This window comes from Aromatoleum anaerobium, assembly GCF_012910705.2.
In the GTDB taxonomy this organism is placed as follows: domain Bacteria; phylum Pseudomonadota; class Gammaproteobacteria; order Burkholderiales; family Rhodocyclaceae; genus Aromatoleum; species Aromatoleum anaerobium.
Genome location: NZ_WTVG02000035.1, coordinates 1 through 56,596 on the forward strand (window position 1 = coordinate 1; position 56,596 = coordinate 56,596).

At 67.9% G+C, this 56,596-nt stretch carries 51 protein-coding genes and 1 pseudogene (1 of these 52 cut by a window edge); 26 read left to right on the forward strand and 26 right to left on the reverse strand.

Annotated features, from left to right (window positions below):
• Positions 1-178: 178 nt before the first annotated feature.
• From GO606_RS03155 to GO606_RS03210, 12 genes are all read right to left on the reverse strand, one after another.
• A complete protein-coding gene (locus GO606_RS03155) occupies positions 179-2,182 on the reverse strand; it encodes a methyl-accepting chemotaxis protein (RefSeq protein ID WP_169119426.1) in 2,004 nt (667 codons plus the stop codon).
• 195 nt (positions 2,183-2,377) lie between these two features.
• Positions 2,378-2,767, reverse strand: a complete 390-nt coding sequence (locus GO606_RS03160; protein WP_246979324.1) for a NusG domain II-containing protein — start codon at positions 2,765-2,767, stop codon at positions 2,378-2,380.
• Positions 2,764-3,642 (reverse strand): RNase adapter RapZ, encoded by an 879-nt coding sequence (gene rapZ / locus GO606_RS03165; RefSeq protein ID WP_169119424.1) that lies wholly within the window; start codon positions 3,640-3,642, stop codon positions 2,764-2,766. Before rapZ ends, GO606_RS03160 begins: the two co-directional genes overlap by 4 nt.
• Before the next feature lie 87 nt (positions 3,643-3,729).
• Entirely contained in the window at positions 3,730-4,650 is a 921-nt protein-coding gene (locus tag GO606_RS03170) for an MBL fold metallo-hydrolase (RefSeq protein WP_169119423.1), read from the reverse strand.
• Positions 4,647-4,829 carry a DUF1289 domain-containing protein gene (locus GO606_RS03175; RefSeq protein ID WP_169119422.1) on the reverse strand — a complete coding sequence of 61 codons (183 nt, stop codon included), beginning with the start codon at positions 4,827-4,829 and terminating at the stop codon, positions 4,647-4,649. Before GO606_RS03175 ends, GO606_RS03170 begins: the two co-directional genes overlap by 4 nt.
• Positions 4,826-5,029 carry a DUF1289 domain-containing protein gene (locus GO606_RS03180; protein ID WP_169119421.1) on the reverse strand — a complete coding sequence of 68 codons (204 nt, stop codon included), beginning with the start codon at positions 5,027-5,029 and terminating at the stop codon, positions 4,826-4,828. The genes GO606_RS03175 and GO606_RS03180 overlap by 4 nt, the downstream gene beginning before the upstream one ends.
• A gap of 114 nt (positions 5,030-5,143) precedes the next feature.
• On the reverse strand, positions 5,144-5,932 hold the full coding sequence (locus tag GO606_RS03185) for an enoyl-CoA hydratase/isomerase family protein (protein ID WP_169119420.1): 789 nt from the start codon (positions 5,930-5,932) through the stop codon (positions 5,144-5,146).
• A gap of 59 nt (positions 5,933-5,991) precedes the next feature.
• On the reverse strand, positions 5,992-7,137 hold the full coding sequence (locus tag GO606_RS03190) for an acyl-CoA dehydrogenase (RefSeq protein ID WP_169119419.1): 1,146 nt from the start codon (positions 7,135-7,137) through the stop codon (positions 5,992-5,994).
• Complete coding sequence (locus tag GO606_RS03195) at positions 7,138-8,328, reverse strand: acetyl-CoA C-acetyltransferase (RefSeq protein WP_169119418.1); 1,191 nt, start codon at positions 8,326-8,328, stop codon at positions 7,138-7,140.
• Positions 8,329-8,366: 38 nt separating this feature from the next.
• A complete protein-coding gene (gene can, locus GO606_RS03200; RefSeq protein WP_211166721.1) occupies positions 8,367-9,551 on the reverse strand; it encodes a carbonate dehydratase in 1,185 nt (394 codons plus the stop codon).
• 75 nt (positions 9,552-9,626) lie between these two features.
• Positions 9,627-10,094, reverse strand: a complete 468-nt coding sequence (locus GO606_RS03205) for a PaaI family thioesterase (RefSeq protein WP_169119416.1) — start codon at positions 10,092-10,094, stop codon at positions 9,627-9,629.
• 76 nt (positions 10,095-10,170) lie between these two features.
• Complete coding sequence (locus GO606_RS03210) at positions 10,171-10,608, reverse strand: MerR family transcriptional regulator (RefSeq protein ID WP_169119415.1); 438 nt, start codon at positions 10,606-10,608, stop codon at positions 10,171-10,173.
• 138 nt (positions 10,609-10,746) lie between these two features.
• Between GO606_RS03210 and GO606_RS03215 the strand changes: the two genes are divergently transcribed.
• From GO606_RS03215 to GO606_RS03225, 3 genes are all read left to right on the forward strand, one after another.
• Positions 10,747-11,775: an MBL fold metallo-hydrolase gene (locus GO606_RS03215; RefSeq protein WP_169119414.1), complete on the forward strand. Its 1,029-nt coding sequence runs from the start codon at positions 10,747-10,749 to the stop codon at positions 11,773-11,775.
• 20 nt (positions 11,776-11,795) lie between these two features.
• Positions 11,796-13,619, forward strand: coding sequence for a PHA/PHB synthase family protein (locus GO606_RS03220; protein WP_169119413.1), 1,824 nt, complete (start codon positions 11,796-11,798; stop codon positions 13,617-13,619).
• Between the two features lie 76 nt (positions 13,620-13,695).
• On the forward strand, positions 13,696-14,172 hold the full coding sequence (locus GO606_RS03225) for a putative toxin-antitoxin system toxin component, PIN family (protein WP_169119412.1): 477 nt from the start codon (positions 13,696-13,698) through the stop codon (positions 14,170-14,172).
• A 37-nt stretch (positions 14,173-14,209) separates the two neighbouring features.
• On the opposite strand, the gene GO606_RS03230 is transcribed toward GO606_RS03225, so the two are convergent.
• A complete protein-coding gene (locus GO606_RS03230; protein ID WP_169119411.1) occupies positions 14,210-15,043 on the reverse strand; it encodes a helical backbone metal receptor in 834 nt (277 codons plus the stop codon).
• 111 nt (positions 15,044-15,154) lie between these two features.
• Here GO606_RS03230 and ald point away from each other — a divergent pair, with 111 nt between their 5' ends.
• Both ald and GO606_RS03240 read left to right on the forward strand, forming a co-directional pair.
• On the forward strand, positions 15,155-16,288 hold the full coding sequence (ald, locus tag GO606_RS03235; RefSeq protein ID WP_169119410.1) for an alanine dehydrogenase: 1,134 nt from the start codon (positions 15,155-15,157) through the stop codon (positions 16,286-16,288).
• 99 nt (positions 16,289-16,387) lie between these two features.
• Positions 16,388-18,310, forward strand: a complete 1,923-nt coding sequence (locus GO606_RS03240) for a potassium transporter Kup (protein ID WP_169119409.1) — start codon at positions 16,388-16,390, stop codon at positions 18,308-18,310.
• Positions 18,311-18,438: 128 nt separating this feature from the next.
• On the opposite strand, the gene GO606_RS03245 is transcribed toward GO606_RS03240, so the two are convergent.
• From GO606_RS03245 to argS, 7 genes and pseudogenes are all read right to left on the reverse strand, one after another.
• Entirely contained in the window at positions 18,439-18,597 is a 159-nt protein-coding gene (locus tag GO606_RS03245) for a hypothetical protein (protein WP_169119403.1), read from the reverse strand.
• A 63-nt stretch (positions 18,598-18,660) separates the two neighbouring features.
• Entirely contained in the window at positions 18,661-19,794 is a 1,134-nt protein-coding gene (locus GO606_RS03250; RefSeq protein WP_169119408.1) for a Fic family protein, read from the reverse strand.
• Positions 19,791-20,087, reverse strand: coding sequence for a restriction endonuclease subunit S domain-containing protein (locus GO606_RS03255; RefSeq protein WP_169119407.1), 297 nt, complete (start codon positions 20,085-20,087; stop codon positions 19,791-19,793). Before GO606_RS03255 ends, GO606_RS03250 begins: the two co-directional genes overlap by 4 nt.
• A gap of 290 nt (positions 20,088-20,377) precedes the next feature.
• Positions 20,378-25,195, reverse strand: a complete 4,818-nt coding sequence (locus tag GO606_RS03260; protein WP_169119406.1) for an NAD-glutamate dehydrogenase — start codon at positions 25,193-25,195, stop codon at positions 20,378-20,380.
• 168 nt (positions 25,196-25,363) lie between these two features.
• Entirely contained in the window at positions 25,364-26,008 is a 645-nt protein-coding gene (locus GO606_RS03265; protein ID WP_169119405.1) for a thiol:disulfide interchange protein DsbA/DsbL, read from the reverse strand.
• Between the two features lie 91 nt (positions 26,009-26,099).
• Positions 26,100-26,707 (reverse strand): annotated as a pseudogene (locus GO606_RS03270) (SPOR domain-containing protein).
• 24 nt (positions 26,708-26,731) lie between these two features.
• Positions 26,732-28,495: an arginine--tRNA ligase gene (argS, locus tag GO606_RS03275; RefSeq protein WP_169118458.1), complete on the reverse strand. Its 1,764-nt coding sequence runs from the start codon at positions 28,493-28,495 to the stop codon at positions 26,732-26,734.
• Between the two features lie 155 nt (positions 28,496-28,650).
• Here argS and ubiB point away from each other — a divergent pair, with 155 nt between their 5' ends.
• The 3 genes from ubiB to GO606_RS03295 all read left to right on the forward strand — a co-directional run bounded on the left by ubiB (position 28,651) and on the right by GO606_RS03295 (position 34,111).
• The gene (gene ubiB, locus GO606_RS03280; protein ID WP_169118457.1) at positions 28,651-30,180 is read left to right on the forward strand and encodes a ubiquinone biosynthesis regulatory protein kinase UbiB; all 1,530 of its coding nucleotides are present in this window, start codon (positions 28,651-28,653) and stop codon (positions 30,178-30,180) included.
• A 126-nt stretch (positions 30,181-30,306) separates the two neighbouring features.
• Positions 30,307-32,463: an ornithine--oxo-acid transaminase gene (gene rocD, locus GO606_RS21910; RefSeq protein ID WP_169118456.1), complete on the forward strand. Its 2,157-nt coding sequence runs from the start codon at positions 30,307-30,309 to the stop codon at positions 32,461-32,463.
• A gap of 181 nt (positions 32,464-32,644) precedes the next feature.
• Positions 32,645-34,111 carry a high affinity choline transporter 1 gene (locus tag GO606_RS03295; RefSeq protein WP_169118455.1) on the forward strand — a complete coding sequence of 489 codons (1,467 nt, stop codon included), beginning with the start codon at positions 32,645-32,647 and terminating at the stop codon, positions 34,109-34,111.
• Between the two features lie 20 nt (positions 34,112-34,131).
• Here the strand turns inward: GO606_RS03295 and GO606_RS03300 are convergent, their stop codons facing one another.
• A complete protein-coding gene (locus tag GO606_RS03300; RefSeq protein WP_246979326.1) occupies positions 34,132-35,184 on the reverse strand; it encodes an asparaginase in 1,053 nt (350 codons plus the stop codon).
• A gap of 400 nt (positions 35,185-35,584) precedes the next feature.
• On the opposite strand from GO606_RS03300, the gene hcrC reads away from it, so the two are divergent.
• Genes hcrC through hcrB form a run of 3 tightly spaced genes read left to right on the forward strand, consistent with a single transcriptional unit; the run spans position 35,585 to position 39,425 of the window.
• Entirely contained in the window at positions 35,585-36,061 is a 477-nt protein-coding gene (gene hcrC, locus GO606_RS03305) for a 4-hydroxybenzoyl-CoA reductase subunit gamma (protein ID WP_169118453.1), read from the forward strand.
• A complete protein-coding gene (gene hcrA, locus GO606_RS03310; RefSeq protein ID WP_169118452.1) occupies positions 36,058-38,439 on the forward strand; it encodes a 4-hydroxybenzoyl-CoA reductase subunit alpha in 2,382 nt (793 codons plus the stop codon). Before hcrC ends, hcrA begins: the two co-directional genes overlap by 4 nt.
• A complete protein-coding gene (gene hcrB, locus GO606_RS03315) occupies positions 38,436-39,425 on the forward strand; it encodes a 4-hydroxybenzoyl-CoA reductase subunit beta (protein WP_246979328.1) in 990 nt (329 codons plus the stop codon). The genes hcrA and hcrB overlap by 4 nt, the downstream gene beginning before the upstream one ends.
• Positions 39,426-39,541: 116 nt before the next feature.
• Here hcrB and GO606_RS03320 read toward each other — a convergent pair whose 3' ends face one another.
• The 4 genes from GO606_RS03320 to GO606_RS03335 form a co-directional block, all read right to left on the reverse strand.
• On the reverse strand, positions 39,542-40,645 hold the full coding sequence (locus GO606_RS03320) for a substrate-binding domain-containing protein (RefSeq protein ID WP_169118451.1): 1,104 nt from the start codon (positions 40,643-40,645) through the stop codon (positions 39,542-39,544).
• Between the two features lie 94 nt (positions 40,646-40,739).
• Positions 40,740-41,711: a carbon-nitrogen hydrolase family protein gene (locus GO606_RS03325; RefSeq protein ID WP_169118450.1), complete on the reverse strand. Its 972-nt coding sequence runs from the start codon at positions 41,709-41,711 to the stop codon at positions 40,740-40,742.
• Positions 41,708-44,173 carry a PEP/pyruvate-binding domain-containing protein gene (locus tag GO606_RS03330; protein ID WP_169118449.1) on the reverse strand — a complete coding sequence of 822 codons (2,466 nt, stop codon included), beginning with the start codon at positions 44,171-44,173 and terminating at the stop codon, positions 41,708-41,710. Before GO606_RS03330 ends, GO606_RS03325 begins: the two co-directional genes overlap by 4 nt.
• A complete protein-coding gene (locus GO606_RS03335) occupies positions 44,170-44,787 on the reverse strand; it encodes a TetR/AcrR family transcriptional regulator (protein ID WP_169118448.1) in 618 nt (205 codons plus the stop codon). The genes GO606_RS03330 and GO606_RS03335 overlap by 4 nt, the downstream gene beginning before the upstream one ends.
• Before the next feature lie 356 nt (positions 44,788-45,143).
• On the opposite strand from GO606_RS03335, the gene GO606_RS03340 reads away from it, so the two are divergent.
• The 12 genes from GO606_RS03340 (at position 45,144) to GO606_RS03390 (ending at position 54,525) form a co-directional block, all read left to right on the forward strand.
• Positions 45,144-45,962 (forward strand): ABC transporter substrate-binding protein, encoded by an 819-nt coding sequence (locus tag GO606_RS03340; protein WP_169118447.1) that lies wholly within the window; start codon positions 45,144-45,146, stop codon positions 45,960-45,962.
• Positions 45,963-46,085: 123 nt separating this feature from the next.
• Positions 46,086-47,099 (forward strand): ubiquinone anaerobic biosynthesis protein UbiU, encoded by a 1,014-nt coding sequence (ubiU, locus tag GO606_RS03345; protein WP_210147467.1) that lies wholly within the window; start codon positions 46,086-46,088, stop codon positions 47,097-47,099.
• Between the two features lie 23 nt (positions 47,100-47,122).
• Positions 47,123-48,019 carry a U32 family peptidase gene (locus tag GO606_RS03350; protein WP_169118463.1) on the forward strand — a complete coding sequence of 299 codons (897 nt, stop codon included), beginning with the start codon at positions 47,123-47,125 and terminating at the stop codon, positions 48,017-48,019.
• A 25-nt stretch (positions 48,020-48,044) separates the two neighbouring features.
• Complete coding sequence (ubiT, locus tag GO606_RS03355) at positions 48,045-48,554, forward strand: ubiquinone anaerobic biosynthesis accessory factor UbiT (protein ID WP_169118445.1); 510 nt, start codon at positions 48,045-48,047, stop codon at positions 48,552-48,554.
• An 80-nt stretch (positions 48,555-48,634) separates the two neighbouring features.
• A complete protein-coding gene (locus GO606_RS03360) occupies positions 48,635-49,714 on the forward strand; it encodes a VanZ family protein (RefSeq protein ID WP_169118444.1) in 1,080 nt (359 codons plus the stop codon).
• A 92-nt stretch (positions 49,715-49,806) separates the two neighbouring features.
• Complete coding sequence (locus GO606_RS03365; protein ID WP_011237845.1) at positions 49,807-50,127, forward strand: (2Fe-2S) ferredoxin domain-containing protein; 321 nt, start codon at positions 49,807-49,809, stop codon at positions 50,125-50,127.
• Positions 50,124-50,771 carry an alpha/beta hydrolase gene (locus tag GO606_RS03370; RefSeq protein ID WP_169118443.1) on the forward strand — a complete coding sequence of 216 codons (648 nt, stop codon included), beginning with the start codon at positions 50,124-50,126 and terminating at the stop codon, positions 50,769-50,771. Before GO606_RS03365 ends, GO606_RS03370 begins: the two co-directional genes overlap by 4 nt.
• A gap of 38 nt (positions 50,772-50,809) precedes the next feature.
• A complete protein-coding gene (locus tag GO606_RS03375) occupies positions 50,810-51,421 on the forward strand; it encodes a glutathione S-transferase (RefSeq protein WP_169118442.1) in 612 nt (203 codons plus the stop codon).
• 43 nt (positions 51,422-51,464) lie between these two features.
• On the forward strand, positions 51,465-52,442 hold the full coding sequence (locus tag GO606_RS03380) for an ATP-binding cassette domain-containing protein (RefSeq protein ID WP_246979356.1): 978 nt from the start codon (positions 51,465-51,467) through the stop codon (positions 52,440-52,442).
• A gap of 13 nt (positions 52,443-52,455) precedes the next feature.
• Positions 52,456-53,247 (forward strand): ABC transporter permease, encoded by a 792-nt coding sequence (locus GO606_RS03385; protein ID WP_169118441.1) that lies wholly within the window; start codon positions 52,456-52,458, stop codon positions 53,245-53,247.
• 160 nt (positions 53,248-53,407) lie between these two features.
• A complete protein-coding gene (locus GO606_RS21915; RefSeq protein ID WP_281503911.1) occupies positions 53,408-53,536 on the forward strand; it encodes a hypothetical protein in 129 nt (42 codons plus the stop codon).
• Positions 53,533-54,525 carry an ethylbenzene dehydrogenase-related protein gene (locus GO606_RS03390; protein WP_246979357.1) on the forward strand — a complete coding sequence of 331 codons (993 nt, stop codon included), beginning with the start codon at positions 53,533-53,535 and terminating at the stop codon, positions 54,523-54,525. The genes GO606_RS21915 and GO606_RS03390 overlap by 4 nt, the downstream gene beginning before the upstream one ends.
• A gap of 36 nt (positions 54,526-54,561) precedes the next feature.
• Here GO606_RS03390 and GO606_RS03395 read toward each other — a convergent pair whose 3' ends face one another.
• Positions 54,562-54,873, reverse strand: coding sequence for a DnaJ family domain-containing protein (locus GO606_RS03395; RefSeq protein WP_169118439.1), 312 nt, complete (start codon positions 54,871-54,873; stop codon positions 54,562-54,564).
• Positions 54,874-55,097: 224 nt separating this feature from the next.
• On the opposite strand from GO606_RS03395, the gene GO606_RS03400 reads away from it, so the two are divergent.
• The 3 genes from GO606_RS03400 to cutA form a co-directional block, all read left to right on the forward strand.
• Complete coding sequence (locus GO606_RS03400) at positions 55,098-55,841, forward strand: TerC family protein (protein ID WP_169118438.1); 744 nt, start codon at positions 55,098-55,100, stop codon at positions 55,839-55,841.
• An 11-nt stretch (positions 55,842-55,852) separates the two neighbouring features.
• Positions 55,853-56,299, forward strand: a complete 447-nt coding sequence (locus GO606_RS03405) for a universal stress protein (protein WP_246979330.1) — start codon at positions 55,853-55,855, stop codon at positions 56,297-56,299.
• Positions 56,300-56,416: 117 nt separating this feature from the next.
• A protein-coding gene (gene cutA, locus GO606_RS03410; protein WP_169118437.1) for a divalent-cation tolerance protein CutA crosses the window boundary here: on the forward strand, positions 56,417-56,596 show its 5' portion. It continues 168 nt past the right edge of the window; only the first 180 of its 348 coding nucleotides appear in the window; its start codon is at positions 56,417-56,419; its stop codon lies off the right edge, out of view.

The following is a 56,596-nucleotide window of genomic DNA, read 5'->3' on the forward strand; positions in this document are numbered from 1 at the left end:
CAGCCCCGCGCAGATCGAGCATATTCAGGGGAAGGTGGAAGAAAACATCCGCTTCATCAAACGGTTCGCAGCCGCATTGCCGGCCTGAGGGATGGTCCGGAGGGGTCCGGCAGCGTGACTGGCAGGGCCCCGGCAAGGACTCCCGCTCTTGAGGTTCGGCCCCGCGGTGATCCCGACGCTACACCTTGAAGACTTGGACAGCCGCCTGGAGCCGGGCAGCGATCGACTGCAATCCTTCGGCCGATTGCGCGGTTTCCTGCGCTTCGACGTTATTGCGCTCGGTCATGTGGGCAATCTTCTCCAGACCTTGAGCCACACTGGTCGTCGCGATGCTCTGTTCGCGAATGGCCGTGGTGATGCCCGACACCGCCTGGGACACCTGTACCGCGCCGTGATGGATCCGTTCGATGGCAGCAGTGGCCTCCGCCGCGAGTTCGACCCCGCTGGAGACCTGCTCGACCCCGATGTTCATGTTGTCCACGGCATTCAGCGTGCCCTGCTGGATGCGTCCGATCATCTCGCCGATTTCGTGCGTCGAAGTGGTGGTGCGCTCGGCGAGCTTTCGTACCTCGTCTGCGACGACGGCGAAACCGCGGCCCTGCTCCCCGGCGCGCGCAGCTTCGATTGCGGCATTGAGGGCAAGGAGGTTGGTCTGGTCGGCGATGTCTTTGATCGTATGCGCAATCGCGGAAATTTCCTGGGATTCGCGCCCGAGTTGCTCGACGGCCGCCGAAGAGCGGCGAACGGTGTCGGCAATATGATTCATCGCAGCCACCGCGCGGTCGATGACGAGGACGCTGCTGCGTGATTCGGTTTCGGAGTCGGTCGAAATTTTCAGCGCCTCGGCGGCATGCTCGGCGATCATGTCGATGCTTGCACTCATCTGTTCGACGGATACGGCCATGTCGGCTGCGGCGCCGCTTTGCATCGTCGAACTGGTCGCGACGTTGTCGGCGGCCGTGGCAAGCTGCCTGGCGTCGGCGGCGACGCTGGCCGCAGCAACGCGCACGTCTCTGATGGTTTGGCCAAGCTGTTCGACCATCGTCGATTGCGCGCGCACCAGCGCACCGATCTCGTCATTCGACTTCACTTCGGCACGCGCAGTGAAATCGCCCTCGGCGACCTTGTTGGCGACGACGACTGCTTCCCCAAGCGGCTTGGCGATCCAGCGCCGCGTCGCGATCCACACCAGGGCAAGCACCACCGGAATCAGCAGCAGGGCGGCTTGCATCAGCCCTCGGCCGGCTTCCTTCCCTTCGCTGTTGAATTCGTCCAGATAGCTGCCGGAAGCCACGATCCAGTTCCACGCCGGATAAAGGTTGTACACGACGATTTTTTCCCGCGCTTCCTTTTCATCAGGATTCTTCCACCAGTAGTTGATGACGCCGTTCCCGGAAGCCAGCATTTCGGCAATGAACTCGCGGCCATGGATGTCTTTCTGACCGAGCAGCGATTTGCCCTCAAGGCTCGGGTGGATGACGATGCGGCCCTTGTCGCGCCCGGCGTCGAGCCCATAGGGATAGCCGGTCGCACCGATCCGGATTGCCGAGATTTTTTCTTTCATCGCCGCCATGCCGTCGGTGAAGTCGACGCCGACAAAAAACGCACCGATCGTTTCGCCGCGGCTGTCGCTGATGGGAGCGTAGTGTGTCATGACGTCCCGGCCGAGCATCTTGGCGATGCCGGTATAGGACTTCCCCTTGAGAAGGAACGGGACGGCCGGATGGTCATCGCCCAACAGAATACCCGAGGCGCGGTTGCCCTTTTCGTCCTTTATCGAAGTCGAAATGCGTTCGAAGTCATTGCCGCGGCGGGTCAGCACGGTCGCCGCCGCGCCCGAGAGGCTGGTGAAGCGATCGGGGATGGAGGTTTCTTCGAATGTGATCGGGAGGTCGCCGTGCATCAGGAGACCGCTGCCGGAATGAATGTGGAACGCTTGCGGGTAATTGCCTGCAAAGACCGCGGCGAGGCGCTGGACGGCCTGTTGCGCGGCGCTGTTATAGCCGTCGATCATGTTGATGATCATGCGGTTGGTCGCTTGCAGCCCCTCCAGCGACTTCTGTTCCAGTTTATTGCTCAAATATTGCGCGAGCCCGAATGCAACGCCGAGCAGCAAAAGGGTGATGGCAGTAACGAGTACCAGGCTGAACCTGACCGCTACCGATGTTTGACGACCCGACATTGCGCATCCTGTTTATGGTTGATTGCGACCCATCCCGTCGTGCCCGCCCCGCACCTTCAGGTATGACACGTCCATCGGGCCTGCCAGGCGGCAAGAGTACAGAGGCCGGAACATCATGTCTATGTTAAATGGTTTACTTTTGAACTGTTTTGGGTGCGCACAGCCGCCCGGAGGGGGGCCGCGCAGGATGAAAAATCAGTAGTTGAGCGTGTCATAGTCCGCTGCGCCGCCCGAAAGGCTCAGGCTGACCTCGTTCGGCGCGCAGATCGCGACCGCTCCGGCGCGGCTCAGCCAGCCCTGGCGAACGCAATACTGGCGCGGCCCGGGATCGGAGAGGACGCGCGCGCGGCCCGGCTCGACTTCGATGCGCGTGATCCCGAGCGGCCCCGGGACGTCGACGCGCTGCGGGCTCGCGAGGCTCAGTTCGGCGAACACCGCGCCGCCGGCGCGCACGATCGCCTTGTCCGGGGCGCCGCCGCGCCACAGCAGCAACACCGACACGACGCATACCGCGAGCGCGCCCGCCAGCGTCGCGAAATCGCCCGGCCGCAGCAGCGCCAGCCAGTCGGCGAAGCGCGGATTCACTGGCCTGCCACGTCGGCGCCGTGGTCGACGATACGGCGCGCGGCGGAACGGTGACGCACGAGCACGCGCAGCGTGTCGCTGAAGTGCCGGCCGAGCCATTCGGCGATATACACCGAGCGGTGCTGTCCGCCGGTGCAGCCGATCGCGACCGTGAGGTAGCTGCGATTGTCGCGCGCGTAGCTCGGCAACCAGGTCGCGACAAAGCGGCGGATGTCCTCGCACATGCGCCCGACCTCGGGGAAGCTGTCGAGAAACTCGATGACCGGCTGGTCCTTGCCGGTAAACGGCCGCAGGTACAGGTCGTAATGCGGGTTCGGCAGGCAGCGCACGTCGAAGACGAGGTCCGCGTCGAGCGGAATACCGTATTTGAAGCCGAACGACTGGAACATCAGCGTCAGCCCTTCGGTCGCCTCGATCGCGAGGAAGTCCTTGATCCATGCGCGCAGCGTGTTCGCCTGCAGTTCGCTGGTGTCGATGCGGTGGCCGAGTTCGGCGATGCTCGCGAGCGCGCCGCGCTCGTTCTGGATCGCTTCGGCGAGCGAGACGTCTTCGCTGGCGAGCGGATGGCGGCGGCGGGTTTCCGAAAAACGCGCGATCAGCGTGTCGTCGCGCGCATCGAGAAAGATCACGCGAAGATCCGACGCGAGCGCGCGCAAGTGCTCGACCTGCTGCGGCAGCGCCAGAAGGCTCGCGCCGGAGCGCACATCGACGGCGATCGCGACGCGCACGTGCCCGGTGTCGCGCAGCTCGGCGACGAGTTCGGGCAGCAGTGTCGCGGGCAGGTTGTCGACCGCGTAATAACCGACGTCTTCCAGCACTTTCAGCGCGATGCTCTTGCCGGAACCCGACAAGCCACTGATCAGGACGATCTGCATGACAGGACACTCCCCCTATCGCGGGGATTATGGCGAAAGTCGTAGGCACAGGCCAGCGGCGAAAGTCCGTGTCGATGCAGGCGGTATTCAGGCCGCGACCAGCCGCCCTCCTTCGCAGCGGGCGACGCCGGCGCGCGACAGTTCCGCGACCAGCCAGTCGGCCAGCGCCGCCGGCGACTGGCCGAGGAAACGCGCGTTGGCTTCCCGGTAGAGCGGCACGCGGGCGAGATGTTCCGGCAGCTCGTCGAGCGCGATCGAGCGCAGGTCGAGCAGCGAGAACGTCATGCAGGCGCGGATCGCGTTGCGCGCCATGCGCGCGCCGTCCTCCTCGAACGCCTTCAGCCGCGCAAACGCCCGCGTCAGCGCGTCGTCGAACTCGACGAATGGCGCGCCGTGCCCCGGAATGACGACCTCGACCGGCAGGCGCGCGATCGCCTCCAGCGTGCGCCGCGCCGCGCCGATGCCGTCGCCGGTGCCGAGCACGTCCGCGAACAGGATGCCGAAGCCGTCGCGCCACAGCGCGTCGCCGGAAATCAGGATGCGGCGGTCGGCGTTGTGGAACACCAGCGCATCCATGTCGTGACCCGGCGCTTCGAGGGCCTGCCACGTCAGTTCGCCCATCTCGACGGTCTCGCCCGCGGCCAGCAGACGACCGGCGTGAAAACGTTCGCCGGCCTGCTCCGCGGTGCTCAGCAGCAGCGCCGCCTCGTCCCACTCGGCAACCGCGCCCGCGATCCCCGCAGGCACCGTGATCGCGCAGCCGAACGCCCGCTGCACCGCCGCGTTGCCGCCGATGTGATCGGAATGCGAGTGCGTGTTGATCAGCCGCCCGAGGCGGCGGCCGTCGAGCGTGCGGTGCAGCAGCGCGACCGTCTGGGCGGCGTGGCTGACGTAGCCGCTGTCGATCAGCGTCGCCTCGCTGTCGTCGAACAACACGACGTTGTTCGACGACAGCCAGCCGCGCTCGAGAACGGCGATCGTCGCCGGAAGCTTCGCTGCGGCCGTCATTGCAGGCCTTCGCCGACGTTTTCTGCGACATTCGCCGGCAGCGGCACTTTCGCCGGCGCCGGCCTCGTCACCGGCGCGACCGGCACGCCGTCGATTTCGTCCGCGGTGCGGCCGCAGCCGAGGCACACCCCGCTATCCCAGTCGATCATGCAGACGCCGACGCACAGCGCATCGTTCATCGGGGTTGCTCCATGCGAACCGCGTTTGCAGCGGCGGCCTGCGCACGGCGCCGGCTCAGCGCGGCGAGAACGCGGCGTTTCTCGTCGTCGGTGTAACGGCTCCAGCCGGCGATCTCGTCGAGGCTGCGAAAGCAGCCATCGCAGTAACCGCTGCCGGTATCCATGCGGCACATGTTCATGCAGGGAGAAGTGGGGTCCATGCTGTCGTGGGGGTCTGGTTGAATCGTTGTTGTCGTTGGTCCGTCGTCGGCGCGTTCGGTTCGCGTACCGGCCGCGCAATCCTGTTGGCGTGCCTCGCGAAGCCGGCCCGGCGTTCAGCCCTGCGGCACCCACGCCGCGGGGCGCTTCGACAGGAACGCGTCGAGGCCTTCCTTCGCTTCCGGCGTCGCGCGCAGGCTGGAGATGCGGCGCGCGGTGTCCTCGACGACTGCCTCGTCGACCGGCCGGTTCGCGACATTGCGGATCAGATCCTTCGCCGCGGCCTGCGCCTTCGGCCCGCCCTGCAGCAGCGCCGCGACGATCTCCGCGACTTTCGCGTCGAGCGCTTCGGCAGCGACGACTTCGTGCGCAAGGCCTATCTCCGCGGCGCGCGCGGCGGTGATCCGCTCCGCGGTCTGGAAATAGCGATACGCCTGGCGCTCGCCGATCGCACGGATCACGTAGGGGCTGATCGCTGCCGGGATGATGCCGAACTTGACTTCGGAGGTCGCGAACACCGCCTGCTCCGCGGCGACGCAGATGTCGCACGCGGCTGCGAGCCCCATGCCGCCGCCGAGCGCCGCGCCCTGCACGCGCGCGATTGTCGGCTTTCCCATCCCGGAAATCGTGCGCAGCATGCCGGCGAGCTTACGCGCATCCTCGAGGTTGTCCTCGACGCTGGCTGCGGCGGCCGCCTTCATCCAGTTCAGGTCCGCGCCCGCGGAGAAACTCTTGCCGCGTCCGGCGAGCACGACGACGCGCACCGTCTCATCCGCGTCGAGTTCGCGGTACGCCGCGGTCAGGTGCGCGATCAGCTGCGCGTTGAACGCGTTATGCACGTCGGGGCGGTTCATCCAGATCGTCGCGACGCCGCCTTCGGTCCGGATTTCGAGGGTTTCGTACATCCTGCTGTCTCCTGTTGTCCGGGCCTCCCGGCCCGGCTCCCGCGGGCGCGGCAACGAAATCAGGCGGCGAGCGCGCGGCCGATCACCAGCCGCTGGATGTCGCTCGCGCCTTCGTAGATCTGGCACACGCGCACGTCGCGGTAGATGCGCTCGACCGGGAAGTCGGCTACGTAACCATAGCCGCCGTGGATCTGGATCGCATCCGAACACACCTTCTCGGCCATCTCGGATGCGAACAGTTTCGCCATCGACGCTTCCTTGAGGCACGGCCGGCCGGCATCCTTGAGGCTCGCGGCGTACCACACGAGCTGGCGCGCGGCTTCCAGTTGCGTCGCCATGTCGGCGAGGCGGAAGTTCACCGCCTGGTGCTCGAAGATCGGCTTGCCGAACGTCTCGCGCTCGTGCGCGTACCTGACCGCCGCGTCGAGCGCGGCGCGCGCCATGCCGAGGCACTGCGCGGCGATGCCGATGCGCCCCGCCTCGAGGTTCGACAGCGCGATCTTGTAGCCTTCGCCCTCCATGCCGAGCAGCGCATCCGCCGGCACGCGGCAGTCCTCGAACACGATCTGCGCGGTGTCGGACGCCTTCTGGCCCATCTTCTCCTCGATGCGCGCGACGATGTAGCCCGGCACGTAGTCAGGGAAACCCGTCGGCACAAGGAAGCACGAAATGCCTTTCTTGCCGGCGGTCTTGTCGGTCACCGCGAACACGATTGCGACGTCGGCCTCGCGGCCGGTCGTGATGAACTGCTTCACGCCGTTGATGATCCACCCGTCGCCGTCCTTCACCGCGGTTGTCTTCAGCGCAGACGCGTCCGAGCCGACGTGCGGCTCGGTGAGGCAGAAGCAGCCGAGCTTCTCGCCTTTGGCGAGCGGCTTCAGCCAGCGCTCCTTCTGCGCGTCGTTGCCGTAGCGGTTCGGGATGCCGCAGGCGAGCGAGTTCTGCACGCTGACGATCGTCGAGGTCGCGCCGTCGCCGGCCGCGATCTCTTCGAGCGCAAGCACGAGGCTGATGTAGTCCATCCCCGCGCCGCCCCACTGCTCGGGCACGACCATGCCGAGCGCGCCGAGTCCGGCGAGTTCGCGCAAGGCTTCGCGCGGGAAAGTGTGGTTGCGGTCCCATTCGGCGGCGAACGGCGCGAGGCGCTCCTGCGCGAACGCGCGCAGGGAATCGCGGACCATCTCCTGTTCTTGCGTGAGGATCATTTAGACGAGCTCCACCGCAACCGCCGTCGCCTCACCGCCGCCGATGCACAGGCTCGCGACGCCGCGCTTCTTGCCGTACTGCTTTAGTGCGCCGAGCAGCGTGACGATGATCCGGGCGCCGGACGCGCCGATCGGATGGCCCAGCGCGCACGCGCCGCCGTGCACGTTCACCCTGTCGTGCGGCAGGTCGAGTTCCTTCATCGCTGCCATCGTGACGACCGCGAAAGCCTCGTTGATTTCCCACAGGTCGACGTCGCTGACGTTCCAGCCGGCCTTCGCCAGCACCTTCTGCATCGCGCCGACCGGGGCCGTCGTGAACCAGGCCGGGTCCTGCGCGTGCGTCGCATGGCCCTTGATCGTCGCGAGAGGCGCGAGGCCCAGCTTGTCGGCGGTCGAGCGGCGCATCAGCACGAGCGCGGCGGCACCGTCCGAGATCGAGCTCGAGTTCGCGGCCGTAACGGTGCCGTCTTTGGCGAACGCGGGCTTCAGGCCGGCGATCTTGTCGATCTGCGCTTTCGGCGGCTGCTCGTCGCGGTCGACGACGACCTCGCCCTTGCGCCCCGGGACCGTCACCGGCGCGACTTCCCACGCGAAGCTGCCGTCCTGGATCGCGTTCTGCGCACGCGTCGTCGAGGCGACCGCGAACTCGTCCTGCGCGGCGCGGGTGAAGTCGAAGTGGCGCGCACAGTCCTCGGCAAACGTGCCCATCAGGCGACCCTTGTTCTCTTTCGAGTAGCTGTCTTCGAGGCCGTCGAGGAACATGTGGTCGAGCACCTGGCCGTGGCCGAGGCGGTAGCCGCCGCGCGCCTTTGGCAACAGGTAGGGCGCGTTCGACATCGACTCCATGCCGCCGGCGACCATCACCTCGTTCGTGCCCGCGACCAGCAGGTCGTGCGCGAGCATCACCGACTTCATGCCGGAGCCGCACACCTTGCTGACCGTCGTGCAGCCGGCCGACAGCGGCAGGCCGGCGCCGAGCGCGGCCTGGCGCGCCGGGGCCTGGCCGACGCCGGCCGGCAGCACGCAGCCCATCAGCACTTCCTGCACCGCTTCGGGGTTGACCCCGGCGCGCTCGACCGCGGCCTTGATCGCGACGGCGCCGAGTTGCGGACCGCTCAGCGCGGCAAGATCGCCCTGGAAGCCGCCCATCGGCGTGCGGGCGGCGGAAACGATGACGACTGGATCATTCATGCTTTCTCTCCTGTACGACTTGTAGGGATAGCCGGCTCTCAGGCCAGCGTTTCGAGCGCCGCGACGTAGCGCGGCACCAGGTCTTCGGGGCGCGTCACGTTGAGGCCGAGGTCGCGCACGAGCCCGTTCTTCAGCCCGTAGATCCACGCATGCACCGCCAGCGGCTGGCCGCGTTTCCACGCGTCCTGCACGACGACGGTCTGGCACACATTGACCACCTGTTCGAGCGCGTTCAGCTCGCACAGGCGGTCGTGCGCAAGCTCCGGCGGCAGCCCGTCTACCGCCTGGCGGTGCTTGACGTGCACGTCCTGCACATGGCGCAGCCACAGGTCCACGAGACCGACGCGCTCGCGCCCGAGCGCCGCCTTCACGCCGCCGCAGCCGTAGTGGCCGACGACCATGATGTGCCTGACCTTCAGCACATCGACGGCGAACTGGATCACCGACAGGCAGTTGAGGTCGGTATGCACAACGACGTTCGCGACATTGCGATGCACGAAAACCTCGCCCGGCAGCAGGCCGATGACCTGGTTCGCCGGTACCCGCGAATCCGAGCAGCCGATCCACAGGTACTCGGGCGCCTGCAGCTTCGACAGTTTCTCGAAGAAACCCGGATCGATCTGCTGCATCTGGTGCGCCCAGGCACGGTTGTAATCGAAGAGATGGAACAGGTTTTCGTCCGCCACCTCCTCTTCGGACCAGTTGTCGAGATCCAGAGCGAGGAAGAGGCTCCCTTCGAGAGGCGCCGGATAGTAGGCCGGCGCCTCGGTGAAACCGAGTTCGCGATACAGCTTCATCGCGATGCGCATCGTCGGCAGCGTGTCGAGCACGATACGGCGGTAGCCGATCGCTTTCGCCGCGCGGATCGCCGCGAGGACCAGATCGCGGCCGACGCCCAGACCGCGCAGCCCCGGTTCGACGTACAGCCGCTTCATCTCGCAGATGCCTTCGGAAAACGGGCGAATCCCGACGCAGCCCGCCGCGCGACCATCGACTTCAGCGTAGAAGAGCCTGCCTTGCGGCGCGGCATACGCCCCCGGCAAGGACGCCATCTCGTCGTCGAAGCACTGGAAGCCCAGATCCACGCCGAGCGATGCGGCGTAGTTGCGGAAGAACTGGCGGACGTGGTCGAGGCAGGCCTCGTCATCGGCGCCCAGGTGGCGAAGTTCAACTGGCACAGAAAATTCCTTCAGAATATGCTTGCAACGCCGCGACGGCCGCATCCGGTCGAATCGTTGCCTCCTGATCGGCGCGCCACCCCTGTCAGCCGCCGGTGTGGACGCCCGCGGCCGCTGACATCACTCTACCCTTTCCTTCTTGCCATGCATCGCGATGATCGTCTGCTGCATCACCGCGCAGAGTGTCCATTGCTCCCGCTTGATCGCGAACACTTCCGCGCGCGTGATCAGCAGCGTGCGACCGGACTTGATGACTTCGCCGCGCGCGACGAGCCGTTCGCCATCCGCCGGCGCGATCAGGTTCAGCTTGTATTCGACCGTCAGCACGCTGGTGTCCGGCGGCGTCAGCGTGTTCGCGGCGTAGCCCGCCGCCGAATCCGCGATCATGCCGACGACGCCGCCATGGATGACGCCGTGCTGCTGAGTGATTTCCGGCTTGAACGGCAGGTGGATCTCAGCGTAGCCCGGCTCGACGACCGGCAATTCGGCGCCGATCAGCGCCATTGCCTGCTGCAGGCGGAAACTTTCGCGGACGCGATCTGCATACCCGGGATCTTTCGGCTGGAAAATCGGCAGCTCGTGTCTCATCGCGTCTCCTCGTCCGGATTGCAGAATTTCCAGTTGTTATTACGTTTACGTCAACGTAAACTAATCGCGAAAAAAATCAAGCCCCGCTGCGCATCCGGCGCACGATCTCGGCGCGTGCGGCCGCCGCGCCGCCGGGATCGTGGCCGAGCAGCTCGGAGCACTGTTTTTCGAGCATCGCGATCTCGCCGAGCACCGCCTCGATGTCCTCGCGCTGCTGTTCGAGCGCTTCACGGCGGTCGGCGAGCACGACGAGGAAACGCACCAGCTGGGCGGCGGGATTGCGCACGCCGCCGTGCATCTCGAGCAATTCCTTGATTTCGGCGAGCGACAGGCCGAGGCGCTTGCCGCGCAGCGTGAGCTTGAGGCGGGTTCGGTCGGACTTGGAATAGATGCGCGTGCGCCCGGCACGGGAAGGCTTCAACAGACCCTGGTCCTCGTAGAAGCGGATTGCCCGAGGTGTCACGTCGAAGTCGCGCGCGAGTTCGGTAATGGTGTAGGTTTGTTCGCTTGCCATTGGTCGGTGCCCGAAGTAAAACGGCCTGGTCGATTGCGTCCAGCGCAAGCAGCCGCTCTGAAAGAGCAGAAAAGTTAATCAGAATTGCGGGGTTTGAGCAATCGGCGATTGCGTGCCCCGTCCAACGGAGAGAAATCGATGAATCGTCTTACCGAACTGCAGTATCCGTTCAGCGAGACCCCTGCCGGCGGCGAGACGCTCCCCGTGGCGATGGGGGTGAGCTGGGTGCGGATGCCGCTGCCATTCGCCCTCGACCACATCAACCTGTGGCTGCTCGACGACGGCGAAATGCTCACCGCGATCGACACCGGCTTCGGCCTCGACGAAGTGCGCGAGCACTGGAACACGATCCTCGCCAACGACGGACGCCCGGTCGGGCGCGTCGTCGTCACCCACCACCATCCCGACCATCTCGGCCTGGCGACCTGGCTCGCCGCGCGCGACGGCGCACCGGTCTGGATGACGCAGGGCGAGTTCCTGTCCGGCCACGCGATATGGAGCCAGCTGCCGGGATATTCGGTCGCCGACATGGTCGCGCAATTCCGCAGCCATGGACTCGACGGCGCGCGGCAGGCGGCACTCGTCGATCGCGGCAACGGTTACCGCCGCGGCGTACCCACGCTCCCCGGAGCCTACCACCGGCTGTTCGACGGCGACGTCGTGACGATCGGCGGCCACGAGTGGCGCGTCATCGTAGGATATGGTCATGCACCCGAGCATGCGAGCCTGTACTGCGCGCAGCTCGGGGTACTCATTTCGGGTGACATGCTGTTACCGCGCATTTCGACGAACGTCAGCGTCTATGCGGCAACGCCGAATGACGATCCGCTCGGCTGGTTCCTCGATTCGCTGAATCGCTTCAAGGACTTGCCCGACGATACGCTCGTGCTACCATCGCATGGTCGACCATTCCGCGGCATCAGGGCAAGAATCGCACAGCTCGAAACACACCACCGTGAACGCTGCGACGAACTGCTGGGCGCAATCGGAATGCCCGGCAGCGCCGCGGACGTTCTCTCGACACTGTTTCCCCGCGAGCTGGACACGCACCAGGTCATGTTCGCGATGGGAGAAGCGATCGCTCACCTCAACTACCTTGTCAAAAGAAACGAGGCTCGCAGGCTGATCAGCGACGACGGCACGATCCGATTCGAACGCATTGCATGAAAAACAGGAGCACTAGAGAGATGGCTGCACCCACCCCCGAGAATGTATTTGCCGAGCTGCCGGACCCGAAGGAGGTCGCCAAGACCTACGCGGAAGTCGCCCAGCGGGCTTCGCACCTGATCAGCGAACACGTCCAGCGCCAGCTCAAGAAAGGCGTCTCCACGCCCAGCGACGAGTTGGGCATCGCGCAGGCGTTCATGGACATGATGGCCAAGCTGCTGGCCAATCCGTACAAGCTCGCCCAGTCGCAGATGAACCTGGTGTGGGACTACTTCTCGCTGTGGCAGCATTCGATGCTGCGCGTCATGGGCATGCACGGCGCCCCGATCGCGCAGCCCGAGAAAGCCGACAAGCGCTTCAAGGACGAGCAGTGGGAAGAGCATTTCCTGTTCGACTTCATCAAGCAGTCGTACCTGATCACCGCGCGCCACGTGCATGACACGGTGTGCTGCGTCGAAGGGCTCGACGAGCACTCGCAGAAGAAGGTGAACTTTTTCACGCGCCAGTACATCGACGCGCTGTCGCCGTCGAATTTCGCGCTGACGAATCCCGAGGTCTTCCGCGAGACGGTCAAGAACAACGGCCAGAACCTGATCAAGGGCCTGAACAACCTGCTGCGCGACATGGAAGACGGCGGCGGCCAGCTGCGCGTCAAGATGACCGACACGACCGCGTTCGAACTCGGCCGCAACGTCGCGACGACGCCGGGCAAGGTGGTGTTCCAGACGGACATGATGCAGCTGATCCAGTACACGCCGCGCACCGGCAAGGTGCTCAAGCGCCCGCTGCTGATCGTGCCGCCGTGGATCAACAAGTTCTACATCCTGGACCTGCGCGAGAAGAATTCGTACATCAAGTGGTGCGTCGACCAAGGCCACACGGTGTTCGTCGTGTCGTGGGTGAACCCCGACGAGCGCTTGGCCGAGAAAACCTTCGAGTCCTACATGCACGAAGGCATCATCGCGGCGCTCGATGCGATCGAGAAGCAGACCGGCGAGAAGGAAGTGAACGTCTGCGGCTACTGCCTCGGCGGCACGCTGCTGGCGACGACGCTCGCCTACCTCGCCGGGAAGAAGGACAAGCGCATCGCGACGGCGACGTTCTTCACGACGATGATCGATTTCTCGGAGCCGGGCGAACTGGGCGTGTTCATCGACGAGGGCCAGGTATCGAGCCTCGAGAAGAAGATGTTCGAGCGCGGCTACCTCGAAGGCTCCGAGATGGCCGGCACCTTCAACATGATGCGTGCGAACGACCTGATCTGGTCCTTCGTCGTGAACAACTACCTCATGGGCAAGGACCCGTTCCCGTTCGACCTGCTGTACTGGAACTCCGACTCGACGCGCATGCCGGCGAAGATGCACAGCTATTACCTGCGCACGATGTACATGGAAAACCGGCTCGTCGAGCCGGGCGGCATCGTCATCGACGGCGTGCCGATCGATCTGTCGAAGATCAAGATCCCGTGTTACTTCATCTCGACGCTCGAAGACCACATCGCGCCGTGGAAGAGCACCTACACGGGCGCGCAGGCGCTCGGCGGGCCGGTACGCTTCGTGCTCGGCGGCTCCGGCCACATCGCCGGCATCGTCAACCCGCCGGCGTCAAACAAGTACGGCTACTGGCTGAATCCGTCGGCAAAGCTGCCGAAGGACGCCGACGCGTGGTTCGAAGGCGCGCAGCACCAGGAGGGTTCGTGGTGGACCGACTGGCAGGGATGGGTGGTGCCGCAGGATCCCGAGCAGGTTGACGCGCGCGACCCGGCGAAAGGCAAGCTCAAGCCGATCGAGGACGCTCCCGGCTCCTTCGTCAAGATCCGTCTCGACGCGACCAAGGCCGCCTGACGCGCGCCACCGCTCGCACCTCGCGAGGGGGCTGCGGCCCCCTCGCTGTCGTTGACCGCCACCCGCGGAAGACCCGATGCCCGACCTTCCCTGCCCGCGCGTCGTCCTCGACACGAATACCGTCATGGCGCTGTGGCTCTTCGAAGACCCGGCGCTGGCGCGCCTGCGAGACGTGATCGAAGGCCGCCATCTCACGCTCGTCACGCGCGCCGACGCACTCGACGAGTTGCGCCACGTCCTCGCGTACCGCCAGTTCGGCGTCGATGCCGAACGCCAGGCGGCGATCCTCGCCGGCTACACGGCGCGGGTCACGCTACTCGCCGACCGCGGCGCACCCGCCCTGGCCGACGGACCGGCACAGGCGCTGCCCGCACTGCCGCTGTGCCGCGACCGCGACGACCAGAAGTTTCTCGAGATCGCGCGCGACGGCGAAGCGAGCCATCTCGTCAGCCGCGACAAGGCGTTGCTGAAGCTCAACCGCCACCGCCTGCTGCGGTCGCTGTTCGCGGTCCTGACGCCGGAAAACTTCGCGCAGGAGCTCGCTTCGCGCTGAATCGGCTGCCGGCGTCGAAGCCGCCCGCGAGCTTTCCTCACGCCGCGGCGAGCCGCTCCCGCAGCCGCACGAGATAGCGCAGCCCGGCCGCGGCGCGGCTGCCGTACCAGGACGTCATTTCGCCGTCGATCAGCGCAGTGGGCCGGCCCGACAGCCGCGCGACCTCGTCCAGATGCGACGCGCGGAAACGGTAGGGTTCGGACGACAGCAGCACCCGTTGCGCCTGCGCGAGCGCGGGCGCCTGCCAGTCGATTTCCGGATAGCGACTCGATGCGTCGCCCGGCGGCACGGTTTCCCAGCCGACCGCGCGCAGCGTCGCCGAGATATAGGTGTCGCGCGACACGCTCATCCACGGCTCGCGCCAGATCAGGTACAGCACGCGCTCCGGCGGCAGCGACACGGCGGCGGCGCGCGCGGCATCGAGGGCGGCGGCGAGGTCCGCGGCCAGCCGGCCGGCTGCGGCGTCGCGATCGAAGATCCGGCCGAAGAGCCTGTACAGCCCGAAATTGTCCTCGGACGCGCACGGGTGGGTGACGATGACGTTCGGAATGAACGCGGCGAGCTGGTCGACCGTCTCGCGCCGGTTCTCGTCGATATTCACGATCAGGTGAGTGGCGTCGAGGGCTCGCACGGCTTCCATCCTGACGTCCTTCGTGCCGCCGACTTTCGCCACCTTCCTCACGATGTCGCGCGGATGGATACAGAAGCCGGTACGTCCGACGAGCTGGTCGGCGAGGCCGAGCTCGCACACCAGTTCGGTCAGCGACGGCACCAGCGACACGATGCGCACCGGCCCTTCGGCAGGGCGGTGCACCACGCCGACGGCGTCTTCCAGTACGGCGGATTCGGGCGGGATCGTGGATACTTGCATTTCGATTTGCAGTCGTTGGGGAAGGCTACGATTGTAGGCGATGCGGCAATCGGGCCGCTGCCCGGGGTCGCGCCGGCCGGCGTCCGGCCACCTTCGCGGGAGGTTTTCAGCATGCTTATCGGCGTACCGAGGGAAATCAAGGTCCATGAATATCGCGTCGGGCTCACGCCGGCGAGCGTCCGCGAGGTCGTCGCACACGGCCACGAGGTGATCGTCGAGCGCGATGCGGGACGCGGCATCGGCGCGGCCGACGACGACTACCGGCGCGCCGGGGCACGCATCGTCGACGACGCCGGGGCGCTGTATGCGGCGGCCGAACTGATCGTCAAGGTCAAGGAACCCCAGCCTGTCGAGCGCGCGCGTCTCGGCGCCGGCCAGGTGCTGTTCGCCTATCTCCACCTCGCCCCGGACCCGCAACAGGCGAAAGACCTGCTCGCGAGCGGCGTGACCGCGATCGCATACGAGACGGTCAGCGACGCCGACGGCGGGCTGCCGCTGCTCGCGCCGATGTCGGAAGTCGCCGGGCGGATGAGTGTGCAGGCGGGCGCGCATTGTCTCGAGAAAGAAGCCGGCGGCCGCGGGCTGCTGCTCGGCGGCGTGCCGGGCGTCGAACCGGCGCGGGTGGTGATCCTCGGTGGCGGAGTGGTCGGCAGCAACGCCGCGCTGATCGCGCTCGGCATGGGCGCCGCGGTGACCATCGTCGACCGCTCGGTGGCAGTCCTGCGCCGTCTCGGCGAGCGCTTCGGCCCGCAGCTGCACACCCTGCACGCGAGCACCGACGCGATCGAAGCCGCGGTGCTCGACGCCGATCTGGTGATCGGGGCAGTGCTGGTGCCGGGTGCCGCCGCGCCGAAGCTCGTCACGCGCGACATGGTGCGCAGGATGCGCCCCGGCGCCGTGGTCGTCGACGTCGCGATCGACCAGGGCGGCTGTTTCGAGACTTCGCGCCCGACGACTCATGCCGACCCGACTTTCGTCGTCGACGAGGTCGTGCATTACTGCGTCGCGAACATGCCCGGCGCAGTCGCCCGGACCTCGACGCTCGCGCTGAACGCCGCGACGCTGCCCTGCGTGCTCGCGCTTGCCGACAAGGGCTGGCGCCAGGCGCTGCGCGACGATCCGCATCTGGCGCGGGGGCTGAACATCTGCGCCGGCCGCGTCATGCATCCCGGCGTCGCGGCGGCCCTGGGCGTCGAGCCCGGCAACGCGCGCGACATTGCGGCGGCGACCGCGGCGACGCCCTGAGAACCACGGATTCTTTTTCCGGAGCGTGAAAATCTGCTCGTCGGCGATGGTGCACTGCGCTAATCTACGCGCCTCGCACCAAGTCCCCCGGGAGTATTCATGCAGGCACTCGAGGGTGTGAATACTTCACCCGCAGCCGCTGCCACGGCGCACGCCCCCGCTCCGCGACGCGGCATTGCCGGGCTCGCGGTCGCCGCGATCGGCGTCGTCTATGGCGACATCGGCACAAGCCCTCTCTACACGCTGAAAGAAGTCTTCAACGGCCCGCATGCGGTGCCGGTGACGCCCCAGAACGTCTACGGCATCCTGTCGCTGGTGTTCTGGGCGCTGGTGCTCGTGGTGTCGGCGAAATACGTGTTGTTCATCACCCGCGCCGACAACCGCGGCGAAGGCGGCATCATGGCGCTGACCTCGCTCGTACTGCGCGCGGTGCCGCCCGGCCGCAAGGCCTGGGTGCTGTCGGCGCTGGGAGTGTTCGGTGCCGCGCTGTTCTACGGCGACGGCATGATCACGCCGGCGATCTCGGTGCTGTCGGCGGTCGAAGGCCTCGAGGTCGCGACGCCGGCGTTCCGCCCGTATGTGCTGCCGATCGCGCTCGCGGTGCTATGCGGCCTGTTCGTCATTCAGCGCCACGGCACCGGCAGTGTCGGCAGGATCTTCGGGCCGGTGATGCTGGTGTGGTTCGTCCTGCTCGCGGTGCTCGGCATTGCGGGTATCACGCTGCATCCCGAGATCATCGGCGCGCTCGACCCGCGCTGGGCGCTGCGCTTCTTTGCCGACATGCCGCTGGTCGGCTGGCTGTCGCTCGGCGCGGTGGTGCTCGCGATCACCGGCGGCGAAGCGCTGTATGCGGACATGGGCCACTTCGGCCGCCGGCCGATCAAGTTCGCGTGGTTCCTCGTCGTGTTTCCGTCGCTGTACCTGAACTACCTCGGCCAGGGCGCGCTGATCCTCGATCACCCCGACAACGTGCGCAATCCGTTTTACCTGCTGGTGCCCGACGCGCTGGTGTACCCGATGGTCGCGATGGCGACGCTGGCGACGATCATCGCCAGCCAGGCGGTGATCTCCGGAGCCTACTCGCTGACCCGCCAGGCGATGCAGCTCGGTTACGCGCCACGCATGCGCACGATCTTCACGTCGGAACGCGAGATGGGCCAGATCTACGTGCCGAGCATCAACTGGATGCTGCTCGGCGCGGTGATCGCGCTGGTCGTCGGCTTCCGCTCGTCAAGCGCTCTCGCGTCGGCGTACGGCATCGCAGTCACGCTGACGATGATGATCGACACCCTGCTCGCGTTCGTCGTCGTCCGCGCGCTGTGGGGCTGGGGCAGGCTGCAGGCGGGACTCTTCCTCGGCGTGTTCCTCGCGGTCGACGTCGCGTTCTTCTCCGCGACCACCGTGAAGATCCTCGCCGGCGGCTGGTTCCCGCTGCTGATCGGGGCGCTGATCTTCACGTTGCTGACAACCTGGAAGCGCGGCCGCGAACTGCTCAACAGCCGCATCCGCACCGACACCATGCCGCTCGACAGCTTCATCCGGTCGATGTTCAACAGCCCTTCGCCGCGCGTCGATGGCACTGCGGTATTCATGACGACCTGGCTCGAGGGCGTGCCGCGCGCACTGCTGCACAACCTCGTGCACAACAAGGTGCTGCACCGCCGGGTCGTGCTGCTGACGGTCGAAACCGCCGACGTACCGCGCGTTCCGGACAGCGAGCGCGTGGTCGTCGAGGAACTCGACTACGGCTTTTACCGCGTGCGCGTGAACTACGGCTTCAAGGACGACCCCGACCTGCCGGCGGCGCTCCTGCAGTGCGCGGATTTCGGCCTGAAATTCGACATGATGGAGACGTCGTTCTTCCTCGGCCGCGAAACCCTCGTGTCGCGCGTCGGTTCCGGCATGCCGCGCTGGCGCGAGAAGCTCTTCATCGTCATGTTCCGCAACGCCGGCAGCGCGGCCGACTACTTCCACATCCCGCCGAACCGCGTCGTCGAGCTCGGCACGCAGGTCGAGCTGTAGCGTCGGCGGCGCCGCGGCGGCGCCTGTCCTACCGCAAGCGCGAGCCGACAGACAGACCCTCGTAAGCAAGACTCCAGCGCTCAGCACCCGCTCGCCGGGTTGCTCGCCGTGCAAGGCTGCAGCTTCTCTCAGGTCCTGGTCTGCGTTTCGCGGATGAAATCCAGCGCCACCGCGGGGAAGATTGCCCGCTCGCGGTCGAAGTCTTTGGCCGTCTGCTTGTCGTAGCCCTCAGCGAGCAGCACAGCCTCGATGGCGGTTTCAAAGGCGGCTTCGCCGGTGCGTTTCATGGATTGATTTCCCTGCTCAACTTTAATTTCCCAGCCGCGTTAATTAAAGCAAACGCTTTAGCGTTAAATAACGAAGAGGCTTAGGTAACGCTGGAACACAAAAACACGCCCGCGCTGCTGCCCGGTGATCTCCTGCAGGATGTCAAGGCGCACGAACTCGCGGATTAGCGCATTGGCTGTCGGGGGTGCCACCTCCAGCGCCGCGCCGAACTCCTTGGCGATGATCACCGGCTTGCGGTAGAGCAGGTTCAGCGCCGTGCGCGCCAGGGGCGCCCGCTTGCCCAGGGTCAGGCATTGCGCCTCGGTCTCGCTGCGCAGCGTCAGGATCTTGCGGAAAGTATCCCGCCCCTTGCTTGCGGTTTCCTGCACCCCCGCGAGAAAGAAGCGCACCCAGTGCCCCAGATCGTTGGCGGTGCGCGCCCGCATCAGGGCATCGTAGTAGGTGGCCCGGTTGCGTTCGAAAAAATCCGACAGGTACAGCGACGGCTTGCACAGCAGCCCTTTGCCGATCAGATACAGCACAATCAGCAGGCGACCGATACGCCCGTTGCCATCGTTGAACGGGTGGATGGTTTCGAACTGGTAGTGCGAAATGGCCGCCCGCACCAGATGGGGCACCGCGATTTCCTCGTTGTGCAGGAACTTCTCCAGATCGCTCATCAGCTCGGGCACCTCGCTCGCATGGGGCGGCACAAAGGCTGCATCCATCGGCCCCGAGCCACCGATCCAGTTCTGCCCGCTGCGAAACTCCCCCGGCTGCTTGTGCTCGCCACGCACCCCGCGCATCAAAATGGCATGAGTCTCGCGCAGCAGGCGGTTCGATACCGGCAGCCGTTTGAGTTCGGCAATCGCGATGTTGATCGCGTCGATGTAGTTGCGCACCTCGTGCCAGTCGTTGCGCCGTTCCGGGGCGACGTTTTCTTCCGGCAACAGCGCCTCGTCCATCTCGGTGCGGGTGCCCTCGATGCGGCTGGAAGTGTTGGCCTCCTTGAGGATATGCATCTCGATGAACAGATCCACATCCGGCACGATCAGCGAAAATGCATCCAGCTCGCCCAGCGCCTTGGTGGCGGATTCCAGCAGCACGTTGATGCGCCCGTCGTCCCAGCTCCACTCATGGTCGATCAGGCTGGGCGCAAAACTCTTGTACTGGTACTGCTTGTGCCAGACGCCGGATTTGAAGGCTTCGAGCTTCATGCGGCCATGGCCTCGGGCGCGAGCTGGCCGATGACGGCGGCGGTGATCAGGGCGGCGCGACGCTCTTTGAGAAGTCTGACCGAGATGTCAAGTTCTTGTCGGACGCGCTCCGTAACGCGTTCGCCTTCTTGCAGGAAGTAACTGACGATGTCTTCCTTGAGGGGGACATTCTCGGCATCCTTGTGTGCCGGGTCGGGCTCGTATTCGATGCGGCTGTCCTTGTGGCCCTTGATGAGCAGATCGGCGACGGACCAGATGAAGTTGGCGAGTTGTTGGAAATTGGTCGGTGTCATGTTCTCGTTGTTCGTGATAGCGCGTGGCTTGCGAAACCTCCGCAACAAAAAGCCGCCTTGAGTCACGTCGGTTCAGGCATGCCCTACCGACGTTGTCTCATTGACACGAGTCTCATGGAACATTGGGATTTTACTGTCCCAGCTACCACCCGAGATGGATCGCCCAAGCGGCATGGATATCGCTTGTTACGCCGGCAAAGGGCGAATTGTATGCTCCCACCAACGCGGCCTGAACGAGTTTGGCGGGCGGCAGCCGGAACCCTCTGTGCACAACCGCCGCCGCGTGTCGCTCAGGCCATGTTGCGCAGCTCGCGCAACAGCACCGACAGCATCGGCATGTCGGTCTGCGCGGCGGTCTTCACATCGGCGAGGAGGTGCCGGTAACGCTCGACGTTGCTGCGGTTGCGGGCTTCCCACGCGGCGATCACCACTTCGGGCTGTTCGACGCCGGGACAATGCTTGAGCGCTTCGGACGCGAGGATGCGCGCCTGGTTCGACAGTTCGCTGCGCAGCGCGCTGCGCGCGAGCCCCTGCCAGCGCGATTCGGCCGGCAGCGCGGAGATCTGCAGGCCGAGCCAGTACAGGTCGAGCTGGTCGCCGAGGGCGTAATACACGCGGGCGACGGTCGCCTCCGGCCGGCCGGTTTCCGCCGCGACCTCGACGAGGTCGAGCGCCGAATACAGCTCGTCGAGCGACGCAATGCGTTGCGCAAGCGGTGCGGGCACGCCTTTCTGGATGAAGCCTGCGGCGACGGCGTCGAGGACTTCGCGGTACGCCGGCTGGACAAAGTCGCGCAGCCCGGCCGATAGCTCGGCGGCGCCGGCCGAGAAGTAGTCGAGCGTCGCCTGCAGGTCGGCGATCCAGTTGCGGTGGCGCAGGAACCACACTGCGCCGCGCTCGATCAGCCGCACTGATTCGAGGATCATCTCGGTCTGCACCGTGTCGGCGACGACGTTGTCGAGCGACTCGATGTCGCGCCACGTCGGCACGAGGCCGTACACTTCGCGGCTCGCCATGTAGGCCCGGACGACTTCCGCAGGCGTCGCGCCGAGTTCGCCGTGCAGCCGGCTGACGAACGTCGGTCCGACGCGGTTGATCATGCTGTTGACGACATGTGTCGCGATGATCTCGCGCCGCAGCGGATGGCGCTCGATCTGCGCCGCGTAGCGTTCGCGCAGCGGCTTCGGAAAATAATTCTTCAGCGCGGCGGAGATGTAAGGGTCCTCCGGCACGTCGGAGGCGATGACTTCGTCGAACAGCTCGATCTTGCTGTACGCGAGCAGCACCGCGAGCTCGGGCGTGACGAGGCCGACCTGCTTGAGCGCCCGCTCGGCGATCTCCTCGTCCATCGGCAGGAACTCGAGCTTGCGGTTGAGGCGTCCCGCATGGCCGAGCCGGCGGATGAATTCGGCCTGCTCGCCGAGCAGCGCCACGCTGCGCGAGCGCGTCACCGACAGCACCTGCGTCTGGCCGTAATTGTCGCGCAGCACGAGGCTGGCGACTTCGTCGGTCATCTCGACGAGCAGCGCGTTGCGCTGCTTGTCGGTCAGGTCGCCTTCGGCGACGACGCTGTCGAGCAGGATCTTGATGTTCACCTCGTGATCGGAGCAATCGACGCCGCCCGAATTGTCAATCGCATCGGTGTTGATCTTGCCGCCCCGGAGCGCGTATTCGATGCGCCCGAGCTGGGTGACGCCGAGGTTGCCGCCTTCGGCGACGACGCGGCAGCGCAGCGCCGCGCCATTGACCCGCACCGCGTCGTTCGTCCGGTCGCCGACCGCGGCGTCGGTCTCGCTCGTCGCCTTGACATACGTCCCGATGCCGCCGTTGTAGAGCAGATCGACCGGCGCGGTGAGGATCGCGCGGATCAGCTCGGCGGGCGACAGTATCTCGGCTTCGATGTCGAGCGCCTCGCGCACCTGCGGCGACAGGGGGATCGATTTCGCGTGGCGCGACCACACGCCGCCGCCTGCCGAGATCAGCGCCTTGTCGTAGTCGTCCCACGACGAGCGCGGCAGCGCGAACAGGCGCTCGCGTTCGGCGAACGAGGTTTCGGCGTCCGGGATCGGGTCGATGAAAATGTGACGGTGGTCGAACGCGGCGACGAGCCGGATCGTGCGCGAACGCAGCATGCCGTTGCCGAACACGTCGCCGGACATGTCGCCGACGCCGACGACGGTGAACGGTTGTTCCTGCGTGTTCAGCCCGAGTTCGCGGAAGTGGCGCTTGACCGACTCCCAGGCCCCCCGCGCGGTGATGCCCATCTTCTTGTGGTCGTAGCCTGCGGACCCGCCGGACGCGAACGCGTCGCCGAGCCAGAAACCGTATTCGGCCGCCACCGCGTTCGCGTGATCGGAGAACGTCGCCGTCCCCTTGTCGGCGGCGACGACGAGGTAAGGGTCGTCCTCGTCGTGGCGCAGCACATCCACGGGCGGCACGACCTGGCCCTGCACGAGGTTGTCGGTCACGTCGAGCAGGCCGCGCAGATACGTGCGGTAGCACTCGACGCCTTCGGCCAGCAGCGCCTCGCGGTCGCCGGCGGGCGGGTTCTTGACGACGAAGCCGCCTTTCGAGCCGACCGGCACGATGACTGCGTTCTTGACGATCTGCGCCTTCACCAGGCCGAGCACTTCGGTGCGGAAATCCTCCATGCGGTCGGACCAGCGCAAGCCGCCGCGCGCGACACGGCCGCCGCGCAGATGCACGCCTTCGAAGCGCGGCGAATAGACGGAAATCTCGAACATCGGCAGCGGCTGCGGCAGGTTCGGGATGCGGCGCGGATCGAGCTTCAGCGACAGGTACGGCTTCGGCCCGCCATCGGCGGCGCGCTGGTAGTAGTTCGTGCGCAGCGTCGCCAGCACCATCGCGAGGAACTGCCGCAGGATGCGGTCCTCGTCGAGGTTGGCGACATTGTTCAGCGCCTCCTCGATGCTCGCGACGAGCGTCGCCGCCCGCGCGTCGCGCTCGCCGCCGCGCGCCGGGTCGAAGCGCAGCGCGAACAGGTCGATCAGTTGCCGCGCGAGCTTCGGGTGGGCGGCGAGCGTCTGCTCCATGTACGCCTGGCTGAACGTGAAAGCCGCCTGGCGCATGTGCTTGGCGTAGGCGCGGAGCACGACGATCTCGCGCCACGTGAGCCCGGCGAGCAGCGTCAGGCGGTTGAAGTCGTCGCTCTCGATGTCGCCGCGCCAGGCGTGCAGGAAAGCGTCGTGGAACAGCGCCCGCAGCCGGTCGAGGTTGAGCTCCTCGGCGCCCGCGTACGACAGCCCGAAGTCGTGAATCCACACGCCGCGCCCGTCCTGGCGCTCGATCTCCGACGGCTTCTCGTCGATGACGCGCACGCCCATGCGTTCGAGCATCGGCAGGCTCTGCGACAGCGGCACCGGCGCGCCGACGCGGTAGATCTTGAAGTTCAGCCGCCCCGGCGGCGCTTCGAGCGGGATGTAGAGGCTCATCGCGAGATCGCGGTCATCGGCGAGCGACTCCATCTGCTCGATGTCGAACACCGCGACGCGCGGCGCGTATTCCTCGCGGTAGCCGGCCGGAAAACCGTCGGCGTAGCGGCGCAGCAGCGCCATGCCGCGCTCCTCGCCGAGGTGTTCGAGGATCGCGCGCTGCAGCTCGTCCTCCCAGCGCCGCGTCGCCCGCACCAGGCGCTGTTCGAGTTCATGCACGTCGAACGGCGGAATCGTCGAGTCGCGCGTGCGCACGATGATCAGGACGCGCGCCAGCGCCGATTCGGAAAACTGCACGTCGAACTCGGCACTGCTGCCGTTGAACGCCTCCATCAGCACCGCCTGCATGCGCAGCCGCTGGTCGGTGTTGTAGTGCTCGCGCGGCACGTAGATCAGGCACGAGACGAAGCGCGCGAACGGGTCGGTGCGGACGAAAAGGCGCGTGCGCTGGCGCTCGCCGAGCCGCAGGATGCCCATCGCCTGATGGTACAGATCCTCCGTCGAGATCTGGAACAGCTCGTCGCGCGGGTAGCGTTCGAGGATCGTCAGCAACGCCTTCGCCGCATGGCTCTTCGGCAGCAGGCCGGCCTGTTCGACAACCGCGGCGACCTTGCGGCGCAGAAACGGGATCAGCCTCGGGCTGGTGCTGTACGCGGTCGACGCGAGCAGCCCGATCACCCGCCGCTCGGCGCGCGCGTGGCCGTTCTCGTCGAACACCTTGATGCTGAACCGGTCGATGAAGCCCGGCCGATGCACGGTCGAGCGCGTGTTCGACTTGGTCACGGTCAGCAGCACCGGCAGATTCGGCAGCGTCGCCTTGAGGGTCATCGGCAGCGCGGCGAACGAGCGCGACACGTTCTCTCCCGGACGCTGCCGCAGCAAGCCGAGCCCCGAGCCGGGTCGGATGCGCAGTTCGCTGTCGCCGTCGGCGGCGAGCAGCTCGTAGTCGCGGCAGCCGAGCAGCACGATGTTCTCGTCCAGCAGCCACTTCAGGAAAGCCACCGTCTCCGCGATCTCGTCCGGCGGGACCGGCGGCGGGTCCTGCTCGATGCCCTGGATGATCTCGACCACGCGCTGCTGCATCGCCGGCCAGTCGGTGACCGCCGCGCGCACGTCGGCGAGCACGCGCTCGAGCCCGTTGCGCAGCGCGTCGACGTCGCCCGCCTCGGTGCGCCGGTCGACTTCGACGTGGATGATCGACTCGTAATGTCCCCGCGTGTCGCCGTCTTCGGCGATCCCGAGGTACTGGCCCGTATCGTCGCGCACGACCCGCATCACGGGATGGATGATCAGGTGCAGCGTGAGCCCCTGTCGGTTGACTTCCATCGTGATCGAATCGACGAGGAACGGCATGTCGTCATTGACCATTTCGACGACGGTGTGCGTGGATTCCCAGCCGTGCTCTTCGAGCTTCGGGTTGTATACGCGCAAGCGCGTGCCGCCGCGATGCTTGCGCACGAACTGCCAGTGGCTGACCACGGCGCCGTACAGGTCGTCGACCGAGCGGTCGGCGAGATCCTCCGGAGCGACCTGGCCGAACCACCGCCGCGCGAACGGCTCGATGAGCGCCGCCTGGTCGGCCGGCAACTTGTTCGCGATCTGTTCCAGAACCGCGTCGAATCGCGCGGCGTCGACGTCCGCCTGAAGTAATTGCATCGCTGCCTCCGTTTGTCGAAGACGGGCTGTGCAACGCGGCGTCATACGGGCGCCGACCCGCTTCCGCCGAAAACGATACCCGGATCGGGCGCGCGGCGAAAGAAGCTTTTACCCGGTAGGGCTATCCGGCCGCGCGGGTCGGCCGGGGGATGCGGGTCGTGGCGGAGTTCAGCTTTTTTTCTGCTCGCTGCGCGAGCGCGCGATCAGCTGGTCGACTTCCTTGAGCATCTGCTCGAATCCGCCCGCCGAGCTCGCGGAAACGGTGTAGCGGCCGTCGACGGCCATCATCGGCACGCCGCTGACCTTGTAGGCCGCCGCGATCTGGTTCGAGCGCTGCACTTTCGACTGCACGCCGAACGACTTGTAGATGTCGCCGAAGCGCTTGCTGTCGAGTCCCGAGCTGGCGACCCACTGCATCAGCACGTCGTCCCGGTACAGCGGCTGCTTCTGGTCATGGATCGCGGCAAACACCGCCGGCCCTTTCTCTTCGGCCTGGCCCATCGCTTCGAGCGTGTAGTAGAGCCGCGCCAGCGCCGTCCATTCGGGACGGTTGAACGTGATCGGCACCTTGACGAAGTTCACGTCACCCTGCAGCTTCTTCGCCCAGCCGTTGAGCAGCGGTTCGAAGTCGTGGCAGTGCGGGCAGCCGTAGGAAAAGAACTCGATCACTTCGACCTTGCCCGCGACTTCGGTCGGGACCTTCGTACCCAGCGTCTGGAAAGCCTCCCGCTGGGCGAAGACGGAGGCGGAGGCGCCCAGCGTGGACAGCGCGCCGAGCGCGGCGAGTTGCTTGAGGGCGAGACGACGATTCATGCATTGCTCCCGGGTGGATGACAGGGTCTCGGACGGCGGCCGCGGACGGACGTTCCCGCAAACGCCCGTGCCGGCGGCATGGAGCCGCGAATCAGGGGGTGGCCTTCACGACGGTCCCGGTGAAGCCGGCCTCGGCGAGCCGCGTGCGCACCGGGTTCATGTCTTCGGGCTTGGCGAACGGCCCGATCCGTACGCGGTGCATCGTGCGTCCGTCGGGCAGCTGCGCCCGCTGCGCGCTCGCCTCGATGCCGGCGAGCGCGAGCCTCGCCTTGAGGTTGTCGGCTTCGGCGGGATTCTCGAAAGCGCCGATCTGCAGGTACAGCCGCTCGGCGACGGGGGCCGGGGGCGGCGGGGCGGGCGGAGCTTCGGCCGGCGCCACGTTGCCCTGCGGCAGGATCTTGTAGAACTCGAAATCACGGGCTTGACGACAGGACGGTCGCCCGGTTTGCCCGGCAGCGACAGCGGCGGCTGGTCCGGCGCCGACGGCACGCGGCTCGGCACGCTGACGCTGCCGCTGCCGCTGCCGCTGCCGCTGCCTTGCGGTGTCTGGAAAGGCGACGAGCGGGTGAACCACCACGCGGCACCGGCGGCGAACAGCGCACCGAGGATCAGGCCGATGAAGATGCCGACGACCACGCCGCCGCCGCTTTTCGCAGGCGGGCGGCGGGTTGTCGGCGGGGATTGGGGGGCGCGGCTCACGAGGGTTCTCCGGACGTTGCGTCGTTACATCGACTGCGGGGCCGACACGCCGAGCAGCGCCAGCGCGGTGGCCAGCACCTGCCGCACCGCTGCCGCCAGCGCGAGCCGCGCCAGACGCAGCGCGGGATCGTCGACGAGCATGCGCTCGGCGTTGTACCAGCTGTGGAACTCCGCGGCGAGGTCCTTCAGGTAGAACGCGATCTGGTGCGGCGCGTAGTCCGCGGCGGCGTTCTGGATCAGCTCGGGGAAGCTGCCGAGGCGCGCGCACAGCGCGAGCTCGCGCTCGTTTTCGAGAAGATCCAGTTGCGCGGCACGCAGTTCGGCCGCGTCGCCGCCCCACTGCTCAAGCACCGAGCAGACGCGGGCGTGCGCGTACTGCACGTAATACACCGGGTTCTCGTTGCTCTGGCTTTTCGCCAGGTCGAGGTCGAAATCGAGGTGCTGGTCGCTTTTCCTCAGCACGTAGAAGAAGCGGCACGCGTCGTTGCCGACTTCGCGGCGCAGTTCGCGCAGCGTGACGAATTCGCCCGAGCGCGTCGACATCGACGCCTTCTGGCCGTTGCGATACAGCACCGCGAACTGCACCAGCGTCACCTCGAGCTTTTCCGGCGGCAGGCCGAGCGCCGCGATCGCTCCCTTGACGCGCGGAATGTAGCCGTGGTGATCGGCGCCCCAGATGTCGATGATGCGGTCGTAGCCGCGCTCGTACTTGTTCAGGTGGTACGCGATGTCGGACGCGAAATACGTGTACAGGCCGTTCTCGCGCTGCACGACGCGGTCCTTCTCGTCGCCGAACGCGGTCGAGCGGAACCACTTCGCGCCGTCCTGCAGATACACGTGGCCGCGTTTTTCGAGCTCGGCGACCGCGCGGTCCACGAGCCCGGTGTCGAACAGGCTCTTCTCCGAGAACCACTTGTCGAAATGCACGCCGAACTCTTCGAGGTCGTCGCGCCCGTCGCCGAGCTGCTCGTTGAGCGCAAAGCCGTGCACGAAGTGGTAGTCCTCGCCGAGCAGCCGCTTGGCGTTGGCGATCAGCATGTCGAGGTGGTCCTCGCGCTGCGTCTTCGCCTCGTCATCCTTGCGCTCGGCAATCGGCAGCCCCGGTGCGCCTTCGAGCACCTGTTCGGCGGTGAAGCCGGCGAAGCGGTCCTGGTGCCCTTCGCGCAGCGCGCGCGCCATGTCGATGACGTAGTCGCCCTGGTAGGCGTTCGGCGGGAACGGGATGTCGACGCCATGCAGCGCGAGATAGCGCAGCCACGTCGACAGCGCGAGGATGTCCATCTGGCGGCCGGCGTCGTTGATGTAGTACTCGCGGGTCACGTCCGAGCCGGCGAAATCGAGCACCGCGGCGAGCGACGCGCCGTAGGCCGCGCCGCGCCCGTGGCCGACGTGCAGCGGGCCGGTCGGGTTCGCCGAGACGAATTCGATCTGCACGCGGGTGCCGGTGTGCGCGCCGCGGCCGAACTCGGCACCGCGTTCGAGCACCCTGCTTACCGCGGCGGTCTTCGCGTCGGCGGCGAGCGTGAAGTTGATGAACCCGGCGCCGGCGACTTCAGTCGCCGCGACCAGCGGCGAGCGCGGCAACTCGGCGAGCAGCAACTCCGCGAGCTCGCGCGGGCGGCGGCGCAGCGGTTTCGCCAGCTGCAGCGCGAGGTTCGTCGCGAAATCGCCGTGGCCGGCCTGTTTCGGCCGTTCGAGGTGGATCGGCGTATCGGCCAGTTCCGGCGCGATGCTCTTGAGCGCGGCGCGCAACAAGGCGGTGAGTTGTACTTTCGAATCGGCGCTCATGGCACTCGGGAAATCGTAAAAGGGCTGAATTATAACGGATCGGCCCCGCCGGACCCGCCGCGCTTCGCAGTTCGCGCGCGGTTGCGCCCGGTTGCGCCTTTCGCCGCCCCGCCTTTCGGGCTAAAGTCCGCGGTTTCCCCTCTTTCACCCCTCCCGTGCGCCTGTTCCGTCTCGCCAAGATCGTCACCGTGGGCCTGCGTTTCGGCCTCGACCAGATGGTGCTCGACGCCGATCCGAGCGGCCGGCTGCTGCGGCTGTGGCACCTCGTGTTCTTCTGGCGCCACCCGTCGTCCCCGCGCGGCGTGCGGCTGCGCCAGGCACTCGAGTCGCTCGGTCCGATCTTCGTCAAGTTCGGCCAGATGCTGTCGACGCGCCGCGACCTGCTGCCGACCGACCTCGCCGACGAGCTCGCGCTGCTGCAGGACCGCGTGCCGCCGTTCCCGACCGAGCAGGCGCTGAAGGTCCTCGAGGACTTCTACGGCCGGCCGGTCGACGATGTCTTCGTCGATTTCGCGCGCACCCCGGTCGCCTCCGCGTCGGTCGCACAGGTGCATTTCGCCGAGCTGCCAGACGGCACCGAAGTCGCGATCAAGATCCTGCGTCCCGGCATCGAGCGCGTCATCGAGCACGACCTCGCGCTGCTCGAGACCGCGGCGCTGCTGCTCGACAAGCTGTGGGTCGAAGGCCGGCGCCTGAAGCCGCGCGAAGTGGTTGCCGAGTTCAGCAAATACCTGCACGACGAGCTCGACCTGATGCGCGAAGCGGCCAACTGCTCGCAGCTGCGGCGCAATTTCAAGGACTCGGCGCTGCTCGTCGTGCCCGAAGTCTATTGGGACTGGTGCGGCAAGTCGGTGATGGTCATGGAGCGCATGCACGGCGTGCCGATCTCGCAGCTCGCGACGCTGCGCGCGCAGGGCACGGACCTGAAGGCGCTGTCGCGCGCCGGCGTCGAGATTTTCTTCACGCAGGTGTTCCGCGACGGCTTCTTCCACGCCGACATGCATCCGGGCAACATCTTCGTGCATGCCGACGGGCGCTACATCGCGCTCGACTTCGGCATCGTCGGCACACTGACCGAAGTCGACAAGAACTACCTCGCGCAGAACTTCCTCGCCTTCTTCAAGCGCGACTACAATCGCGTCGCGCGCGCGCACATCGAAGCCGGCTGGGTGCCCGCGCACACCCGCGTCGACGAGTTCGAAGGCGCGATCCGCGCGGTGTGCGAGCCGATCTTCGATCGCCCGCTGAAGGACATCTCGTTCGGCAAGACGCTGTTGCGCCTGTTCCAGACCGCGCGCCGCTTCGAGATGGAAGTCCAGCCGCAGCTCGTGCTGCTGCAGAAGACGCTGCTGAATATCGAGGGCCTCGGGCGCCAGCTCGACCCGGATCTCGATCTGTGGAAGACCGCGAAGCCGTTCCTCGAACGCTGGATGGACGAGCGCATGGGCTGGCGCGCGCTGCTGCGCGGCGTGCGCGACGAGGCGCCGGCGTGGGCCGGCACGCTGCCGCAGCTGCCGCGCCTGATGCATCAGGCGCTGGTCGAGCCGGCGCTGCACCACGCTGTCCAGCGCGAGCAGCTCGAGCGCCTCACCGCGGCGCAGCGCTTCCAGGGGCGCCTGCTCGCCGTCGTCGCGCTGCTGCTCGCGGCGATCGTCACGATCGAGCTGTACCGCGGCTTCGCCTGAGCGGCTGCACCGGGAGCAGTCGACGCGGCGCCACGCGTTGCGGCGGCTGAACGAATCCCTGCCGCCCACGTCGAACCGTCAAGCATTTTGACTTGTTCGTCCGCAGCTGCGGTCTGGGAGGATGTCATGACGCATTCAGCCCCGCTTCATATCTCGAACGATTCCGCGGCGCATGCCGCTGTCAGCATCCTCGGCGTCGCGTCGGCGCTTGGCGCGCCCGGAAGCGGCCCCGATGCGGGCCCGGCGGCGCTGCAGGCGTCCGGCCTCGTCGCGCGGCTGCGCGGCCTCGGCATCACCGCGGCATGGGAGCAGACGCTGCTGCCGCACGACTCAGCGGCGCCGGGCGCGTCGATGGAGGAACGCCTGAAGAGCGTCGGCGACCTGGCACGAAGCGTCGCCGACCAACTCGCCGCGCTCGACCCGGCGCGCTTCCCGCTGATCCTCGGCGGCGACCATGCGATCGCGATCGGCACCTGGCCGGCGATCGCCAGCCGCGTCGCGGCGCGCGGCACGCTCGGGCTGATCTGGATCGACGCCCACCTCGACAGCCACACCGACGCCAGCACCCATTCCGGCAACATCCACGGCATGCCGCTCGCGGCCGTGCTCGGCGAAGGCGACCCGCTGCTGACCGGCATCCCCGGCCCGCGCCTCGACCCGCACAACGTCTGCATCATCGGCGCGCGCTCGTGGGAGCCGGAAGAGTTCGAGCGCCTGCAGCGGCTCGGCGTGACGATCTTCGATATGGCGACGATCCGCGAGCGGGGGCTGTCGGCGGTGTTCTCCGACGCGCTCGGCGTCGTGCGGCGCAACACCGCTGCGTTCGGCGTCACGCTCGATCTCGACGCGCTCGATCCGGCGATCTTTCCGGCGGTGACATGTATCGAAAGCAGCGGTCTCGCGGCCGACGAGCTTTCCGACGCGCTGCTCGCGCTACGCGCGTGCCCCGACTTCACGGCATTCGAGATCGTCGAATACGTGCCCGAACTCGATCCGCTCGGCGCGGGCGCCGGCTGGATCGCCGAATTCGCCGGCGCCGCGCTCGGCCCGGGCACTGCGCTGCTGCGCGCCCAGGAACAGCATTTCGGCGCGCACAACTACGCGCCGCTGCCGGTGGTGTTCCATCGCGGCAAGGGCGTCTGGCTGTGGGACGTCGAGGGGCGGCGCTACCTCGACATGATGAGCGCGTATTCGGCGGTGAGCTTCGGTCACGCCCACCCGCGCCTGCTGCGCGCGCTCAACGACCAGGCGCAGCGCCTCGCGCTGACGTCGCGCGCGTATTCGAACGACCGCCTGCCGCTGCTGCTCGAGCGGCTGTGCGCAATGTTCGGCTTCGAGCGCGCGCTGCCGGTCAACACCGGCCTCGAAGCCGTCGAAACCGCGCTCAAGACGGTGCGCAAGTGGGCGTACAAGGTCAAGGGCGTCGCGACGGACCGTGCCCAGATCATCGCCTGCCAGGGCAACTTCCACGGTCGTTCGATCGCGATCGTCGGCATGTCGTCGGAGCCCCAGTACCGCGACGGCTTCGGGCCGTTCCCGCCCGGTTTCAAGCTGATCCCGTACGGCGACGCCGACGCGCTCGAAGCCGCGATCACGCCGGACACCGCCGCCTTCCTCGTCGAGGCGGTCCAGGGGGAAGGCGGCATCATCGTGCCGCCGGCCGGTTATCTCGCGCGCTGCGCCGAGATCTGCCGCCGCAACAACGTGCTGCTGATCGTCGACGAAGTGCAGACCGGGCTCGGACGCACCGGCCGGCTGCTCGCGTGCGAGCACGAAGGCGTGCATCCGGACGGGCTGATCCTCGGCAAGGCGCTGGGCGGCGGCCTGCTGCCGGTGTCGGCGTTCCTCGCCGACGCCGCAGTGATGGACGTGCTCCACCCCGGCGACCACGGCTCGACGTTCGGCGGCAATCCGCTCGGCGCGGCCGTCGCGCTGGAAGTCCTCGACTTGCTCGAGGAAACGCGGCCGTGGGAAAACGCCGCGCGTCTCGGCGAACACCTGATGCGGCGGCTCGCCGACGGTGCGCCGCCGTGCGTGACGGCGGTGCGCGGCCGCGGCCTGCTGGTCGGCATCGAGCTCGACCCGCGCATCCTCGACGCCGCGACCGGCGCCGAACTGCTGCTCGCACGCGGCATCGCGACGAAGGACACGCACCACACGGTGTTGCGCTTCGCGCCGCCGCTGGTGATCGACGACGCCGTCCTCGACGCGGGGATCGACGTGATCCTCGACACGCTCGCGACTGCGAGCCGCCGCCGCGAGCACGGGCCGTTGCACGGCTGAGCGCAGCGCGCTTGCGCACTCGGGGACGGGACGACGAAGTTCGGCACAATCGTCGCCACACTCGTCGGCCCGTTCGCCGGCCCGATCGGGCGCGAATTCGGATCGATTCGGGCGGCCCTCGCGACGAAATTCGTTGCTAAACTTCGGCCCGCTCAATCCACGTCCCCGGAAGAACCCGCCCATGCTGATCGGCTTCGTCATCGCTTACCTGCTGGTTTCGATCGGCGTCGGGCTGTACGCGGCGACGCGGGTCAGGAACACCGCCGACTACGTCGCCGCCGGGCGCCACCTGCCGCTGTACATCGTCACCGCGACGGTGTTCGCGACGTGGTTCGGCTCGGAAACCGTGCTCGGCATTTCCGCGACGTTCATCGACGAAGGCCTGCGCGGCCTGTGGTCCGATCCGTTCGGCGCGTCGCTGTGCCTGATCCTCGTCGGCCTGTTCTTCGCGCGCCCGCTCTATCGCATGAACCTGCTGACGCTCGGCGACTACTACCGGCTACGCTACGGGCGCACCGTCGAAGTGCTGTGCTCGATCGCGATCGTCGTCTCCTACCTCGGCTGGGTCGCGGCGCAGATCACCGCGCTCGGCCTGGTGTTCAACATCCTCTCTGACGGAGCGATCACGAACGAGGCCGGCATGATGATCGGCGCCGCGGTGGTGCTGGTGTATACGCTGTTCGGCGGCATGTGGTCGGTGGCGCTGACCGACTTCATGCAGATGATCGTCATCATCGCCGGGCTGTTCTACATCGCGTGGCTGGTCGGCGACATGGCCGGCGGCGTCGGCACGGTCGTCAGCCACGCGAACGCCGCCGGCAAGCTGAACTTCCTGCCCGCGCTCGACCCGGCCGACATCATCGCCTTTCTCGCCGGCATCCTGACGATGGGGTTCGGCTCGATCCCGCAGCAGGACGTGTTCCAGCGGCTGAACTCGGCGCGCGACGAGAAGATCGCCGTGCGCGGCACGCTGCTCGGCGGCTCCGGCTACTTTCTCTTCGCGTTCGTGCCATTGTTCATCGCGTACTCGGCGACGCTGATTGACCCCGAACTGGTCGCCCGCTACCAGCAAAGCGACAGCCAGCACGTCCTGCCGCAGCTGATCCTCGCGCACACGCCGCTGTTCGCGCAGGTGATGTTCTTCGGCGCGCTGCTGTCGGCGATCATGAGCACCGCTTCGGGGACGCTGCTCGCGCCCTCGGTGACCTTCTCCGAGAACATCCTGCGCGGCACGTTCCGCCACCTCGACGATCGCCAGTTCCTGCTGCTCACGCGGATCATCGTCGTCGCGTTCGCGCTGCTGATCACGTGGTATGCGACATACACCGAGGAGACGATCCACGGCATGGTCGAGAACGCCTACAAGGTCACGCTCGCGACCGCCTTCGTGCCGCTCGCGTTCGGCCTGTACTGGAAGCGCGCCAGCACGCAGGGCGCGCTGGTGTCGATCCTGGCCGGCCTCGTCGTCTGGGTGCTGCTCGAGATCGCCGCCCCCGACGCCGACGTCCCGCCGCATTTCGCCGGCATGCTCGCGGGCATCGTCGGCATGATCGCCGGTTCGCTGCTGCCGCAGACGCTGGTCAAGCCCGTCCACGGCCACGTCGCCGCGCACCTGCAGACGCAGCACCAGTCGCACGCGGGGCGCTGAACGGCCCCCGCGGGCGCCGTTCAGTACTGGTCGAAGCAGCGCTGCAGCTCGCCGGCGTCGCGCGAACGGCCGAGCGCGAGCATCAGCAGGATGCGGGCCTTGTGCGGATTCAGCGAGTTCGCCGCGACGGTGCCGAGCACCGCGTCGTCGGCCGACGCCGTGACCACGCCCTGTCCGACGCGGCTCGAGCGCACGACCGCGACGCCGTGGCGTGCCGCCTCTTCGGCGCCGGCGCGCGCCGCCGGCGAAAGACCACCGTTGCCGCAGCCGGCAACGACGATGCCGCGCGCGCCCGCGGAAATCGCGGCGCGATAGTGGTGCAGCCCCGCGCCCTGGTGGTCGTAGAGGATGTCGACGTGCGGCAGCTCACCGATCGCGGCGAGCGAGAACTCGCTGTCGACGGTGTGCCGGCACAAGGGCGCGGTGAAGAAATGAACCTTGCCCGCGGCGACTTCGCCGAGGTTGCCCTGCTCGAACGCGCGAAACGCGTCAGGCACGGTGGTGGCCGCCTTGGTCACGAAGCGCGCGGCGCCGATGCGGTCGTTCATCATCACCAGCACGCCCTTGCCGTGCGCCGCCGTGCAGGTGGCGACGAGAAAAGCGTTGTACAGGTTCAGCGGCCCGTCGGCGCTCAACGCGGTCGCCGGACGCATCGCGCCCGCGAGCACGACCGGCTTCGCGCTCTTCAGCACAAGATTCAGGAAATACGCCGTCTCCTCGAGCGTGTCGGTGCCGTGCGTGATGACGATGCCGTCGACATCGGGCTGGCCGAGCAGCGCATCGACGCGGCGGGCGATCTTCAGCAGCAGCGCATTGTCGATGTCGCGGCTGTCGACATTGGCGAGCTGCTCGCCGCGGACCTCGGCGAGCGTCCGCAGTTGCGGCACGGCGGCGAGCAGCTCGTCGGTGGTCGCGCCGACGGTGTAGTCGTGGAGCTGCGTCGCCTCGCCCGCCACCGCCGCGATCGTGCCGCCGGTGCCGAGCAGCACGATGCGCGGCCGCGCCGGCTGCCCTTCGCCCGTCGCGGCGCGCGATCCTTGTTCCGCTACGCCAGCCGTGTTGCCGGAATTCATCGCACAGGCTCTCCGGGTTTCGATGCCGGCCATTGTTCGCTTCGGCCCCCGCAAGGTCAAATCACGCCCCTGCCCGGATCGCACGCCCGTCGGGGGCGTCAGCGGGGCGCCTGCCACAAAAGTTGCGGCAGCTGTTGCGTGCCTTTCGGGCGACGGCATAAACCCCGCCCGTTTGTTGCAGCCGCGGGAGTTCAACGCTCTCGCGCCATGAAACTTCTTCCTTGAAATTCATATTGTTGCATCGCCTACCTCGCAGGCGACCGATGCTTTCCGCTTCATATTTTCCGGCGTCCCGAACGGTGCTAGCATCGCTTCACGTTAAATTGTTTGATATCAAACATTGATGCCGGACCGGCGATGAACGCACCCGCGGCCGCGGCGATCCGCACAAGGAGGCGACATGAAGACCCTGCTGACACTTTCGGTGAATGGCCGGCCGCGCGAGGACGCAGTGGCCGGGAATGCGTTGCTGATCGACTACCTGCGCGACACCCTCGGCCTGACGGGCACGAAGCAGGGCTGCGACGGCGGCGAGTGCGGCGCCTGCACGGTGCTCGTCGACGGCCAGCCGCGGCTTGCGTGCTGCACGCTCGCGCACAGCGTCGCCGGGCGCTCGATCGAGACGATCGAAGGCCTCAGTCACGAGGGCAACCTGTCGCGCCTGCAGCGCGCGTTCCACGAACACCTCGGCAGCCAGTGCGGCTTCTGTACGCCGGGCATGATCATGGCGGCCGAAGCGCTGCTGCGCCGCACCCCGCAGCCGTCGCGCGACGAGATCCGCGCGGCGCTCGCCGGCAACCTGTGCCGCTGCACCGGCTACGTGAAGATCATCGAATCGGTCGAGGCGGCGGCCGGCTGCGAGGAGGTGCCGGCATGAACGCGCCCGATCGCGAACTGCGCACGCTCGGCGCGGCCGCGGCGCCGCGCGGCGTCGGCGCCCGCCTGCCGCTCATCGACGGCGTCGAGAAAGTCACCGGCACGGCCCGCTACACTGCCGACCTGCCGGCCCAGGGCGCGCTGGTCGGCAAGATCCTGCGCAGCCCCTACGCGCACGCCGAGCTGCTCGAGGTCGACATCAGCGAAGCGCTGAAGCTGCCCGGCGTGCGCGGCATCGTCACCGGTGACGACTGCGATACGCCTTACGGGGTGATCCCGATCGCGCAGAATGAATTCCCGCTCGCGCGCGGCCGCATCCGCTATGTCGGCGAGCCGGTCGCCGCCGTCGCCGCGATTGACGAGGCGACCACCGACGCGGCGCTCGCGCTGATCCGGCTGAAGGTGCGCGAACTGCCGGCCTATTTCGCCGCGGCCGATGCGCGCAAGGCCGACACTGTGCTGCTGCACGACAACAAGAAAGGCAACATCGAGCGCGAGGTGCACAACGAGTTCGGCGACACCGCCGCCGGTTTCGCAGCGGCCGACCTGATCCGCGAGGACACCTTCGAGTGCGCCGAAGTCCACCACGCGATGATGGAGCCGAACGCCGCGCTCGCGGCGTGGGACAACGAGCGCGGGCACCTCACGCTGTGGTCGGTGACCCAGGTGCCGTACTACGTGCATGAATCGCTGTCGCGCTGCATGAAGCTCGACGCGGCCTATATCCGCGTCATCAAGCCGTTCGTCGGCGGCGGCTTCGGTCACCGCGTCGAGACGCTGAACTTCGAGATCATCGCCGGGCTGCTCGCCCGCGCGGCACGCGGCACCGTGCGCCTGCTGCAGACGCGCGAGGAAGCCTTCCTCACGCACCGCGGCCGGCCGCAGACTCAGGTCCGCATGAAGCTCGGCCTGACGCGCGACGGGCGCATGACCGCCTGCGAGGCCGAGGTCGTGCAGCGTGGCGGCGCGTACGGCGGCTACGGGCTGGTGACTATCCTGTATGCAGGCGCGCTGTTGAACGGCCTCTACGACCTTCCCGCGGTCAAGTACGACGGCTACCGCGTCTACACGAACAACCCGCCGTGCGGCGCGATGCGTGGCCACGGCACGGTCAACATCCGTTTCGCGTTCGAATCGCTGCTCGACATGATGGCGGCCGAGCTCGGCCTCGACGTGTTCGCGGTGCGCCGCCGCAACCTGCTCAAGGCGCCAACCGAGACAATCAACGGCCTCAAGGTGATGAGCTACGGCCTGCCCGAGTGCCTCGACTGGGTCGAGCAGGCGAGCGGCTGGCGCGACCGCGCCCCCCGGCTCAAGGCGAACGGCGACGGCCCGATCAAGCGCGGCATCGGCATCGCCTGCTCGCACTTCGTCAGCGGCTCGGCCAAACCGGTGCATTTCACCGGCCAGCCGCACGCGACGATCGCGCTGCGCATCGACTTCGACGCCGGCATCACGATCCTCACCGGCGCCTCCGACATCGGCCAGGGCTCGTCGACGATCATCAGCCAGGTCGTCGCCGAGATCCTCGGTGTGAGCTACCGCCGCCTGCGCGTGGTCGCGACCGATTCGGCGCTGACGCCGAAGGACAACGGCTCGTATTCGTCGCGCGTCACCTTCATGGTCGGCAATGCGGCGGCGGATGCCGCGCAGAACCTCAAGCGCGTGCTCGTCGCCGCAGCGGCGAAGCGCCTGCAGGTCAGCGAGGCCGAGGTCGACTGGCTCGGCGAAGCCGCCGCGGTCGTCGGCGACCCGGCGCGCCAGATCCCGTTCCACGACGTCGTCGAGGAAGCGCTGGTCGGCACCGGCATGCTGACCGTCAAGGGCACTTTCACCTGCCCGGTCGAGTTCCAGGGCGGCAAGCAGCGCGGCGGCGCGGTCGGCTCGACGATGGGCTTCTCGTATGCCGCGCAGGCCGTCGAAGTCAGCGTCGACACCGAGCTCGGCAAGGTCACCGTCGACAAGGTCTGGTCGGCGATCGACTGCGGCTTCGCGATCAACCCGATGTCGGTCGAAGGCCAGGTCCAGGGCGCGATCTGGATGGGCATGGGGCAGGCGATCTCGGAGGAAACCGTGTATGAGAACGGCCGCCACAAGGCGGTCAGTCTGCTCGACTACCGCGTGCCGACGATCGTCGAATCGCCCGACATCGCAGTGCATATCGTCGAGAGCCTCGACCCGAACGGCCCGTTCGGCGCGAAGGAAGCGAGCGAAGGGCCGCTCGCGGGCGTTATGTCCGCGATCGCCGCCGCGATCGAGGACGCCACCGGCACCCGCATCCAGGCAACGCCCTTCACGCCGGACCGCGTGTTCGACGCGCTGCACCGCAAACCCCGCGTCGGCGCCCCTGCGCCGGCCACCGCAAAAGGAGAAGCATGATGGGCGCGCTGTCCGATTTCAGTGTATTGCGTCCGGCGAGCGCCGCCGACGCGGTCCGCCTGCGCGGCGAACATCCCACCAGCCGCTTCATCGCCGGCGGCACCGACCTCGTGCCGAACATGCGGCGCGGCCTCGTCAGCACCGATATCGTCATCGACCTCGGCAACGTCGGGGAGATGCGCGAGCTGCAGCACCAGGGCGGCACGCTGCGCATCGGCGCCGGCGTCACGCTCGCGACGCTCGCCGCCGACCCGAGGGTCCGCGCGCGCCTGCCGGCCCTCGCCCAAGCCGCACTGTGCGTCGCCGGCCCGACGCACCGCACCGCGGCGACGCTCGGCGGCAACCTGTGCCTCGAAACGCGCTGCCAGTACTTCAACCAGAGCGAGAGCTGGCGCCAGGGCAACAACTACTGCATGAAGCTCGCCGGCGACACCTGCCGCGTCGCGCCGAAATCGAGCCGCTGTTACGCCGCCTTCAGCGGCGATGTCGCACCCGCGCTGCTCGCGCTCGGCGCCGAGGTCGAGCTCCTCGGCCCGCAAGGGATCCGGCGCCTGCCGCTCGCCGAACTCTACGTCGACGACGGCATGCGCTGGCTCGCGCTGGGGGCCGACGAGCTGCTGTTCGCCGTCACCGTGCCGCTCGTCGCCGGCCGGGTCAGCGGCTACGAGAAGCTGCGCGTGCGCGGCGCGATCGACTTCCCGCTCGCCGGCGTCGCGGTGGTGCTGCGGCGCGACGGCGACGCGCTCGGCGAACTGCGCATCGCCTGCACCGGTGTGTCGTCGCGGCCCGAATTCGTCGGCGGCCTCGACGCGCTCGCCGGGCAGCCGCTCGACGATGCTGCGTTCGCAGTCATCGAACGCCAGATCAAGCGCACGATCCAGCCGATGGAAACGACGACCGTCAGCGTGCCGTACCGCCGCCGCGCGACGCCGGTGCTCGCGAAGCGCCTCGTGCGTAGGCTGTGGGACGAAGCGAAGCGACGCTGACGACTCGCGAAGAAATCCTCACGACAAGAAGGCGGATGAGCCGCAGGCCGGGTCTGCCCACCGGGGAGCGTCGGCACGGACGTGGCCGGGATCCGGCAGGGGCCGCGCCTGCCGCGCTACTTGTACCAGGGCAGCGTGCGCCGCAGCGACACGATCTCGCCTGCGGCTTCGGCATCGTAGCCCGGCACCGCCCCGGCCAGCCGCCGAAAATCCGCGCTGCGCAACACGCCGATGACCGCCTCCATTGCCGTCGTGCCCAGCGCATCCTTGAGGCAGACGAGAAAATACTGTTCGTGCGCGAGCGGCACGAAGTCGAGTCCGAAGCGCGCGGCCGCGGCGCGCAGGCCGAAGCCACAGCTCGCGCTGCCGGCAGCGACGTTCGCCGCGACCGACAGATGGGTGGGCTCCTCGGTGTCGTAGCCGACCACCGCCGCGGACGGCACGTCCGCGCGCGCGAGCAGTTCATCGAACATCAGCCGCGTGCCGGAACCCCGCAGGCGATTGACGAACACCACGCCAGGCCGGTCGAGGTCGTTCAGCGAGACCAGCCCGAGCGGGTTGCCGGGTGCGACGATCAGCCCCTGCTCGCGGCGGGCGAAGCGGATCAGCTTGTGCACGCCGAGCCGCAGTTCGCGCCCGAGGGCGAGGTGGATCCGCGAGCCGCGCCGGCACAGCCGCTCGTCATCGAGCGGCAGGTGGATGCCCGCCACGGTGCACGCACCGGCATTGAGGCGTTCGAGCGCGCGCGTGCTGCCGACGTATTCGACATCGAGCAGCACGCGCGCGCCGCGCAACAACGAGTCCCGCAGCACGCCGAACAGCAGGTCGTGGCTCGCACAGGCCGGCAGCAGCCTCAGCCCCGGATCGACCGCCAGCAACAGTTCGCGGTCGAGCTGGCCGGCGAGGCTCTCCGCCTGTGGCAACAGGCGCGCGAGGATGCGCTTTTCCGCCCACAGCAGACGTTCGCCGAACGCCGACAGCCGCGCCGCCCGGCCCTGGCCGCTGGCGAGCAGCGCCTGGCCGAAAACTGCCTCGTGCTTCTTCAGCTCGCCCCACAGATGACGGTACGACAGCCCGAGCTGCGTCGCCGCCTTGCCGATCGATCCTTGCACACGGATCGCGTCGAGCATCGCCAGCAGCGGATTCTGCAGCTGCAGTGCCGCTGCAGGCGACGCCCCGGCCACGCCGGCGACGAAACGGTAGTCGAGTTTCACGCTCATCGAAAAAGCTTACCCGAAAACGCTGCGGCGACTTTCGTCCGGCACGCAGCAGATCGACAGCAGTCCGCATCACGTCCCGCTCGGCGGGGGCGGCTCACGATGATCCGGTGGCGCAGATCCGTCTGGCCACGCCGGCACGCTGCGGATGCCTGCCGTACCAGCGCCGGCCGAGGGCTTCGAACCAGCGAAAGAGCTTGAAGTCGGACGGCACGGAGCCGATCCACGGCCGGTAACGATCGCATTCCGGCGGCAACGTCCGACGCTTGCGCCCGGCAACGAGGCGGACCGGCGCGACGATGACGCCTTCACCGTCGCCCACGCGCGCGACTTCCCGGCCGTCGCTGTCGGCGATGTGCGAGAAGCCGGGAAAGCGCGAGGTCTGCCGCGGCCAGATTCCGGGCAGGTCGGTTTCCCACGGCCCCCATTTGTTCGCCATCAGCACCGGCACGCCGACGCCGGCGGCGATCTGCGTCGCGCCGTCGCGGAAGGCGGCGTGGTAGGCGTCGATGCGCTTCTGGGTGTAGAGGAAGTTCCGCATCGGCGTCGGCGCCGACATCGGCATCAGCGCGAGGTCGGGGTCGCCGGCGAGCAGCTTGTCCCAGACTGCGTGCAGGCTGCTGTCGTAGCAGATGGCGACGCCGATGCGGCCGATCGCCGTCGGAATGACGTGGTCGTCGTCGCCGCCGGCGAAGACGTAGGCTTCGAGCGAGCACGGGTGCGACTTGCGCACGCGGCCGGCGATGGCGCCGTCGGGCGCAGCGAGCGCGAAGGTGTTGAAGAAGTCCTCGCCCCGGGCTTCCAGGTAGCTGCCGCCGATGTGCAGGCCGTGGCGGCGGGCCACTGCCGTCAGCCAGGTTTCGCTCGGCCCGCCCTGCGGCTCGGCGCTGTGCCAGGAGTGGGCGTTGAGTTCGAAGCCGGTCGAGAACAGCTCGGGCAGCAGCACCAGTGCCGCGCCGCAGCGGGCGGCCTCGCCGGCCCAGCGGCCGGCGCGCGCGAGGTTGCCGGCGATGTCGCCGTTCTTGCTTTCCATCTGCACGGCGGCGACGGTCAGGGTGCGGTCAGTCATGGCCTTCTTTGCTTCATGTTTGAAATCCTGCGCACCGTGCCGCGCCCGCCGTCGACTTCGAGCGGCTCGCCGTCGGCAAGCGCGGCAAGGATGCCCGGCAGGTTGACGACGGCCGGGATGCCGAATTCGCGCGCAACGATGGCGCCATGCGACAGGTAGCCGCCGGTTTCCATGACCAGGCCGCCGGCCTTCAGGAAGAGCGGCGTCCACGCCGGGTCGGTCGACGGCGCGACGAGAATGTCGCCGGCGGCCAGCCGGCCGCCGTCCTCCGGGCAGCGGATCACGCGCACCGGACCGGCGGCGAGCCCGGCGCCGACGGCGGTGCCGCGCCACAGACCGCCGGCCGCATCGGCCGCCGCCGGGACGGTAACGGGAGCGGCGACGCCTTCGTGGATCACGTCCGGCGCCGGGTTCGCCTCCCACTCGGCGAACAGCCGCTCGCGGTCGGCGACGCGGTGGCGCAACGCGGCGCCCTGGAGCCGGCCGGCGAGCGCGGCGGCGACTTCCGGCGGGATCAGGTGGAAGACCTGTTCGGCCCGCTCCAGACAACCGCGCGCCGTCAGCCGCCGGCCGATTTCCAGTACCAGCAGGCGGCCGATTTCGCCATAGGCGATGAAGGCGCTGCGCGCCGCTTCGCGGTCGTTGCATTCGGCGGTGGCGGCCTTGGCCAGCGCCAGCGCCCAGCGCCGCGCCCACCCCGGCAGGCGGACGAGCCGCGCGCGGGCGGCTTGCCTCGCCTCGGCCTGACGTGCGGCCAGGCGTGAGGGCAGCGCCGGATCGCCGTCCATCAATTCGGCGATTCTCCGCAGCAGGTAGGCGGGGTCTTCGCGCCAGCGCGGGTTGCGCGAATACGTTTCGTAGATGCCGCGGTGGCCGTAGCGTTCGATGAAGGCGGCAAAGCGGCGGCGGAAGGGGCTGTCATCAGGCAGCCCTTGCCAATCGTTGGCGCCGGCGCGCAGCAGCGCGGCGGCGGCCGGCTCAGCAGCGGCAATGGCCGCGAGCGCCTGCAGTTCGTAGCTTTGGCGGGCGGTGACGCTCGGCTCGCCGCCGGCCAGCAGCGCGGCGGCGAGCGCGTGCGCTTCGCCGGGCAGATGGCGTTCGATCAGGTCGAGCAGCAGCGACAGGCTGCCGCCGCCCGATCCCTGCAGGAACAGCAGGCCGCTTTGCCGGCGGGTATGCAGCCCGACCATGAACAGGCGTCGGCCCAGTTCTTCGTTGTCGAGCGCGGCGAGGTTCTCGGCGCGCCACGCGGCGCAGGCGGCATGGGCCTCGTCCACCTGGCGCCGGCCGAGGCGGCGCACGCGACCCGACCGGACGACGTAGCGCAGCATGCGCAGCGCGCGCACGGTGCGTTCCTTGAAGCCGGCGGGCGGCACCGCGATCTCCGGATGGTGACCGCCGAGCAGCTGGTTCATCGCCGCCGGGGCGATGCCGACGGCGTCGTAGCCTTCCCACTGGAGCAGCGCGGCATTGAGGTAGAGCCGCCCCGAAAACAGCGCGGCGCGTTGCGCGCCGGGCAGCAGCGGGTAGCCGGCGAGCCGCCAGCCCTGTTCGAGGAGCAGGTTCACCAGCCGCCGCGAGAAGGCCCAATCGCCGGCGGACATGACGTGCGGCAGGGCGTCGCGGGTGTTGCCGTCGGACCACAGCGCCGCCTGCCCGGCAAGCGCCGGATAGGTGTGCCACGGGCGGGCGGTGACCGGGCGGGCCTGGACGAGGTGAAAGCGCTCGCCATCCCACACCCATTCGATGTCGAACCACGGCGCACCGTAGTCGAGGGCGAAGGCGGTTTCGCGCACCAGTTCGGCGAGTTCGACGGCGCCGGCGTCGGCGAGGCCAGCGGACGGCCCCTGCCGGCGGATGACGGCGTAGTCCTCGCTGACCGGGTCGGCTTCGAGGACGATTTCCTCGCCGTTCACCCGACCGGAAACGAGCGCGTCGGCAAGGCCTGGAACGGCGTTGATCACCACCTGGTCGTCGCGTCCGCTCGCCGGGTCGCAACTGAAGGCGACACCGGCGGCGACGGCCGGCAGCATCGGCATGACCACCACTGCCATCGCGGCTTCATGGATGCCCAGGCGCTCGCGGTAGGCGACTGCCTGCGGCGTCGACAGCGAAGCCCAGACGGCGCGCACCGCCTCGGCCACCGCCGCGCCCCCGGTCACGTTCAACGCGCTGTGGTGGATACCGGCGAACGACGCGCGCTGCGAGTCTTCCATCGGCGCCGATGAGCGCACCGCGAGCGGCGTGCTTTCCCAGCCGCGCTGGCCAAGCGCCTCGGCGACGACGCCATCGAGGTCGAGGCACGCCGCCTGCGCGAAAGCCGCTGTGGTCAGCACGAAACCGTCGGGCACCGGCAGACCGTAGCGCGCCAGCCGGCCGAGCTGGTGGCCCTTGCCGCCGGCGAGGCGCGGCCCGGCTTCGGCCGCAGCAGCAAAATCGATGATCAGCGGCGTCGCGCTCATGCTTGACCCCCGGCGCGGGCGCCGCCCAGGAAGAGATCGAGCATGGCGTCGAAGTCGGCGGCGAGCGACGCGCCGGGCGTGCGCAGCCAGCGCATGACGGTGCACAGGTACATGAACTGCAGGGTGTCGGCGAGCTGCTGCGTCGGCAAGTCGGCGCGGATTTCCCCGCTCGCCTGCCCTTCGGCCAGCAGCCGGGCGTAGATCTGGTCGAGACCGCTGCGGTTGTCGCGACCCAGGGTATCCACCGGTTGCGAGAGGCGGTAGTGCAGGTAGGGCGCCATATAGTCGCGGAAGCGCTCGGCGAAGTCCGCCGCCCGGTGCAGGAAGGCGCGCAGCCGCGCCGCGCAGCCGGGCAGCGTCGCCAGCTCGGCGAACAGCGCCGGCATCGCCGCCGCCAGATCGACGTGGAAGCGGTGGTGCAGGAGCGCCTCTTTGACCGGGAAATGGTTGTACAGCGTGCCTTTGGCGACGTCGGCGGCGACGGCGATCTGCTCCATGGTGACCTTGTCGTAGCCGAACTCGGCGAAGAGGTCGAAGGCGGCCTGAACCAGGTGGTCCGCGGTCTGCTGGCGCTTACGGGCGCGGCGGCCGTCCGGCGCGGCAGGGATGGACATGAATCGTCCCCTATTAATATACGACGTTCAATATCGTACGTCGTATATTAATTTTCCGCAATCGGAGATGGGCAAGAGCCTGCGCAAAAAACAACGGTCATTTTTGCCACGACGGCATGGCATGAAGTGGCGAGCAGCCGGCACCGCACGCTTCGCCTTCGCCATTTGAGGGCGCTACAAACGGGAAGCGGCGCAGCGCGGCGGACGAATTTATGCACTCTTTTGCCGATGCAGGACTCCCCCAACCAGCGTCGGACTGGCCCGCCACACGCGGCTTTGGTAAAAGAACTTGCGTACGCGCGGTGTTCCCGCGACAGCCCCCGAATTCGTGCACATTCCATCCACGGAGATCTTTCATGGCACATCTGCTTCGCCTCCTGCTGACCGCTTTCGCCTGCATGCTCGGCCTCGCCGCACACGCCGGCGACCGGTTCATCATCGTCTCCTCGACGACCTCGACCGAGCAGTCGGGCCTGTTCGGCCACATCCTGCCGGTGTTCGAGCAGCAGTCCGGCATCGAGGTGCGCGTCGTCGCGCTCGGCACCGGCCAGGCGCTCGACACTGCGCGGCGCGGCGATGCGGACGTGGTGTTCGTGCATGACCGCGCAGCCGAGGAGAAATTCGTCGCCGAAGGCCATGGCGTCGAGCGCCGTGACGTCATGTACAACGACTTCATCCTCGTCGGGCCGAAAAGCGATCCGGCGCAAGTCGCCGGCGGGCGCGACATCGTCGCGGCACTGAAGAAGATCGAGGCCGCGCAGGCGCCGTTCGTGTCGCGCGGCGACAAGAGCGGCACGCACGCCGCCGAGCTGCGGCTGTGGAAGCTCGCCGGCATCGACCTCGAGCAGGCGAAAGGGCCGTGGTACCGCGACTCGGGCTCCGGAATGGGGCCGGCGCTGAACATGGCGGCATCGCTCGGCGCGTACATCCTCGCCGACCGCGGCACGTGGCTGTCGTTCAGGAACCGCCAGGACCTGGCGATCGTCGTCGAAGGCGACAGGCGTCTGTTCAACCAGTACGGCGTGATCCTCGTGAATCCTGCGAAACACCCGCACGTCAAGCGCGAACTTGGCCAGCAGTTCATCGACTGGATCGTTTCACCCGCAGGCCAGCAGGCGATCGCCGCTTACAGGATCGACGGCGAGCAGCTGTTCTTCCCGAACGCGGCAAAGTAAGTTTCGCCGCCACACCGCGGCCAGCACTCGCGCGGAGCTGCGGGGCCGCGCCCTTGACCCCGGTCAACGCGGTCCGGCGCGAGTCGCACTATGGTTGCGGGGCTCTTTTCCCCAGCCCCCGCCATGACCTCCAATTCCAGAATAGAACTCGTCTGCCCGGCAGGAAGCCTGCCGGCGCTGAAGACGGCCGTCGACCACGGCGCCGATTGCGTCTACCTCGGCTTCAAGGACGCGACCAACGCGCGCAACTTCACGGGGCTCAATTTCGACGCCAACGCGATGCGCGAAGGCGTGCGCTACGCGCATGACCGCCGCCGCAAGGTGCTGCTCGCGCTCAATACCTATCCGCAGGCAGGCAACTGGTCGGCCTGGACCGCGGCGATCGACCGCGCCGCCGACCTCGGCATCGACGCGGTGATCCTCGCCGACCCGGGCCTGATGGCCTATGCGCAGAAGACGCACCCGGCACTGCGCCTGCACCTGTCGGTGCAAGGCTCGGCGACGAGCTACGAGGCGATCAACTTCTACGCCGAACGCTTCGGCATCCAGCGCGCGGTGTTGCCGCGGGTGCTGTCGCTGCCGCAGGTCGAGCAGGTGATCGCGAACACCGCGGTCGAGATCGAAGTGTTCGGCTTCGGCGGCCTGTGCGTGATGGTCGAGGGGCGCTGCGCGCTGTCCGCGTACGCGACGGGCGAATCGCCGAACTGCAACGGCGCGTGCTCGCCGGGCAAGCACGTGCGCTGGGAACAGACGCCGAGCGGGATGGAGACGCGGCTCAACGGCATCCTCATCGACCGCTTCGGTGACGGCGAACGCGCCGGCTACCCGACGCTGTGCAAGGGCCGCTTCGACGTGGGCGGCGAGACCTACTACGCGATCGAGGAACCGACCAGCCTCAACACGCTGGAGCTGCTCCCCGACCTCGCCCGCGCCGGCATTCGTGCGATCAAGATCGAAGGCCGCCAGAGGAGCCCGGCCTACGTCGCGCAGGTCACGCGCGTGTGGCGCGAGGCGCTCGACCGCGTGATGCGCGACATTGACGGCTTCCGCGTCCAGCCGGCCTGGATCGCCGAGCTCGACAAAGTCTCCGAAGGCCGCAGCCATACGCTCGGCGCGTATTACCGGCCGTGGAAATGAACGCGATGAACGCGATGAACCCGATGAAACTCGCTCTCGGACCCCTCCTTTATTACTGGCCGCGCCAGGCGACGCTCGACTTCTATGCGCAGGTCGCCGACAGCCCAGCCGACGTCGTCTATGTCGGCGAGACCGTGTGCTCGCGCCGCCACGAGCTGCGCCTCGACGACTGGCTCGAGGTCGCCGCGATGCTGCGGGCGGCCGGCAAGGAAGTCGTGCTGTCGTCGCAGTCGCTGATCGAATCCGAATCCGATCTCAAGGCATTGCGCCGCATCGTCGCCCAGGCCGATTTCCGCGTCGAGGCGAACGACATGTCGGCCGTGCACCTGCTGACCGGTGCCGGCCGACGCGACTGGATCGCCGGGCCGACGCTGAACATCTTCAATCCGCACACGCTTGCGCTGCTGGCCGAGTCGGGCGCGACGCGCTGGGTCGCGCCGCCGGAGATGTCGGGCGCGGTGCTCGCCGAGCTGCTCGCGTCGGGCGCGCCGCAGATCAAGACCGAGGTGCTCGCGTGGGGCCGGCTGCCGCTCGCGCATTCGGCGCGCTGCTTCACCGCGCGCCACTTCAACCTGCAGAAGGACACCTGCGAATTCCGCTGCCTCGGCATGAGCGACGGCCTGGTGCTGCGCACGCGCGAAGGCGAACCTTTCCTGACGCTCAACGGCGTGCAGACGCAATCGGCGCGCGTGCATAACCTGCTCGCCGACCTGTCGTCGGTGCGGCGTTCGGCGCAGGTCGTGCGGGTGAGTCCGCAGGGCGAGCATACGATCCGGGTGCTGGAGCTGTTCCGCGAATCGGCCGTCGGGCGGCTCGCCCCGCAGGAAGCTTTCCGCCGCAGCGCCGAATGCATGGTCGAGGCGCCGTGCAATGGTTTCTGGCACGGCCGTCCGGGTGTGGAACAATACGTTCCATCCTGAATCCGCCTTCCTGGAGTCCATCCCGATGACTACGCTTCGCCTCCCGGCCTTCACGCTGCCCGCGCCGCTCGCGCGCCTTGCCGCCCGTCTGCCGCAGCGCCCGCCGACGTTCGCACTGACCACCGCGCTGAACCTCGCGCTCGGGCGCATCCTGCCACGCGAGAACCTCGAACCGCTGAGCGGCCGGCACCTGCGCATCAAGGTCCGCGACGCCGGGCTGACGCTCGACTTCACGCTCGACGCGCGCGGCTTTCGTCCGCTGTCCGGCCGCGGCACGCCCGATCTCACGCTGACCGCGAACGTCCGCGACTACCTTGCGCTCGCGCTGCGCGAGGAAGATGCCGATACGCTGTTCTTCGGCCGCCGGCTGCTGACCGAAGGCGACACAGACCTCGGCCTGCTGGTGAAGAACACACTCGACGCCGTGGACTGGGACGCGCTGCAGAAGGAATATGCGCCAGCCAACGTGCTGCGCCGGCTCAACCCCCTCACCCGCCACCGCTGCGCGGACAGCCGCCTGACGCCCACCGTTTGATCCGCTGCAGCGGGGACGACGTCCCCGCCCCGGCGTCCGGGATAGAATCGGCTTCCCAGATTCTTCGCCCGGACCTGCCGATGCCCGCCGCGCGCGCCGTTCCCACCCTGCCGCGCCACCTCGCCTTCGCGTACGGACTGCTGATCGTCTACGCCTGCCTGCACCCGCTCGCCGGGTGGAAGCCGACGGGCCTGCCACCGCTGGACTTCCTGTTCGCGCCGTGGCCGAAGTATTTCCGCTACGCCGATCTCGCGCTCAACCTGCTCGGCTTCGTGCCGTTCGGCTTCGTGCTCGCGCCGGCGCTCCCCGAGCGCCTCGGGCGCGCCGGCGCAGTCGTGGTCGCGACGCTGATCGCCGGCGTGCTGAGCTTCTCGATGGAAGTCACGCAGAATTTCCTGCCGACCCGCGTGTCGTCGAACATCGACCTCGGGTTCAACGTCCTCGGCGGCCTGATCGGCGCGCTCGCCGGCGCGCGCTGGGGCCATGCGCTGTTCGACGAGCGCGGCTGGCTGCACCGCTGGCGCTCCGAACGCATCATTCCCGGCCACTCGGGCGACCTCGGCCTGATGCTGCTGGGCCTGTGGCTGCTCGCGCAGCTGATGCCCGACAGCCTGCTGTTCGGCAGCGGCGACCTGCGCCAGCTGCTCGGCCTGCCGACGCCCCTGCATTTCGATCCCGAACGCTTCATCCTGCTCGAATCGGTCGTCGTCGCCGTGAGCATCGTCGCCGTCGGCCTTTTCTGCCGCTGCATGATGCAGGCGGCCAGTCCGCTGCCGGTTGCGCTGCTGTTGCTGCTCGGGCTTGCCGCGAAGACCGTTGCGACCGCGTCGTTCTTCGCCCCCGGCGCGGCGCTGGTGTGGCTCACGCCCGGCACCACCCGCGGGCTGCTGTACGGCGTGCCGCTGCTGGCGGCGGCGCTGATGCTGCCGCGCCTGCACCAGCACGCGCTCGCGGGCGTGACGATGCTGGCGGCGACGACGCTGACGAACCTGCTCCCCGACAACCCGTATTTCATGCTCGGGCTGGCGTCGCTGCCGCAGGGAAATTTCCTCAACTTCCACGGTCTGACCCGGCTCACGGCGAACCTGTGGCCGTTTCTCGCGCTGTCCTACCTGTCCGCGATCGGCCTGTGGCGCGGCGAACACCTGGCCGGGCGCTGAACCGCGCGGGGATGATTGTCCCGCAGCTATAATCGGCCCGAAGCCGGTCCGGCGTTGCGGCGCCGGCCACCTTCCCCGACCGGAGACCGTCGATGAGCTACTTCAAGCACCACGTTTTCTTCTGCTGCAACCAGCGCGAACCCGGCGACACCTGCTGCAACAACCACAACGCCACCGGGATGCAGACGTATGCGAAGGACCGCATCGCGGCGCTCGGCCTCAAGGGCCGCGGCAAGATCCGCATCAACAAGGCCGGCTGTCTCGACCGCTGCGACGAAGGCCCGGTGCTCGTCGTGTACCCCGACAACGTCTGGTACACGTATATCGACAAGGAAGACATCGACGAGATCATCGACGAGCACCTCGTCCATGGCCGCATCGTGACCCGCCTGCGCCTGCCGGACGCCGCATGAGCCGGCCGCAGGCGAGCGAAAGCGTGCTGCTGCGCGGCCCGGACGGCGCGATCGAGGCGCTGATCGACGTCCCCGGGACGATCCGCGGCATCGCGCTGGTGTGCCATCCGCACCCGCTGTTCGGCGGCGCGAACACGAACAAGATCGCCCACACGCTCGCCCGCAGCCTGCGCGAACTCGGCTACGCCACGATCCGGCCGAACTTCCGCGGCGTCGGCAAGAGCGAGGGCGCGCACGACCATGGCGACGCCGAGACCGAGGACATGCTGTCGGTGATCGCGTGGGCGCAATCGCGCTGGGGCAGCCTGCCGATCGCGCTGGGCGGATTCTCGTTCGGCGCCTTCGTCCAGACGCGGGTCGCGAAACGGCTCGCCGACAGCCTGACGCCGGCCGAGCGCATCGTGCTGGTCGGCACCGCGACCGGCGAAGTGCGCGGTGCGCGCAGCTACACCACCGAAGCGGTGCCGAAGGATACGCTGGTGATCCACGGCGCCGAGGACGAGAACGTCGCGCTGGCGAACGTGCTCGACTGGGCGCGACCGCAGGAACTGCCGATCGTCGTCGTCCCGGGCGCCGACCATTTCTTCCACGGCAAGCTGCATCTGATCCGCGACATCATCGCGCGCGCCTGGGCGCCGCGCTGAACAGTGCCCGGGCACCCGCCCTCAAGGAGATCGCCGCAATGAAGCTTTTCGCCTCGCTCACCAGCCCGTACGCGCGCAAGATCCGCATCATCCTTGCCGAAAAAGGACTGCCGTTCGAGCTCGTCGTCGATTCGCCGTGGGAAGTGAACACGCGCATCCCTTCCGTGAACCCGCTCGGCAAGGTGCCGGCGCTGCTCACCGACGGCGGCGAAGTGTTCTTCGATTCCCCCGTCATCGCCGGCTACCTCGAAACCCTCAACGTTTCCCCCCACCTGCTGCCGCACGAACCGATCGACGCGGTGCGGGTGCGACAGATCGAGGCGCTCGCCGACGGCATCACCGATGCGGCCGTCGCGATGGTGCTCGAGTCGCGCCGCCCCGAGGCGAAGCGCAGCGACGACGAGATCGCGCACCAGACGGGCAAGATCGGCCGGGCGCTGGACGAGCTCGAGCGGCGCGCGACCGGTCGTCACTGGCTGCACGGCGACAGCCTGAGCCTCGGCGACATCGCCGCCGGCACGGCGCTGGCCTACCTCGACCTGCGCCATCCGGACTACGACTGGCGCGCCGCGCACCCCGCGCTGGCAGCACTGGCCGCACGCCTGTTCGCCCGCCCGAGCTTCACCGACACCAAGCCGCCGGTAGGATGATGATGCAGTGCATCTTGCGAGGACGGACTTTTCCGGAGAGCCGGTGCAGGCGGATCGTCCCCTGACGCTCGCGAGCCGGTCGCCGGCCTCCCCGCTGTCGATCCGCGGCCTGCGCAAGCGCTACGGCGACACCGAGGTGGTCGCCGGCATCGACCTCGAGCTGCGACGCGGCGAGTGCTTCACGCTGCTCGGCCCGAACGGCGCCGGCAAGACGACGACGCTGCGCTGCGCGCTCGGGCTCACCGCGCCGTCCGCCGGCGAGATCCGACTCGCCGGCCTGCCGGTGCCGGCGCGCGCGCGGGAAGCGCGCATGCGCGTCGGCATCGTGCCGCAGCAGGACAGCCTCGACCCCGATTTCACGTGCGCCGAGAACCTGATCGTCTACGGCCGCTATTTCGGCCTCGACGAGGCGACGATCCGCGCGCGCATCCCGGAGCTGCTCGCGTTCGCAGGCCTCGAGGGCAAGCGCGACGCGCGCATCCAGGCGCTGTCGGGCGGCATGAAGCGGCGCCTGACGCTCGCCCGCGCGCTGGTCAACCGCCCCGACCTGCTGATCCTCGACGAGCCGACCACCGGCCTCGATCCGCAGGCGCGCCACCTGATCTGGGAACGCCTCAAGCACCTGAGCCGCGCCGGCACGACGATCCTGCTGACGACCCATTTCATGGACGAGGCCGAGCGCCTCGCCGACCGCCTCGCGATTCTCGACGCCGGACGCATGCTGACCGAAGGCAGCCCGCGCGACGTCATCGCCGCGCAGATCGAGCCGCAGGTCGTCGAGGTCTACGGCGACTGGAACGGCGGCGGTGCCGCGGGCGGCGCCGAAGCGTGGGCCGCCCGACACGCCGCGGCGTTCGCGCGGCGCTTCGAAGTCAGCGGCGAGACCGCCTTCTGCTACGTCGAGGACGCGGCGCCGCTGCTCGCACACCTGTCCGCGCAGGCCGGCCTGCGTTACCTGCACCGCCCGGCGAACCTCGAAGACGTGTTCCTCAAGCTCACCGGGCGCGAGCTCAGGGACTGACCGGAGCGAATCGATGCCGACCTCAGCGAGTTCCTGGCGCGCGCCGCAACTCTCGCGCCGCTTCATCCCGGTATGGCGGCGCAATTTCCTCGTCTGGCGCAAGCTCGCGCTGCCGTCGGTGCTCGGCAACCTCGCCGACCCGGTGATCTACCTGTTCGGCCTCGGCTTCGGCATCGGCATGCTGGTGCCCGAAGTCGGCGGCGTGCGCTACATCAGCTTTCTCGCGGCGGGCATGGTGTGCTATTCGACGATGAACGCCGCGTCGTTCGAAGTGCTGTATTCCGGCTTCTCGCGCATGCACGTGCAGAAGACCTGGGAAGCGATCATGAATGCGCCGATCGACCTCGACGACGTCGTGTTCGCCGAGCTGGTGTGGGCGGCGTCGAAAGCGCTGCTGTCGGGCGCCGCGATCCTGCTCGTGATCTCGGCCTTCGGGCTCGTCGACACCCGTTACGTGCTGTGGCTGCTGCCGCTGATCTTCCTCGTCGGCCTCGCGTTCGCCGCACTCGGCCTGGTGATGACGGCGCTCGCGCCAAGCTACGACTTCTTCATGTATTACTTCACGCTGTTCATCACGCCGATGACGCTGGTGTCGGGCGTGTTCTTCCCGATCGAACAGCTCCCCCCTGCGCTGCGGGCCGCCGCGACGCTGCTGCCGCTGACGCACGCGATCGAACTCGCCCGGCCGCTGCTGCTCGGACGGCTGCCGGAGCACGTCGCCCTGCATCTTTCCGTCATCGCCGGCTACGGCGCCGCAGCCTTCTGGCTGGCGCTCGCGCTGACGCGGCGGCGGCTTCTCAAGTAGCGGCCTGACCCGGCTCATCGACCCGACCCCGGCTGCCCGGAGTCAACGCGTTCGTCATGAATCTGCCGCGTCGACAGCATCGGTATTATGCTGGTCGGCATATCTCGGCAGCAGCGCCACGCAACCGGCGCCCGAATCCTTCTTCACACCAGGAGACGCCATGAACAAGCTTGCACTGACCGCCCTGACCGCGATTTGCGCTGCCCTCACCGCCGGCCCCTCGATCGCAGCCGATCCGGCGACCATCGACTGGTCGAAGGTTCCCGCCGAAGAGATCACGCTGTTCTGACGGTCCAGGCCGCTTACGACACGCGAAACGCGTACCTGCGCCTGCAGTGGAAAACGAAAGGCGCGTGGCCCGGCGTCGAATACCCGTATTACCGTTTCGACGGCAAGGAGTGGAAAGCGTACGGCGGCCCGCGTCTCAAGCAGGAGGTCCGCGACGGCAAGCAACCGGCGATCTATGAAGACCGCGTGTCGATCATGCTCGACGACGGCAAGGTGCCGCTGTTCGCCGAGCAGGGGTGCTGGCTGACGTGCCACGATGGCGAGCGCGACACCCGCGGGCAGGCGAGCAGCGAGGAAGCGGCGGCCAACCCGCTGCTGGCGGCGATCAAGAAAACCGACGTGCGCAAATACCTGCCGGCGACGCGCACCGACCCGCTCGACTGGAAAACCGGCAAGCCGCTCGCCGAGATCGAGCGCCTCAAGGCCGCGGGCGGCTTCGTCGACCTGATCCAGTGGCGCGCGCACCGCAGCAATCCGGTCGGCATGGCCGACGACGGCTACGTCCTCGAATACCGCAATTTCGACGCCGGCAAGAACCCTTTTGCCGCGAACCTGGACAAGGAGACCAGGCAGCCGAAGTTCATGTTCGACGCGGCAAAGGCCGGAGGCAAGGCCGTCACCGCCGAGCAGGTGTTCAAGAAGGAACACATTCTCGTCCAGGGCGGCAACGCCGTGCCCTTCGACGCGGCCGCAGGCTGGAAGGAGGGCGACATGCTGCCGCAGTATGTCCTCAGCGCGGCGCAGGCGAGCGGTTCGGCGGCCGACAACAAGGCTTCGGGCAGCTGGCAGGACGGCGTCTGGACCGTCGTCATCATCCGCCCGCTCGGCCTCGCGAACAGTGACGACAAGGCGCTGGCCGAAGGCGGCGTGTATAACGTCGGCTTCGCGGTCCATGACGACAACGTCACCAGCCGCGCCCATTACGTGTCGCTGCCGACGACGCTGGGGATCGGCGCAAAGGCGAAGATCGAGGCGGTCAAGCTGCCCTGACCTTTCAGACCTCCGGACGACTGCACGAAGCGCCGATCACCGGCGCGACATCATGCCGAGCGCCGCGACCAGCCGGGCGAGGCGCCGCTTGATGTCGTCGCGCTCGCTGCCGTCGCTGTCGGCCAGTTGCCCGCGCAGCACGGCGATTTCGCGGCGCAGCATGATCTCGGCCGGGGCGAAGCCGGCGTTCTTCAGTATCCGGTTCGCCATCCGCTGTTCCGGCGACACCAGCGGTTCGTCGTCAAGATGGAGGGGGCGCCCCGCGCCGGGCAGGCTGTCGAATTCGCCGCGCCGGATGGCTTCGGCGATGCGCTGTTCGGCGAGGATGTCGAAAACGGATGGCGGCATCGGAGTATGCGGCGCGCAGTAGCCTCGAGCCCGCGCCAGGGACGGCAGCGCCGCACGATCTGAACGGCCGGCAGAGTCAAAGTTCCACGCATTTTCCTGCGCCGCGCACAGCTGCGGCCTGCCTGCGGCATATACGGATTGCCAAGCGCGCGTACCGTGCGGAACATAGCGACTACGGAGCGGCACGCGGCGCCGGCCGGCCCCCATCAGCAAGGAGTTCACACGTGTTCGAATTCATGACCGACGGCGCATTCTGGGTGTCGGTGCTGCAGATCATCGCGATCGACATCCTGCTCGGCGGCGACAACGCGGTGGTCATCGCGCTGGCGTGCCGCAAGCTGCCCGAGCACCAGCGCAGCAAGGGCATCGCGTGGGGCGTCGTCGGCGCGATCGCGCTGCGCATCGTGCTGATCTTCTTCGCGCTGCAGTTGCTCGAACTGCCGTTCCTGAAGATCGTCGGCGCGCTGCTCTTGCTGTGGATCGGCGTCAAGCTGATGCAGCCGGAGGAAGGCGACAGCCACTCGGGCGTCGAGGGCGCGCCGCACCTGCTCGGCGCGATCCGCACGATCATCATCGCCGACGCGGTCATGAGCCTCGACAACGTCATCGCGGTGGCCGGCGCGGCGAAAGGCAATCTCGGGCTGGTGGTGTTCGGCATCGTCATCAGCATCCCGATCATCGTGTGGGGCAGCAAGTTCGTGCTCAAGCTGATGGACCGCTTCCCCGCCGTCATCACGCTCGGCGCGGCGCTGCTCGGCTGGATCGCCGGTGGCATGCTGGTCGGAGACGTGACGGTCAGGCCGTGGGTCGAAGAGATGCCGTCGTGGCTGCACTATGCGACGTCGGTGATCGGCGCGGCGTTCGTCGTCGTGCTCGGCAGCTGGCTCGCCAGGCGTGGCGCGGCGCCGCCGCCGCTGGTCGAACTGGCGGTCGACGACCCGCGCGCCGGGCGCCCGGGCGACAAGTAAAGGAGATTGCGATGGCGATGATGAAAGTGCTCGTACCCGTGGATGGATCGGACAACGCGAACCGCGCCGTGGCGCACGTGCTGGCGCTCTATCGCAGCGACGCACAGCTGGACATCCACCTCCTCAACGTGCAGATTCCGATCGACTCGGGCCATGCGCGGCTGTTCGTCAGCCCGGAGGAGCTCGAGGATTACCATCGCGACGAAGGGCTCGCGGCGCTCGCCCCCGCGCGCCACATCCTCGACGAAGCGCACGTTCCCTACACCCACCACGTCGCGGTCGGCCATGTCGCGGACACAATCACCCGCTACGCGAAGGAACACGGTTTCGACAAGGTCGTCATGGGCTCCCACGGGCGCACCGCGCTGCTGCAGAGGGTGCTCGGCTCGGTGGCACACGAGGTGCTGAAGCGCTCCACGATCCCCGTGACGCTCGTCAAGCCGGCCGCCGAGGGTTGAAAAGGGTCGGGCCGCTTGCCCCCTTCCGGTTCCCGGCCGAGTGGTTACCGGGTTGCTGGTGTTACCGCACGTGGCCGGGTCGGTGACAATCGGCATTTTTCGCTCCGGAGCCCGCGAATGAACGAAGTGCTTGTCGTCCTGACGAATCTTCCCGACGAGGCGAGTGCCCGTGCGCTCGCGTCTCATCTCGTCGAAAAGCGGCTCGCCGCGTGCGTGAACATGCTCGCGCCCTGCCGTTCCGTTTATCGCTGGCACGACGCGATCGAAGAGGCTGCGGAAGTTCCGTTGCTCATCAAG

Excerpts from the sequence above, each read along its gene's own strand:
- GO606_RS03155 (WP_169119426.1), bottom strand. The coding sequence starts at position 2,182 with ATGTCGGGTCGTCAAACATCGGTAGCGGTCAGGTTCAGCCTGGTACTC.
- rapZ (WP_169119424.1), bottom strand. The coding sequence starts at position 3,642 with ATGCAGATCGTCCTGATCAGTGGCTTGTCGGGTTCCGGCAAGAGCATC.
- GO606_RS03170 (WP_169119423.1), bottom strand. The coding sequence starts at position 4,650 with ATGACGGCCGCAGCGAAGCTTCCGGCGACGATCGCCGTTCTCGAGCGC.
- GO606_RS03175 (WP_169119422.1), bottom strand. The coding sequence starts at position 4,829 with ATGAACGATGCGCTGTGCGTCGGCGTCTGCATGATCGACTGGGATAGC.
- GO606_RS03180 (WP_169119421.1), bottom strand. The coding sequence starts at position 5,029 with ATGGACCCCACTTCTCCCTGCATGAACATGTGCCGCATGGATACCGGC.
- GO606_RS03185 (WP_169119420.1), bottom strand. The coding sequence starts at position 5,932 with ATGTACGAAACCCTCGAAATCCGGACCGAAGGCGGCGTCGCGACGATC.
- GO606_RS03190 (WP_169119419.1), bottom strand. The coding sequence starts at position 7,137 with ATGATCCTCACGCAAGAACAGGAGATGGTCCGCGATTCCCTGCGCGCG.
- GO606_RS03195 (WP_169119418.1), bottom strand. The coding sequence starts at position 8,328 with ATGAATGATCCAGTCGTCATCGTTTCCGCCGCCCGCACGCCGATGGGC.
- can (WP_211166721.1), bottom strand. The coding sequence starts at position 9,551 with ATGCGGCCGTCGCGGCGTTGCAAGCATATTCTGAAGGAATTTTCTGTG.
- GO606_RS03205 (WP_169119416.1), bottom strand. The coding sequence starts at position 10,094 with ATGAGACACGAGCTGCCGATTTTCCAGCCGAAAGATCCCGGGTATGCA.
- GO606_RS03210 (WP_169119415.1), bottom strand. The coding sequence starts at position 10,608 with ATGGCAAGCGAACAAACCTACACCATTACCGAACTCGCGCGCGACTTC.
- GO606_RS03215 (WP_169119414.1), top strand. The coding sequence starts at position 10,747 with ATGAATCGTCTTACCGAACTGCAGTATCCGTTCAGCGAGACCCCTGCC.
- GO606_RS03220 (WP_169119413.1), top strand. The coding sequence starts at position 11,796 with ATGGCTGCACCCACCCCCGAGAATGTATTTGCCGAGCTGCCGGACCCG.
- GO606_RS03225 (WP_169119412.1), top strand. The coding sequence starts at position 13,696 with ATGCCCGACCTTCCCTGCCCGCGCGTCGTCCTCGACACGAATACCGTC.
- GO606_RS03230 (WP_169119411.1), bottom strand. The coding sequence starts at position 15,043 with ATGCAAGTATCCACGATCCCGCCCGAATCCGCCGTACTGGAAGACGCC.
- ald (WP_169119410.1), top strand. The coding sequence starts at position 15,155 with ATGCTTATCGGCGTACCGAGGGAAATCAAGGTCCATGAATATCGCGTC.
- GO606_RS03240 (WP_169119409.1), top strand. The coding sequence starts at position 16,388 with ATGCAGGCACTCGAGGGTGTGAATACTTCACCCGCAGCCGCTGCCACG.
- GO606_RS03245 (WP_169119403.1), bottom strand. The coding sequence starts at position 18,597 with ATGAAACGCACCGGCGAAGCCGCCTTTGAAACCGCCATCGAGGCTGTG.
- GO606_RS03250 (WP_169119408.1), bottom strand. The coding sequence starts at position 19,794 with ATGAAGCTCGAAGCCTTCAAATCCGGCGTCTGGCACAAGCAGTACCAG.
- GO606_RS03255 (WP_169119407.1), bottom strand. The coding sequence starts at position 20,087 with ATGACACCGACCAATTTCCAACAACTCGCCAACTTCATCTGGTCCGTC.
- GO606_RS03260 (WP_169119406.1), bottom strand. The coding sequence starts at position 25,195 with ATGCAATTACTTCAGGCGGACGTCGACGCCGCGCGATTCGACGCGGTT.
- GO606_RS03265 (WP_169119405.1), bottom strand. The coding sequence starts at position 26,008 with ATGAATCGTCGTCTCGCCCTCAAGCAACTCGCCGCGCTCGGCGCGCTG.
- argS (WP_169118458.1), bottom strand. The coding sequence starts at position 28,495 with ATGAGCGCCGATTCGAAAGTACAACTCACCGCCTTGTTGCGCGCCGCG.
- rocD (WP_169118456.1), top strand. The coding sequence starts at position 30,307 with ATGACGCATTCAGCCCCGCTTCATATCTCGAACGATTCCGCGGCGCAT.
- GO606_RS03295 (WP_169118455.1), top strand. The coding sequence starts at position 32,645 with ATGCTGATCGGCTTCGTCATCGCTTACCTGCTGGTTTCGATCGGCGTC.
- GO606_RS03300 (WP_246979326.1), bottom strand. The coding sequence starts at position 35,184 with ATGAATTCCGGCAACACGGCTGGCGTAGCGGAACAAGGATCGCGCGCC.
- hcrC (WP_169118453.1), top strand. The coding sequence starts at position 35,585 with ATGAAGACCCTGCTGACACTTTCGGTGAATGGCCGGCCGCGCGAGGAC.
- hcrA (WP_169118452.1), top strand. The coding sequence starts at position 36,058 with ATGAACGCGCCCGATCGCGAACTGCGCACGCTCGGCGCGGCCGCGGCG.
- hcrB (WP_246979328.1), top strand. The coding sequence starts at position 38,436 with ATGATGGGCGCGCTGTCCGATTTCAGTGTATTGCGTCCGGCGAGCGCC.
- GO606_RS03320 (WP_169118451.1), bottom strand. The coding sequence starts at position 40,645 with ATGAGCGTGAAACTCGACTACCGTTTCGTCGCCGGCGTGGCCGGGGCG.
- GO606_RS03325 (WP_169118450.1), bottom strand. The coding sequence starts at position 41,711 with ATGACTGACCGCACCCTGACCGTCGCCGCCGTGCAGATGGAAAGCAAG.
- GO606_RS03330 (WP_169118449.1), bottom strand. The coding sequence starts at position 44,173 with ATGAGCGCGACGCCGCTGATCATCGATTTTGCTGCTGCGGCCGAAGCC.
- GO606_RS03335 (WP_169118448.1), bottom strand. The coding sequence starts at position 44,787 with ATGTCCATCCCTGCCGCGCCGGACGGCCGCCGCGCCCGTAAGCGCCAG.
- GO606_RS03340 (WP_169118447.1), top strand. The coding sequence starts at position 45,144 with ATGGCACATCTGCTTCGCCTCCTGCTGACCGCTTTCGCCTGCATGCTC.
- ubiU (WP_210147467.1), top strand. The coding sequence starts at position 46,086 with ATGACCTCCAATTCCAGAATAGAACTCGTCTGCCCGGCAGGAAGCCTG.
- GO606_RS03350 (WP_169118463.1), top strand. The coding sequence starts at position 47,123 with ATGAAACTCGCTCTCGGACCCCTCCTTTATTACTGGCCGCGCCAGGCG.
- ubiT (WP_169118445.1), top strand. The coding sequence starts at position 48,045 with ATGACTACGCTTCGCCTCCCGGCCTTCACGCTGCCCGCGCCGCTCGCG.
- GO606_RS03360 (WP_169118444.1), top strand. The coding sequence starts at position 48,635 with ATGCCCGCCGCGCGCGCCGTTCCCACCCTGCCGCGCCACCTCGCCTTC.
- GO606_RS03365 (WP_011237845.1), top strand. The coding sequence starts at position 49,807 with ATGAGCTACTTCAAGCACCACGTTTTCTTCTGCTGCAACCAGCGCGAA.
- GO606_RS03370 (WP_169118443.1), top strand. The coding sequence starts at position 50,124 with ATGAGCCGGCCGCAGGCGAGCGAAAGCGTGCTGCTGCGCGGCCCGGAC.
- GO606_RS03375 (WP_169118442.1), top strand. The coding sequence starts at position 50,810 with ATGAAGCTTTTCGCCTCGCTCACCAGCCCGTACGCGCGCAAGATCCGC.
- GO606_RS03385 (WP_169118441.1), top strand. The coding sequence starts at position 52,456 with ATGCCGACCTCAGCGAGTTCCTGGCGCGCGCCGCAACTCTCGCGCCGC.
- GO606_RS21915 (WP_281503911.1), top strand. The coding sequence starts at position 53,408 with ATGAACAAGCTTGCACTGACCGCCCTGACCGCGATTTGCGCTGCCCTC.
- GO606_RS03395 (WP_169118439.1), bottom strand. The coding sequence starts at position 54,873 with ATGCCGCCATCCGTTTTCGACATCCTCGCCGAACAGCGCATCGCCGAA.
- GO606_RS03405 (WP_246979330.1), top strand. The coding sequence starts at position 55,853 with ATGGCGATGATGAAAGTGCTCGTACCCGTGGATGGATCGGACAACGCG.